Annotated in this window: 46 protein-coding genes and 1 riboswitch (1 of these 47 running past the window's edge); of the genes, 18 read left to right on the forward strand and 28 right to left on the reverse strand. The window is 72.7% G+C overall.

Annotation, left to right across the window (positions count from 1 at the left end; translation table 11 throughout):
- Both ACFYX4_RS36445 and ACFYX4_RS36450 read right to left on the reverse strand, forming a co-directional pair.
- On the reverse strand, positions 1 to 925 hold the 5' portion of the coding sequence (locus ACFYX4_RS36445) for an ABC transporter permease (RefSeq protein WP_389343056.1). Its footprint begins 44 nt before the window's first position; the window shows 925 of its 969 coding nt (coding positions 1-925); its start codon is at positions 923 to 925; its stop codon lies beyond the left edge, outside the window.
- Positions 926 to 951: 26 nt separating this feature from the next.
- Entirely contained in the window at positions 952 to 2,553 is a 1,602-nt protein-coding gene (locus ACFYX4_RS36450) for an ABC transporter substrate-binding protein (RefSeq protein ID WP_389343059.1), read from the reverse strand.
- Between the two features lie 226 nt (positions 2,554 to 2,779).
- Between ACFYX4_RS36450 and ACFYX4_RS36455 the strand changes: the two genes are divergently transcribed.
- The 10 genes from ACFYX4_RS36455 (at position 2,780) to ACFYX4_RS36500 (ending at position 13,242) form a co-directional block, all read left to right on the forward strand.
- The gene (locus ACFYX4_RS36455) at positions 2,780 to 4,591 is read left to right on the forward strand and encodes a methylmalonyl-CoA mutase family protein (RefSeq protein WP_389343062.1); all 1,812 of its coding nucleotides are present in this window, start codon (positions 2,780 to 2,782) and stop codon (positions 4,589 to 4,591) included.
- The gene (scpA, locus tag ACFYX4_RS36460) at positions 4,591 to 6,765 is read left to right on the forward strand and encodes a methylmalonyl-CoA mutase (RefSeq protein ID WP_389343065.1); all 2,175 of its coding nucleotides are present in this window, start codon (positions 4,591 to 4,593) and stop codon (positions 6,763 to 6,765) included. Before ACFYX4_RS36455 ends, scpA begins: the two co-directional genes overlap by 1 nt.
- The gene (gene meaB / locus ACFYX4_RS36465) at positions 6,762 to 7,739 is read left to right on the forward strand and encodes a methylmalonyl Co-A mutase-associated GTPase MeaB (RefSeq protein ID WP_389343068.1); all 978 of its coding nucleotides are present in this window, start codon (positions 6,762 to 6,764) and stop codon (positions 7,737 to 7,739) included. Before scpA ends, meaB begins: the two co-directional genes overlap by 4 nt.
- A 225-nt stretch (positions 7,740 to 7,964) precedes the next feature.
- Positions 7,965 to 8,201 (forward strand): hypothetical protein, encoded by a 237-nt coding sequence (locus ACFYX4_RS36470; protein WP_389343071.1) that lies wholly within the window; start codon positions 7,965 to 7,967, stop codon positions 8,199 to 8,201.
- Positions 8,202 to 8,234: 33 nt separating this feature from the next.
- A complete protein-coding gene (locus ACFYX4_RS36475) occupies positions 8,235 to 8,819 on the forward strand; it encodes a TetR/AcrR family transcriptional regulator (protein ID WP_389343074.1) in 585 nt (194 codons plus the stop codon).
- A 79-nt stretch (positions 8,820 to 8,898) separates the two neighbouring features.
- Positions 8,899 to 10,245, forward strand: coding sequence for an MFS transporter (locus ACFYX4_RS36480; protein ID WP_389343077.1), 1,347 nt, complete (start codon positions 8,899 to 8,901; stop codon positions 10,243 to 10,245).
- Between the two features lie 25 nt (positions 10,246 to 10,270).
- Positions 10,271 to 11,029, forward strand: a complete 759-nt coding sequence (locus ACFYX4_RS36485; protein WP_389343080.1) for an SDR family NAD(P)-dependent oxidoreductase — start codon at positions 10,271 to 10,273, stop codon at positions 11,027 to 11,029.
- Positions 11,030 to 11,305: 276 nt separating this feature from the next.
- Positions 11,306 to 11,782: a recombinase family protein gene (locus ACFYX4_RS36490; RefSeq protein WP_389343083.1), complete on the forward strand. Its 477-nt coding sequence runs from the start codon at positions 11,306 to 11,308 to the stop codon at positions 11,780 to 11,782.
- A 175-nt stretch (positions 11,783 to 11,957) separates the two neighbouring features.
- Positions 11,958 to 12,158, forward strand: a complete 201-nt coding sequence (locus tag ACFYX4_RS36495) for a hypothetical protein (RefSeq protein WP_389343086.1) — start codon at positions 11,958 to 11,960, stop codon at positions 12,156 to 12,158.
- A 394-nt stretch (positions 12,159 to 12,552) separates the two neighbouring features.
- Positions 12,553 to 13,242, forward strand: a complete 690-nt coding sequence (locus ACFYX4_RS36500) for a CAP domain-containing protein (protein ID WP_389343089.1) — start codon at positions 12,553 to 12,555, stop codon at positions 13,240 to 13,242.
- A gap of 106 nt (positions 13,243 to 13,348) precedes the next feature.
- Here ACFYX4_RS36500 and ACFYX4_RS36505 read toward each other — a convergent pair whose 3' ends face one another.
- The 4 genes from ACFYX4_RS36505 to ACFYX4_RS36520 are packed head-to-tail and all read right to left on the reverse strand — an operon-like array spanning position 13,349 to position 17,077.
- Entirely contained in the window at positions 13,349 to 14,587 is a 1,239-nt protein-coding gene (locus tag ACFYX4_RS36505) for a cytochrome P450 (protein ID WP_389343092.1), read from the reverse strand.
- Positions 14,584 to 15,858, reverse strand: coding sequence for an amidohydrolase family protein (locus ACFYX4_RS36510; protein WP_389343095.1), 1,275 nt, complete (start codon positions 15,856 to 15,858; stop codon positions 14,584 to 14,586). Before ACFYX4_RS36510 ends, ACFYX4_RS36505 begins: the two co-directional genes overlap by 4 nt.
- A complete protein-coding gene (locus ACFYX4_RS36515; protein ID WP_389343098.1) occupies positions 15,855 to 16,742 on the reverse strand; it encodes an NAD(P)-dependent oxidoreductase in 888 nt (295 codons plus the stop codon). The genes ACFYX4_RS36510 and ACFYX4_RS36515 overlap by 4 nt, the downstream gene beginning before the upstream one ends.
- Entirely contained in the window at positions 16,739 to 17,077 is a 339-nt protein-coding gene (locus tag ACFYX4_RS36520; protein ID WP_389343101.1) for an antibiotic biosynthesis monooxygenase family protein, read from the reverse strand. The genes ACFYX4_RS36515 and ACFYX4_RS36520 overlap by 4 nt, the downstream gene beginning before the upstream one ends.
- A 400-nt stretch (positions 17,078 to 17,477) precedes the next feature.
- Here ACFYX4_RS36520 and ACFYX4_RS36525 point away from each other — a divergent pair, with 400 nt between their 5' ends.
- Together ACFYX4_RS36525 and ACFYX4_RS36530 are read left to right on the forward strand one after the other, a co-directional pair.
- A complete protein-coding gene (locus tag ACFYX4_RS36525; RefSeq protein WP_389343104.1) occupies positions 17,478 to 18,359 on the forward strand; it encodes an RNA polymerase sigma factor SigF in 882 nt (293 codons plus the stop codon).
- A 125-nt stretch (positions 18,360 to 18,484) separates the two neighbouring features.
- Positions 18,485 to 19,651 carry an amidinotransferase gene (locus tag ACFYX4_RS36530; protein WP_389343107.1) on the forward strand — a complete coding sequence of 389 codons (1,167 nt, stop codon included), beginning with the start codon at positions 18,485 to 18,487 and terminating at the stop codon, positions 19,649 to 19,651.
- A gap of 31 nt (positions 19,652 to 19,682) precedes the next feature.
- On the opposite strand, the gene pqqE is transcribed toward ACFYX4_RS36530, so the two are convergent.
- From pqqE to ACFYX4_RS36570, 8 genes are all read right to left on the reverse strand, one after another.
- A complete protein-coding gene (gene pqqE / locus ACFYX4_RS36535; protein ID WP_389343110.1) occupies positions 19,683 to 20,843 on the reverse strand; it encodes a pyrroloquinoline quinone biosynthesis protein PqqE in 1,161 nt (386 codons plus the stop codon).
- On the reverse strand, positions 20,840 to 21,139 hold the full coding sequence (gene pqqD, locus ACFYX4_RS36540; protein ID WP_389343113.1) for a pyrroloquinoline quinone biosynthesis peptide chaperone PqqD: 300 nt from the start codon (positions 21,137 to 21,139) through the stop codon (positions 20,840 to 20,842). Before pqqD ends, pqqE begins: the two co-directional genes overlap by 4 nt.
- Positions 21,140 to 21,183: 44 nt before the next feature.
- Positions 21,184 to 21,942: a pyrroloquinoline-quinone synthase PqqC gene (gene pqqC / locus ACFYX4_RS36545; RefSeq protein ID WP_389343117.1), complete on the reverse strand. Its 759-nt coding sequence runs from the start codon at positions 21,940 to 21,942 to the stop codon at positions 21,184 to 21,186.
- A complete protein-coding gene (gene pqqB / locus ACFYX4_RS36550) occupies positions 21,939 to 22,844 on the reverse strand; it encodes a pyrroloquinoline quinone biosynthesis protein PqqB (RefSeq protein WP_389343121.1) in 906 nt (301 codons plus the stop codon). The genes pqqC and pqqB overlap by 4 nt, the downstream gene beginning before the upstream one ends.
- A gap of 9 nt (positions 22,845 to 22,853) precedes the next feature.
- Positions 22,854 to 23,006 (reverse strand): pyrroloquinoline quinone precursor peptide PqqA, encoded by a 153-nt coding sequence (pqqA, locus tag ACFYX4_RS36555; protein ID WP_389343125.1) that lies wholly within the window; start codon positions 23,004 to 23,006, stop codon positions 22,854 to 22,856.
- 51 nt (positions 23,007 to 23,057) lie between these two features.
- Entirely contained in the window at positions 23,058 to 24,191 is a 1,134-nt protein-coding gene (locus ACFYX4_RS36560; RefSeq protein ID WP_389343128.1) for a PQQ-dependent sugar dehydrogenase, read from the reverse strand.
- A gap of 128 nt (positions 24,192 to 24,319) precedes the next feature.
- On the reverse strand, positions 24,320 to 25,465 hold the full coding sequence (locus ACFYX4_RS36565) for a PQQ-dependent sugar dehydrogenase (RefSeq protein WP_389343131.1): 1,146 nt from the start codon (positions 25,463 to 25,465) through the stop codon (positions 24,320 to 24,322).
- Between the two features lie 123 nt (positions 25,466 to 25,588).
- Entirely contained in the window at positions 25,589 to 27,466 is a 1,878-nt protein-coding gene (locus tag ACFYX4_RS36570) for an ABC transporter ATP-binding protein (RefSeq protein WP_389343203.1), read from the reverse strand.
- 123 nt (positions 27,467 to 27,589) lie between these two features.
- On the opposite strand from ACFYX4_RS36570, the gene ACFYX4_RS36575 reads away from it, so the two are divergent.
- Both ACFYX4_RS36575 and ACFYX4_RS36580 read left to right on the forward strand, forming a co-directional pair.
- A complete protein-coding gene (locus ACFYX4_RS36575) occupies positions 27,590 to 28,543 on the forward strand; it encodes a YbhN family protein (RefSeq protein ID WP_389343134.1) in 954 nt (317 codons plus the stop codon).
- Between the two features lie 197 nt (positions 28,544 to 28,740).
- Positions 28,741 to 29,838 carry a mechanosensitive ion channel family protein gene (locus tag ACFYX4_RS36580; protein WP_389343137.1) on the forward strand — a complete coding sequence of 366 codons (1,098 nt, stop codon included), beginning with the start codon at positions 28,741 to 28,743 and terminating at the stop codon, positions 29,836 to 29,838.
- A gap of 38 nt (positions 29,839 to 29,876) precedes the next feature.
- Here the strand turns inward: ACFYX4_RS36580 and ACFYX4_RS36585 are convergent, their stop codons facing one another.
- A complete protein-coding gene (locus ACFYX4_RS36585) occupies positions 29,877 to 31,448 on the reverse strand; it encodes a M1 family metallopeptidase (protein ID WP_389343140.1) in 1,572 nt (523 codons plus the stop codon).
- A 240-nt stretch (positions 31,449 to 31,688) separates the two neighbouring features.
- Between ACFYX4_RS36585 and ACFYX4_RS36590 the strand changes: the two genes are divergently transcribed.
- Positions 31,689 to 33,905, forward strand: coding sequence for an NADP-dependent isocitrate dehydrogenase (locus ACFYX4_RS36590; RefSeq protein ID WP_389343143.1), 2,217 nt, complete (start codon positions 31,689 to 31,691; stop codon positions 33,903 to 33,905).
- Positions 33,906 to 34,208: 303 nt separating this feature from the next.
- Positions 34,209 to 35,006, forward strand: coding sequence for an N-formylglutamate amidohydrolase (locus ACFYX4_RS36595; RefSeq protein WP_389343145.1), 798 nt, complete (start codon positions 34,209 to 34,211; stop codon positions 35,004 to 35,006).
- Positions 35,007 to 35,136: 130 nt separating this feature from the next.
- Here ACFYX4_RS36595 and ACFYX4_RS36600 read toward each other — a convergent pair whose 3' ends face one another.
- From ACFYX4_RS36600 to ACFYX4_RS36610, 3 genes are read right to left on the reverse strand one after another with little or no spacing between them, the layout of a single operon-like run.
- A complete protein-coding gene (locus ACFYX4_RS36600) occupies positions 35,137 to 35,607 on the reverse strand; it encodes a hypothetical protein (protein ID WP_389343147.1) in 471 nt (156 codons plus the stop codon).
- Positions 35,604 to 36,203 (reverse strand): RNA polymerase sigma factor, encoded by a 600-nt coding sequence (locus ACFYX4_RS36605; protein ID WP_389343149.1) that lies wholly within the window; start codon positions 36,201 to 36,203, stop codon positions 35,604 to 35,606. Before ACFYX4_RS36605 ends, ACFYX4_RS36600 begins: the two co-directional genes overlap by 4 nt.
- A 46-nt stretch (positions 36,204 to 36,249) precedes the next feature.
- A complete protein-coding gene (locus tag ACFYX4_RS36610) occupies positions 36,250 to 37,689 on the reverse strand; it encodes a S8/S53 family peptidase (protein ID WP_389343152.1) in 1,440 nt (479 codons plus the stop codon).
- A gap of 331 nt (positions 37,690 to 38,020) precedes the next feature.
- On the opposite strand from ACFYX4_RS36610, the gene ACFYX4_RS36615 reads away from it, so the two are divergent.
- Positions 38,021 to 40,600 (forward strand): CHAT domain-containing protein, encoded by a 2,580-nt coding sequence (locus ACFYX4_RS36615; protein ID WP_389343206.1) that lies wholly within the window; start codon positions 38,021 to 38,023, stop codon positions 40,598 to 40,600.
- A 45-nt stretch (positions 40,601 to 40,645) separates the two neighbouring features.
- Here the strand turns inward: ACFYX4_RS36615 and ACFYX4_RS36620 are convergent, their stop codons facing one another.
- Positions 40,646 to 42,424: a LuxR C-terminal-related transcriptional regulator gene (locus ACFYX4_RS36620; RefSeq protein ID WP_389343155.1), complete on the reverse strand. Its 1,779-nt coding sequence runs from the start codon at positions 42,422 to 42,424 to the stop codon at positions 40,646 to 40,648.
- 95 nt (positions 42,425 to 42,519) lie between these two features.
- On the opposite strand from ACFYX4_RS36620, the gene ACFYX4_RS36625 reads away from it, so the two are divergent.
- Positions 42,520 to 43,605: a M12 family metallopeptidase gene (locus ACFYX4_RS36625; RefSeq protein WP_389343158.1), complete on the forward strand. Its 1,086-nt coding sequence runs from the start codon at positions 42,520 to 42,522 to the stop codon at positions 43,603 to 43,605.
- A gap of 114 nt (positions 43,606 to 43,719) precedes the next feature.
- On the opposite strand, the gene ACFYX4_RS36630 is transcribed toward ACFYX4_RS36625, so the two are convergent.
- From ACFYX4_RS36630 to ACFYX4_RS36670, 9 genes are all read right to left on the reverse strand, one after another.
- Positions 43,720 to 45,096, reverse strand: coding sequence for an NtaA/DmoA family FMN-dependent monooxygenase (locus ACFYX4_RS36630; protein WP_389343161.1), 1,377 nt, complete (start codon positions 45,094 to 45,096; stop codon positions 43,720 to 43,722).
- A gap of 19 nt (positions 45,097 to 45,115) precedes the next feature.
- Positions 45,116 to 46,345 (reverse strand): LLM class flavin-dependent oxidoreductase, encoded by a 1,230-nt coding sequence (locus tag ACFYX4_RS36635; protein WP_389343164.1) that lies wholly within the window; start codon positions 46,343 to 46,345, stop codon positions 45,116 to 45,118.
- An 83-nt stretch (positions 46,346 to 46,428) separates the two neighbouring features.
- Entirely contained in the window at positions 46,429 to 46,524 is a 96-nt protein-coding gene (locus ACFYX4_RS36640) for a putative leader peptide (RefSeq protein WP_389343167.1), read from the reverse strand.
- Between the two features lie 92 nt (positions 46,525 to 46,616).
- Positions 46,617 to 47,411, reverse strand: a complete 795-nt coding sequence (locus tag ACFYX4_RS36645) for a GNAT family N-acetyltransferase (protein WP_389343170.1) — start codon at positions 47,409 to 47,411, stop codon at positions 46,617 to 46,619.
- Positions 47,412 to 47,480: 69 nt separating this feature from the next.
- Positions 47,481 to 48,506: an ABC transporter substrate-binding protein gene (locus ACFYX4_RS36650; RefSeq protein WP_389343173.1), complete on the reverse strand. Its 1,026-nt coding sequence runs from the start codon at positions 48,504 to 48,506 to the stop codon at positions 47,481 to 47,483.
- An 83-nt stretch (positions 48,507 to 48,589) separates the two neighbouring features.
- Entirely contained in the window at positions 48,590 to 49,372 is a 783-nt protein-coding gene (locus ACFYX4_RS36655) for an amino acid ABC transporter ATP-binding protein (RefSeq protein ID WP_389343176.1), read from the reverse strand.
- On the reverse strand, positions 49,369 to 50,352 hold the full coding sequence (locus ACFYX4_RS36660; protein ID WP_389343180.1) for an amino acid ABC transporter permease: 984 nt from the start codon (positions 50,350 to 50,352) through the stop codon (positions 49,369 to 49,371). The genes ACFYX4_RS36655 and ACFYX4_RS36660 overlap by 4 nt, the downstream gene beginning before the upstream one ends.
- A gap of 174 nt (positions 50,353 to 50,526) precedes the next feature.
- Positions 50,527 to 50,676 (reverse strand): hypothetical protein, encoded by a 150-nt coding sequence (locus ACFYX4_RS36665; RefSeq protein WP_389343183.1) that lies wholly within the window; start codon positions 50,674 to 50,676, stop codon positions 50,527 to 50,529.
- A 32-nt stretch (positions 50,677 to 50,708) separates the two neighbouring features.
- Positions 50,709 to 50,817, reverse strand: a riboswitch (SAM riboswitch).
- 88 nt (positions 50,818 to 50,905) lie between these two features.
- A complete protein-coding gene (locus ACFYX4_RS36670) occupies positions 50,906 to 51,781 on the reverse strand; it encodes a glutathione S-transferase C-terminal domain-containing protein (RefSeq protein WP_389343186.1) in 876 nt (291 codons plus the stop codon).
- Between the last annotated feature and the right edge of the window lie 513 nt (positions 51,782 to 52,294).

The following is a 52,294-nucleotide window of genomic DNA, read 5'->3' on the forward strand; positions in this document are numbered from 1 at the left end:
GGAGGTCCGCGAGCAGGTTGCCGAGGAGGACGGCGAGGGTGGCGAGGGCGGTCAGGGCGGCCAGCAGGGGGAAGTCGACGGAGGTGGCCGCTTCGACGGTCGCCGCCGCGATGCCGGGCCAGCTGAAGACGCTCTCCACGAGCAGCGCGCCGGTGATCAGCTCGGGCACGCGGGAGCCGATGAGGGTGAGCACGGGCAGGAGGCCGGAGCGCAGGGCGTGGCCGAGCAGGACGGTGCCCTCGCCCAGGCCCCGGGCCCGCGCCCCGCGCACCGGGTCCTCGGCGAGCGCGTCGCCGACGCCCTGGCGGACGTACAGGGTGAACCAGGGGAGCTGGGAGACGGCGAGGACGCCGGCGGGCAGCACCAGGTGGCGCGCCACCTGTCCCGGGGTGACCTGTTCGCTGGCGGTGTCGGTGAGTCCGCCGGCCGGGAGGACGCCCCACTGGAGGGCGAACAGCCAGACGGCGAGCAGCGCTACCCAGAAGACCGGGGCCGCTTCGAGGGTGTAGGCGAGGGAGGTGACCGCACGGTCGAGCCACGATCCGGGGCGGCGGGCCGCGAGCACCCCGAGCAGGCTGCCGACGAGCACGGCGGCGACGAAGGCGACCGCGCACAGCAGCGTCGACCAGACGAGGCGTTCGCCGATGACCTGGGCCACCGGCTGGCGCAGCACGCTGGACTGGCCGAGGTCGCCGCCGAGCGCGGAGGTGAGCCACCGCCACCAGCGCACGGCGAAGGGCTCGTCCACGCCCAGGTTGGCGCGCAGCCGGTCCAGGGTCTCCTGGTCGGCTCCGAGCGCGGCGGTCCCGGCGTAGGCCTTGACGGGGTCGAAGGGGGAGGCGGCGGCGATGGCGAACACGCCGAAGGTGACGACGAGGAGGACGGGGACGGCGAACAGGGTCCGCCGTCCCGCCAGGCGCGCCATCGCTCCCCAGGGGACGGGCGCGGCGGTCACTTCTTGGGCTGCCAGGCCTCGATGTTCCACCAGGGGCCGCTGGCGAAGCCGTGCTCGTGCGGTTCGAGCTGTGTGGTCAGGCCGTCCCAACGGTCGGCGAGCACGTAGAGGTGGTCGATGTGGGTGAGGAAGGTGTAGCCGGGGTCCTTGACCAGCTCGCGCTGGAGGGTGTCGTAGGCGGTCTCGCGGACGGTCCGGTCCTGGCTGCGGCGGCCGGTGTCGAGGGCCTGGTCGACGGCCGGGTTGTCGTAGCGGCCCATGTTGTTGAAGCCGTCGCCGGCGAGGGAGGAGTGCAGCATGGTGTAGAGGCCGTAGTCGGGGTCGCCGGTGCTGCCGAACCCGGCGAGGACGGCGTCCTTCCCCATCCGCGGTTCGATGACCTCCCAGGTGGCGCTCTCGACCTTCACGTCGATGCCGGCCTTCTTGGCGTCGGAGGCGTAGGCGAGGGCGTGGTCCTGGCGGACCTTGTCACCGGAGGGGTAGAGGAGGGTGAACCCGGCGCGCGCGCCGTTCCTGGCGCGGATGCCGTCGGCCGCGGGCTTCCAGCCGGCCGTGTCGAGGATCTTCCGCGCCGCGGCGAGGTCCTGGGGGCGTTCGACATCCCGCGCGAACCAGGGGTCGTCGACGGGCAGCGGTCCGTACGCGGGGCGGCCGGCCCCGTCGAGGATCTTGTCGACCATTGCCTCACGGTCGACGGCGGCGTCGAGGGCCTGCCGGATCGCGCGGTCCCCGGTGACCTTGTTCGCCGTGGGGAGGGTGACGGTGCGGTAGTCGTAGGACTTGGCGTCGTACGTCCGCCGGCCCTTGTCGGTCTTGAAGGTGGCGGCCAGGTTGGGCGGGAGGATCGCGCCGTCGAGGTCGCCGGAGCGCAGCCGGGTGGCGCGTACGTCGTCGTCCTCGACGATCGCCATGGTGAACGTCTTCACCTTCGGCGCGCCGCCCCAGTAGCGGGGGTTGGCCTTGAAGGTGAGCTTCTCGCCCTTGCGCCAGCCGGCGAGGACGTAGGGGCCGGTGCCGACCGGCTCGGTGTTGAAGGAGCCGGTGTTGGGGTCCTGCTTCCCGGCGATGTGCTCGGGGACGATGGGCAGCACCGTGCGTCCGGCGAAGGGCGCGTAGGGGTACTTGAGGGTGAAGACGACCTTGTCGTCGCCGTCGGCGCGGACCGACCGGACGGCGTCCAGTTCGCTGCGGGCGCTGTTGTTGGTCTTGGCGTCGAGGATCGTGTTGTACGTGTACACGACGTCGGCGGAGGTCAGCGGCTTGCCGTCGCTGAACTCGACGCCCTTGCGCAGGGTGTAGGAGTAGGTGAGGCCGCCGTCGCCGATCCGCGGCAGCGCGGTCGCCAGCGCCGGCTTCAGCGTGAGGCGGGCGTCGCGGGCGAGCAGCCCGTCGAAGATCTTGGAGTTGCCGTCCTTGCCGTAGCCGAGGAGCGGGCTGAGGGTGTCGGGCTCCGAGGCCACCCCGATCACGACCGAGTCGGCGGCTCCCCCTCCGGAGCCGCCGGAGCCGCCCGAGCCGCCGCCGGGCGCCGAGCAGGCGGCGACGCCGGTGACCGCCGCCGCCACGAGGGCGGCGCCGCGTATCCGTCGGGTCGTCATATGAGCCTCACACCCTTACTGCCGTGCTAATGCTGTTGCATATTAAACGCAGGTAAGAGTTGCCCAGGACATGTGCACAACAGTCCTCCGGTTGCCGGAAAGATCGGCCGCCGTACCGGAGGAGCCCTCGGCGGCGGCGCGGAGAGCGTGGTCACATTCAGTGCGAGGGAAAGGTCACAGCCGCGCCCTCTCCTGCTCCTTTGGGCCTCTGGCCTAGCATCCGAGCATGACGGTCCTGCCTGACGACGGGCTTGAGCTGGCCGGCGAGTTCCCTGACGTGACGCACGAGCAGTGGCAGCACCTGGTGGCGGGTGTGCTGCGCAAGGCGGGCAAGGACGTCGAGGGGGACGCGGCCGAGCAAGCCCTGTCCACCGCACTCGAGGACGGGTTGCGCACCCGTCCCCTGTACACCGCGCGCGACGGCGCGCCGGAACCCGGTTTCCCCGGCTTCGCGCCCTTCGTGCGCGGCGGCCGGGCGGAGGGGAACACCGCGGGCGGCTGGGACGTACGGCAGCGGCACTCTGCGGCCGACGGCGGCGGCGCGGTGCTCGCGGACCTGGAGAACGGCGTCACCTCGCTGTGGCTGGTCGTCGGCGGGTCCGGCATCCCGGTGTCCTCGCTCGGCCGGGTCCTCGACGGTGTCTACCTGGACCTCGCGCCGATCGTCCTCGACGCGGGCGAGGAGGTCGAGACCGCCGCCCGGGAGCTGCTGCGGCTCTACGAGGAGCGCGGCGTGGCCCCGGAGGCGGCGCGCGGCAACCTGGGCGCTGACCCGCTCGGCCACGAGGCCCGCACCGGACGGACGTTCGACCTCGCGCCGGTGACCGCCCTCGCCCGGCGGTGCGCCGAGGAGTACCCCGGTCTGCGGGCGCTGACCGTGGACGCGCTGCCGTACCACGAGGCCGGCGGCTCGGCCGCGCAGGAGCTGGGCGCCTCCCTGGCGACGGGCGTGGCGTACCTGCGCGCGCTGACCGAGTCCGGGCTGAGCGTCGAACAGGCCTGCGCGCAGCTGGAGTTCCGCTACGCGGCGACCGCCGACCAGTTCCTGACGATCGCCAAGCTGCGGGCGGCGCGCCGGCTGTGGGCCCGGGTGGCCGAGGTGTGCGGGTCGCCCGCCGCCGGAGGGCAGACGCAGCACGCGGTGACCTCGCCGGTGATGATGACCCGCCGCGACCCGTGGGTGAACATGCTGCGCACGACGATCGCCACGCTGGCCGCGGGGGCGGGCGGGGCGGACTCCGTCACCGTGCTGCCGTTCGACGACGCGCTCGGTCTGCCGGACGGGTTCGCGCGGCGCATCGCCCGCAACACCTCCACGATCCTGATCGAGGAGTCCCATCTGGCCCGGGTGATCGACCCGGCCGGCGGCTCCTGGTACGTGGAGCGGCTCACCGACGAACTCGCCCACGCCGGCTGGGAGTTCTTCCAGCGGATCGAGGGGCTCGGCGGCCAGGCCGCCGCTCTGCGCTCCGGGCGGCTCGGGCAGGACCTGGCCGAGACCTGGCAGGCGCGGAGCGCGAAGCTCGCCAAGCGCCGCGAACCGGTCACCGGCGTCAGCGAGTTCCCGTTCCTGGCGGAGAAGCCCGTCGTGCGCGAGGCCGCGCCCGAGCCGCGGTCCGGCGGTCTCCCCCGGGTCCGCCGCGACGAGGCGTACGAGGCGCTGCGCGCCCGTTCCGACGCCCATCTCGCCGCCACCGGCTCCCGGCCGCGGATCTTCCTGGCCGCGATCGGCCCGGCCGCCGCGCACACCGCCCGTCTCACCTTCGCCTCGAACCTCTTCCAGGCAGGCGGCGTCGAGCCGGTCACCGAGGGCACGTTCGCGCAGAGCGGCGCGACCGAGGTGTGTCTGTGCTCCAGCGACGCCCTGTACGAGGAGCGGGCGGCGGAGGTCGCCGCGGAGCTGCGCGCGGCCGGCGCGGCGCACGTGTTCCTCGCGGGCCGGCCCGGGGAGCACCCCGGTGTCGACGCGTACGTCTTCGCGGGCTGTGACGCCGTCTCCGTGCTCTCCACCACCCTCGACCGCATGGGAGTGTCCTGATGGGAATCCCCGACTTCGCCGGGATCGAGCTGGGGAGCCCCGCCGCGGACGGCGGCGCCGACGAGTGGCGCACGGCCGTGAAGAAGGCGGCCGGCGGGGACGACCTGCTGTGGGAGACGCCCGAGGGCATCCCGGTCAAGCCGCTGTACACCGGGCAGGACCTGGAGGGCCTGGACTTCCTGGGCACCTACCCGGGCGTCGCCCCGTACCTGCGCGGCCCGTACCCGACGATGTACGTCAACCAGCCCTGGACGATCCGTCAGTACGCGGGCTTCTCCACCGCCGAGGAGTCCAACGCGTTCTACCGGCGCAATCTGGCGGCCGGTCAGAAGGGCCTGTCCGTCGCCTTCGACCTGCCCACCCACCGCGGCTACGACAGCGACCACCCGCGGGTGACCGGTGACGTCGGCATGGCGGGCGTGGCCATCGACTCCATCTACGACATGCGGCAGTTGTTCGACGGGATCCCGCTGGACAAGATGACGGTGTCGATGACGATGAACGGCGCCGTGCTGCCGGTGCTCGCGCTGTACATCGTGGCGGCGGAGGAACAGGGCGTGCCGCCCGAGAAGTTGGCCGGGACCATCCAGAACGACATCCTCAAGGAGTTCATGGTCCGCAACACCTACATCTACCCGCCGAAGCCGTCGATGCGGATCATCTCCGACATCTTCGCCTTCACCTCGCAGCGGATGCCGCGCTACAACTCCATCTCGATCTCCGGCTATCACATCCAGGAGGCGGGCGCGACGGCCGACCTGGAGCTGGCGTACACCCTCGCGGACGGGGTGGAGTACATCCGCGCCGGCCGTGAAGCCGGCCTGGACGTCGACGCGTTCGCGCCGCGGCTGTCGTTCTTCTGGGCGATCGGCATGAACTTCTTCATGGAGATCGCCAAGTTGCGGGCGGCGCGGCTGCTGTGGGCCAAGCTGGTCAGGCAGTTCGACCCGAAGAACTCCAAGTCGCTGTCGTTGCGCACCCATTCGCAGACCTCGGGCTGGTCGCTGACCGCGCAGGACGTGTTCAACAACGTCACCCGCACCTGTGTGGAGGCGATGGCGGCCACCCAGGGCCACACCCAGTCCCTGCACACCAACGCCCTGGACGAGGCGCTGGCGCTGCCCACCGACTTCTCGGCGCGCATCGCCCGCAACACGCAGCTCCTCATCCAGCAGGAGTCGGGCACCACCCGGGTCATCGACCCGTGGGGCGGCAGCGCGTACGTGGAGAAGCTGACGTACGACCTGGCCCGCCGGGCGTGGCAGCACATCCTGGAGGTGGAGCAGGCGGGCGGCATGGCGCAGGCCATCGACGCCGGCATCCCCAAGCTGCGCGTGGAGGAGGCCGCGGCCCGCACGCAGGCCCGGATCGACTCGGGCCGGCAGCCGGTGATCGGCGTCAACAAGTACCGGGTGGACAGCGACGAGCAGATCGAGGTCCTGAAGGTCGACAACTCCTCGGTGCGCTCGCAGCAGGTGGAGAAGCTGCGGCGGCTGCGCGCGGAGCGGGACGAGACCGCCTGCCAGGACGCGCTGGACGCGCTCACCCGGGCCGCCGGCGGCGAGGGCAACCTGCTGGAGCTGGCGGTGAACGCGGCCCGCGCGAAGGCGACCGTCGGGGAGATCTCCGACGCCCTGGAGAAGGTGTACGGGCGGCACGCGAGCCAGATCCGTACGATCTCCGGGGTGTACCGCAACGAAGCAGGCGAGTCCCCGTCGGTGGAGCGCACCCGGACGCTGGTCGAGGCCTTCCAGGAGGCCGAGGGCCGCCGGCCGCGCATCCTGGTCGCCAAGATGGGCCAGGACGGCCACGACCGCGGCCAGAAGGTGATCGCGACCGCGTTCGCCGACCTCGGCTTCGACGTCGACGTCGGCCCGCTGTTCCAGACCCCGGCCGAGGTGGCCCGTCAGGCCGTCGAGGCGGACGTGCACATCGTGGGCGTCTCGTCGCTGGCGGCCGGGCACCTCACCCTCGTGCCGGCGCTGAAGGAGGCGCTGGCCGAGGAGGGCCGCGAGGACATCGTCATCGTGGTCGGCGGGGTGATCCCGCCGCAGGACGTGCCCACGCTCCTGGAGATGGGCGCGGCGGCCGTCTTCCCGCCGGGGACGGTGATCCCGGACGCGGCCTTCGACCTGGTGACACGGCTCGCGGGCGACCTGGGGCACGCCCTGTGATCGACGTCGACGCCTATGTGAAGGGCGTCCTCGACGGGAAGCGCGCGGTCGTCGCGCGCGCCATCACCCTCGTCGAGTCCACTCGCCCCCAGCACCGTTCGCTGGCGCAGGAGTTGCTGACCGAGCTGCTCCCGCACAGCGGACGGGCCCGGCGGATCGGCGTGAGCGGGGTGCCGGGCGTGGGCAAGTCGACGTTCATCGACGCGTTCGGGACGATGCTGACGGCGCTGGGGCACCGGGTGGCGGTGCTCGCCGTCGACCCGTCCTCCAGCCGTACGGGCGGCTCGATCCTCGGCGACAAGACGCGCATGGAGCGCCTGGCCGTCGACCCGGCGGCGTTCGTGCGCCCCTCCCCCACGGCGGGGACGCTCGGCGGGGTCGCCAAGGCCACCCGCGAGTCGATCGTGGTGATGGAGGCGGCGGGCTACGACGTGGTGCTGGTCGAGACGGTCGGCGTGGGCCAGTCGGAGACCGCGGTGGCGAACATGGTCGACTCCTTCCTGCTGCTCACGCTCGCCCGGACCGGCGACCAGCTCCAGGGCATCAAGAAGGGCGTCCTTGAGCTGGCCGACGTTATCGCCGTGAACAAGGCGGACGGTCCGCACGAGCGGGACGCCCGCGCCGCCGCCCGTGAGCTGTCGGGCGCGCTGCGGCTGATGCACGGCAAGGACGCGGCCTGGACGCCGCCCGTGCTGAGTTGCAGCGCCCGGGAGACCAGCGGCCTGGACACGGTGTGGGAGCGCCTCGAACAGCACCGCGAGCTGCTGGACTCGACGGGGCGGCTCGCCGCCAAGCGCCGTGACCAGCAGGTCGACTGGACGTGGTCGATGGTCCGCGACGAGCTCCTCGGTCGGCTGCGGACCCATCCGGGCGTACGGGCCCTGTCCCCCGGTCTCGAACAGCGCGTGCGGGACGGTGAGTTGACGGCCACGCTGGCCGCCGAACGGATCCTTGAGGCGTTCGGGGAGCCCTGACGGCGAGCCGGGCGGTCGAACGCGTGCGGTAGCTCGCCGAGGCCAGTCGCACCTGCGTACGTACAAGTACGCGTCCTGGACGGCGCACGCGGTCCGGGAAGGCGTCCCGTCCGGACGACCCCGAGTCCGAAGACCTGCCGGCGGCCCCGGCGCCGGGAACGGACCGGGGGCACACCGCACGACCGGGCTTCGCGCCGGAGCCCTCGACGCCGAAGGAAAGCCCCCGTGCCGTTCGCACGCCCCGTCCGTCATGCCGCCGTTCTGCCGGCCGGCTCCCTCCTGCTGGCCGGCTGCCTCCTGCTGGCCGGCTGGGGCGGCTCCGGCTCCTCCTCCTCACCGTCCTCGGACGGGAGTCCGACGGCCGGGCAGTTCGCCGGCTTCCCGGTGATCCTGGACAACTGCGGTCAGCGGGTCCGCGTGGACAGCCCGCCCCGGCGGGCCGGCCAAGGGACCATTATTTGACCGATCATTCTAGATAGGCTTATGGTCTTCGACGTGGCCAGGACCAAGGAATTCGATCCGGACGCCGCGCTACAGTCGGCCCTTGAGCTGTTCTGGCGGCGCGGCTACGAAGCGACGTCATTGACGGATCTCGTCGAGCACCTCGGCATCGGCCGCGCCAGCATCTACGCGACCTTCGGCAGCAAGCACGAGCTGTACCTGAAAGCCATGGACCGGTACGCCGAGACGCGCGACCCGGCGCTCCTTGCCGAACTGTCCCAGCCAGGCCCCGCACTGCCCGCAGTGCGGGCGGTAGTGCGCCGCTTCGCCGCAGAGGCCATCTCCCCGGAGGGCCGGCTGAACGGCTGTTTCGTCACCAATACCGCGGCTGAGCTGGCGCCTCACGACCCTGCAGCGGCCCGCCGGGTCGAGATCAGCTGGGAGCACGTCGAGACCCTGCTGCACTCCGCGCTCGTGCGGGCCCAGGCTCAGGGCGAGCTGCCCGAGGGCCGCGATCCGCGTGCGCTGGCCCGCATGCTGCTCGTACTGCTTCAGGGGGTACGCATCGTCGGCAAGGCGTCGAACGATTCCGCCCGGGTACGGGACGCGGCCGAACAGGCCCTGGCCCTGTTGGACTGACTCACATCCACCGAATCCACTGGGCCCCCTTCCGCATGACCAAATAATGAACCGATCGGTCAAATATCAGGAGGAAGGCATGACCGCCATGAGCGCTGGCCGCGTCGCCACTGTGCATCAGCGATGCGCCTTCGTCCTCCTCGGTGGCGTCCAGACCACGCTGATCTTCACGCTCGCTGCGCTCGCCATACCGCTGCCTCGCATAGGACGCGAATTCGATCTGGCGCGCACAGATTTGATCCTGCTCAGCGCTGCCTACGGACTGACCTTCGCCGGGCTGCTGCTCTTCGGCGGACGCCTCGCGGACCGCTATGGGGGTCGGCGTGCCCTCACCGCGGGCCTGGTCCTCTTCGCCGCCGCCTCGGCCGTGGTCCCGCTCGCCCCCGGCATTGGGATATTGCTCTTAGCGCGCTTTGCGCAGGGGGCGGGGGCGGCTCTGATCGCGCCCGCCGCCATGGCCGTGCTGCACGCCGTCTTCCCCTCCCCTCCCGCGTACGGCAGGGCGATGGCCACCTGGGGCGGCCTCTCGGTACTCGGCGCGACCGCGGGTAATCTGCTCTCCGGCGTCATCTCAGCGCTGCTGTCTTGGCGTTGGACCTTTGCCGTACCGCTCGTGGTGGCCCTCGCAGCCCTCGTCCTCACGCCCCGGCTGCTGCCGGACACCGCGCCGAGCCGGGGCAGGACTCTCGACCTGACGGGTGCTCTGCTCTCCACGGCCGGGATCACCCTCGCCAGTTACGGGCTCATCGTCACCGATACCCGCCCCTGGTCGTCGGTCGGCGTGCTCGTGCCGCTGCTCTGCGGGGCCGCGCTGCTGGCCGCGTTCTGGTACGCCGAGCGCCGCGCCCGCGACCCGCTGCTGCCGCCCGGCTTCCTGCTCGACCGGCGGCGGGTCCTCGCTCTCGCGGCGATCGCGCTCAGCGCTTGCGGAACCGCTATGGCCTTCGTGGTCCTCTCGCTCCAACTCCAGCAGGCGCGCGACTGGTCACAGTTGCAGACCTCGGCGGCGTTCGTACCGTTCGCTGTTGCGCTGATCGCCTCGGGTCGGGCGGCAGGACCGCTCATCGGCCGGTACGGGGCCCGAACCGTCACAGCGGCCGGGCTCGCCACCGGCGCGGCCGGGCTCGCCCTCCTCGCGCTCACCGGGATCGACGCACACAGCTCATACGGGTATGGCCTGCTGCCGGGCCTCGTGCTGCTGCCGGCCGGCACAGCGGCCTCCTTCGCGGGAGCCGCCGTGCTCGCCACCGAAGGCGTGCCGCAGCGGCAGACCGGGCTCGCGGGCGGCGTGCTGAACACCGCGATGGAACTCGGCCCGACCCTCCTGTTCGCGATCCTGCTCACGCTCGGCAGCGATGCCTCGTCCCTGGCCGCAACAGGGGCCGCTCTCGCCGCCGTCGCCCTTCTGAACCACCGCACCAAGTAATCCATCACTCAAGGGAGCCATCGCAATGAACCGCTTCACCGGCAAGACCGTCCTCGTCACCGGCGCAGGCTCCGGCCTCGGCCGCGCAATCGCGCTCGCCTTCGCCGCCGAGGGCGCATCCGTGGTTGCCGCGGGACGCACCGCGGCCTCCCTGGACGAGACGGTCGGTCTCATCGAGGCCACCGGCGGCACGGCCACCGCCGTCACCGCCGATGTCACCGAATCCAGCCAGCTTCAGAACCTCGTACGCGAGAGCGTCACCCGCTTGGGTGGACTGGACATCGCGGTCAACAACGCCGGAATACTCCGCGGCACTGTACCCGTCGGTGAGGTGAGCGAGGAGGACTGGGACGCGGTGCTGCGAACCAATGTCACCGGTGTCTGGCTGGCCATGAAGCACGAGATTGCGCACATGAAGGGAAACGGTGGCGGCGCCATCGTCAATATCTCCTCCACCCTGGGCGCACACCTGCGCATCCCGAACCTTGCTGCGTACATCACCTCAAAGGCAGCGGTCTCCGCGCTCACCCGCGCCGCCGCTCTCGACCACATCCACCAGGGGATCCGCATCAACGCGGTCAGCCCCGGCGCCTCCGCTGCTCCCATGTCGCTGCGGCCCGGCGAGACCGAGGCCGACCGTGCCGAGCGAGTGAAGACACAGAACCCGCTCGGCCGGGTCGCGGAAGCCGAAGAAGTAGCGGCCGCGGTGCTCTATCTCGCCTCACCCGCAGCCGGCGCGGTGGTCGGCACCGACCTGGTCATCGACAGTGGATCCTCGGCCTGACGGTTCGTAGGCTTCGGCGTCACCCTTCCCTCAGCAGCCTTCCCGGACCGGCCGGTCGGAAGCGGACGACGTCGAGCAGCACGCCTGTCCGAAGTGTGATGCGCAGCCCGGCTCGCCGTGCCGCTCGCGCGGCGGCGCGGTCGCCTCCGCGTACCACACCCGCCGCTTCACCATGGTGCCCCGGCTGAAGAAGGTGCTGCGGGTGCCAACCCCGGTTGGCCGCGGGCCGGGTCGGCCGGGGCGGCCGGGCACCCTGCCGCCAGGATCAGCACCCTGGTGCGGGTCCGCCCGAAGTTCGAGGAAGCCCTCCGTACGGCGCGGGAGGTCAAGGCGCACGCCCCACACTGCCGGGTCATCCTCACCGTCTACGAGATGAAGCGGCTCGGCCGCGACGCCGCCGAACTCACCACTCTGGCGGACCACCTCACCGCCCACGGCCTGGTGCTGGAGATGCTCGCCGGGCCGCTGCCCGGCATCTACGACCCCACCGGCACGGGGAAGCTGCTGTTCGCGTTCTTCGCGGCGATGGCGGAGACCGAGCGGGAGAACATCCGGGAGTCAACGCTGGAAGGGCTCGACACCGCGGCCCGCAAGGGCAAGCACGGCGGCCGGCCGCCGGTCATCACCGACGACATGCTCCACACCGTGCTCCGGCGCCGCGCGGGCGGCGAGTCCGTCGAGCAGTCCCAGCCCGACCTGATCATCCCCACCGGCAAGCGCAAGGGACAGAACCCCTCGGTGGCGAGCATCTGACGGGCGCTCGCCGAGCACGCCAAGCGCGAGGCGTACCCGGAAGCCGTCGAACAGGCCCGCGCCGACTTCGCCACCCTCACTGGCAACGAGGTTCCTGAACCTCGTACAGAGCCCAAGCCCCTGACGACACGCTGAGTTACTTGTCACTTCGCGGCAGCATCGGGAGAACAGGGCCGTGTACTGCGACCGGCTCGTCTTCCTCAAGAAGGGCCGGGTGGTCGCCGTCGGCAGTCCGCAGGACGTCCTCACCGAGAGCCTCGTCGCCGACGTGTACGGGGTGCGCGCCGCCGTCACCCGGACCGGCCCCGACGACCGGCCCCACATCCGCTTCCTGACTCCGGCCCCCCACCGAAATGGTTGCGGCGAGGAGGCGTGACATCCGTCACGCGGGCTTTCCCCGTCAACGCCGTCCGGTAGTACTCGACGGGTGGGCGACAAAGGGTGATCTGTTCTCCGGAAAGCAGACATACGGCGCGGAGCGCGCGGCGTGTCTTGCGCGGCTCGTCCGTTTCGCCCGTCGGCCGGGCATGCGGGGCTCCCTGGCGGGACGTCAGCTCCGGGCGTCGCGCGACGCCGCGGGGCAGCACACCGCCGCGACGGTTTCAAGGCGCGCGCGCATCTACGAAGCGAGATAGTAGGAACGCTCGTTGCCGGTCGCTCACTCGGGCTTAACAATGACGGCCCGAAAGGCGTCTCCGCAGGTCAGGGCCAGCGTCCGTGTTGGTCCTGACCGGTCGGGGGCGCAGTCGAGACGATCGAGCGAGGCCCGCATGAGGAAGCACCGCAGGCAGACGCGGCACCGGTACATAGCCATCGGTGCCGTCACCGTCGGGGCGCTGGCAGTACCGACCGCCGCCATGGCCTGTCTGAACGATCCGAGCGCCCAGGGCGCCGAGAAGCCCGGCCAGTGGAGGAACGCGGCGAACGCGTCCTCGCCCTGGCGATGGAAGGCCGGCGGGACCGACGCGCGGCCCCCGGCGTCGGCCGCCCCCACGGCCGCCGCGCCCAGCGCGCCCGCGGCCCCCGCCGCCCCCAGCGCTCCGGCCGCCGCGCCGAGCGCCTCCGGCGGGGCCGCCCCGGCGTCCGGCGCCGTGGCCCGCGTCGTGGCCCTGGTCAACTCCGAGCGCGGCAAGGCCGGATGCTCGCCGTTGACCGTGAACGCGAAGCTCACCAAGGCCGCCCAGGACCACAGCGCGGACATGGCGAGCCACCGGAACATGTCGCACACCGGCTCCGACGGCTCGGACCCGGGCACGCGCATCACCCGCGCCGGCTACACCTGGAGCACCTACGGCGAGAACGTCGCCTACGGGTACTCCACCCCGGAGCAGGTCATGGCGGGCTGGATGTCCAGCCCCGGCCACAAGCGCAACATCCTGAACTGCGCCTTCAAGGAGATCGGGGTCGGCCTCGCCCAGCCCGGCAACTACTGGACGCAGGACTTCGGCACGGCCCGCTGACCGCGAGGGCCGCGAGGTCCGAGGCCCACGGGTCCGCGAGGACGCGAACGGGGCGCGGAAGCCGTACGCCGGCTTCCGCGCCCCGCCGTTCGAGCGCCTGCCCCGCCTAGCCGGCGGGGTCGAGCACCACCGGCAGCTCCGCGAGGCCGCGGAAGGCCGGGAACGGGACCTCCATCCAGCGCGGCCCGGCCGCCGGGTCGGCCAGGGCGATCCGCGGGAACCGGTCGAACAGACGGGTGAGGGCGAGTTCCGTCTCCAGCCGGGCCAGCGGGGCGCCCAGGCAGTAGTGGCTGCCGTGCCCGAAGCCCAGGTGGGCGTTGCCCTCCCGGGTCACGTCGAACGCGTCCGGGTTCTCGAACCTCAGCGGATCGCGGTTGGCCGAGCTGAGCGCGATCTGCACCAGGGCGCCCTTCGGGATCCGCGTCCCGGCGTACTCCACGTCCTCGGTGGCGTAGCGGAACGTCGCGCTCTCCACGGAGCCGTCGTAGCGCAGCAGTTCCTCGATCGCCGGGCCGATCAGCTCCGGGTCGTCGCGCACGGCGCGCAGTTGCGCGGGCTGGGACAGGAGGTGGTGGACGGCGTTGCCGATGAGGTAGGCGGTCGTCTTGTGACCGGCGAACATCAGCAGGAACGCCGTGGAGACCAGCTCGGTCTCGGTGAGCCCGCCGTCGCCGTCGGTGTCGCGCACCTCGATGAGCGCGCTCAGCAGATCGTCGCCGGGGCGGGTCCGCTTGGCCGCGACGATCTCGGTGAAGAACGCGTGCAGGTCCTCCTCCGCCTTCTGCTGGGCCCGCTTGGACTCCGGGTCGAAGCCGGTCTGTGCCACCGTGGTGGACAGCCGCTGCATCCGTGACCGCTCCCGCGGCGGCACGCCCAGCAGTTCGCAGATCACGACGATCGGCAGCGGGAACGCGTACGCGGGCAGCAGGTCGAAGGGCTCGCGGGCCGGGCAGGAGTCGAGGAGTTGCTCGACGATGCCCTCGACGCGCGGGCGCAGCGACTCCACCCGGCGGGGGGTGAACGCGGAGTTGACGAGCCGGCGCAGCCGGGTGTGCTTCGGCGGGTCGGCGTTGAGCATGTTGTCGTCCAGCGCCAGGGACGAGTCGCCGAAGATCCTCCGGTACGCGTCCATGGCCCCGTACATGTCCTTGCTCAGCCTCGGGTCCGACAGGGCGGCCCGCGCGTCCTCGTACCGGGTGATCAGGTACGTCTCGTTGCCGTGCGGCGGTCTCATCGGGCAGACCGGCGCCTCTTCCCGCAGCCGGGCGTAGACCGCGTGCGGGTCGCGCCGGTACTCGGGCGTGCAGCGCTCGGCCGCGGCGACTGCTTCCTCGGTGGTGGTCACGGACGGCTCCTCAGGTCGAAGAGGGCCTCCGCGTTGCCGCCGAGGATGAGCTGCTGGGACGCCTTGTCGACGGGCAGTTTCTCGATCATGCGGACGAAATCCTCCAGTGGCGCCGCCATCGGCGGCGAGTCGGTGCCGAACAGCATCCGCTCGGGCCCCAGCACCTCGGCATTGAGCCCGAGATGGGCGGCGCTGAACGGACTCGTGTCGACGTACATGCGCCGCAGCGCGGCGACAGGATCGACCGAGGGCACGGGGCCGCCGGCGGGCATGCACGCCGGAAACCTCCCGGGGCCGCCCTGGAGCGAGGTCCCCGCCGGGTCCCCTGACCGGCCGTCGGCCGGCGCGCCCGCCCGGGGCCCGCTCCCTGCCCGACCCCTGCTCGGCGCAGCCGCCGGTCCTCGCGCCGAGTCCCTCGCGGGGTCCCCTGCGTGATGGTCCGTCGGTGCTCCCGGCCGGCCGTTCGCCGGCGTTTCCGCCGGGTCGCCTGCGCGGTGGTCCGCCGGCGCTCCCGCCCGGCCCCGCGCCCGGGCCTCCGGCGAGGCGGCCGGGGGGGGGGGGGGGGGGGGGGCGGGCGCCGCCGCGCCGGGGGGGGGGGGGGGGGCGCGGGGGGGGGGCGCGGGGGCTGTCTGGAGGCGTTCGGGGAGCAGCGCCATCGCGCCGCCGCCCGTCGCGCCGATCAGGCGGAGTTCGGGGTATTTGTCCAGCCATCCCGCGAAGGCGATCATGGCCATGCCGACCGTGAGGTCGCCGAACCTGCCGATCTGCTCGACGAAGCCGATCTCGTCGACCCGTTCCGTGCCGACCGGTTCGGCCGGCGCGTGCACCAGGACCGGCACTCCCGCCTCCGCGGCCAGCGCGAAGAAGGAGTCGGCGCGCGGGGAGCCGAGCAGCTCCCCGTGCACGCTGGAGGTGGTGATCAGGCCGACGAAGGCGGGATCCGCCAGGGTCTCCCGCACCCCTTCGAGGTGGTCGTCGTCCCCGAACGGGTTGGCGTACACGTAACCGCGCAGCTGGTCGGGGAACTCGCGGATCAGGCCCGACATCCAGGCGTGGAACGCGCGCAGCCGGTCACGCGGTTGCGCGTAGTTGTCCACGCCCGGGACCCGCGCCATCGCGCCGGCCCCGACGGGGCTGCCGATGATCGTCAGGTCGATGCCGGCCTGGGCGCGGGCGGCGAGCATGCCGTCCACGTCGGTCAGGCTGGGGGGCATCGGGAAGCGTTCGGCCGCCTCCGGTGGGGAGAGATGCCCGTGGATGTCGATGATCATGTGTCGTTTCCCGGGTTCGGTGTGAGCGCGCGGGCGACCGCGGCGCAGTCCTCGTCGCCCAGTCCCTGCTCGGTGGCGCGGACGTGGGTCTCGGCCGCGGCGGCGGCGAGAGGGAGGGTCAGGCCGGCCGCCGCCGCCTGCTTGGAAGCGAGCATGAGGTCCTTGGCCATCAGCCGCAGCCGGAAGTCCGGCTCGTCGAAGGTGTTCGAGGCCAGCCGCCGGGACTTGAACGCCATGACCGGGGAGGCGAACCCGCTGCCCGCGATGGTCTTGAGGACCTGGTGACGGTCCAGTCCGCAGGCGGTCGCCAGCGCCGTCGCCTCGGCCATGGCCTGCACCTCAACCCCCATGAGGAGGTTGAGGAGCAGTTTCATCCGCATGCCGGACCCGAGTGCGCCCAGATGGACGACCTCCTTGCCCAGCGTCTCCAGCAGCGGCCGGCCGGCCTCGAACACCTTCTTGTCGCCGCCGACGAACAGCCGCAGCTCCCCGTCGCGGGCGTGGTCGCGGTTGCCGAGCATGCCGACGTCCAGGACCGAGGCGATGTCCCCGGCGATCTGCTCGACCTCCTCGGGGGCGACGGTGCTGGCGCAGATCAGGGTGCCCGGGTAGGGGCCCCTGGACAGCACGCCGTTCGGGCCGCGCAGCACGTCGCCGAGCGCTTCGCCGTCGGCGACGCTGCAGATGGCGGTGGCCGTCTTCTCGACGGCCTCGGCCGGGTGGGCGGCCACGAAGGCGCCCACCCGGGCGAGCGGCTCGGCGCGCTCCGCGGTACGGTTCCACACCCGGACCGGGATGCCCTGGTCCAGCAGACGGGCGGCCAGGCCGGCGCCCATGGTGCCGAGTCCGATGACGGCGACGGGGCCGTTGCTCACGGGGGTCATGACGCCACCCCCGCGGTCTCCTTGACGACCCGGAACCGCAGCGACTGCGTCGAGTCGACCCACTGGCGCAGCGGGGCCACCAGCGCGCGGTGCTCCTCGCTCTGCTGCCAGGCGAAGAAGTGCTCGGGCGTCTCCCACTCGCTGGTGATGACCCACTGACGGGAGTCGTCCACGGGTTCGCCCAGCTTCTCGACGATGTGGCCGGGGGTGCGGGCGACGGACTTCCGGATCTGCTCGTACAGCTCCAGGAACCCCTGCTCGCCTCCCTCGATCACGCGGACCGTGTACACGACGGACAGCTTCTCGGCCGTACGGCCGTTCTGCTCGGTGCCCATGTCTCCTCCTGATGGTGAGATCCGGCAGGACACGACTCCTACGCACTCATGGGCCCCGGGCGGACGCAACTCCGAATGGGGGACGCGCCAAGCCCCACAAGGGGCCTCACGCTGCGTTGTTGGCCTGTTCGGGTGAGCGACGCGAGGTTCCGTTTCACGCTCGTGGGGCTCGGACGGACCTTCCGCGGGAGCGCGGTCGGACGTACCGTGGGAGCACCTTCGGACGCGCGGCGGGGGCGCGTCGGAGGCACGGCGGAGGCGCGCCGGAGGCACGGCGGCCGAATTCGTTCACGAAGTTCCGGAATTCGTGGGCGTACTCGGCGTGAGGCCGGGTAGGCGCGCTTTCGTCGCCCCACGGCGACGGAGCACGGCCGAACGGACGCAGCGGGAGGGAACGGACATGACGATGGTCCAGGCAACGGAGACGAGCGTCGTTCGGAGCGCCGGCGCGCCGTCGCGGGAGGCCGCCCTGGGCGCGCCGCTGCCGGAGGTCGCCGAGCCGACGAAGGTCGCGCCGAAGGACGCGCGCGAGCTGACGAAGCTGTTCCTCCAGCGGCTGGCGGTGCTGGAGGAGGGCACGCGCGAGTACCAGGACGCGCGCAACACGCTGATCGAGATGAACATGTCCCTGGTGCGCTACGCAGCGGGCCGCTTCCGCGGCCGGGGCGCGGACACCATGGAGGACATCGTCCAGGTCGGCATGATCGGCCTGATCAAGGCGATCGACCGGTTCGAGCTCACCCGTGAGGTGGAGTTCACCTCCTTCGCCATCCCCTACATCGTCGGCGAGATCAAGCGCTTCTTCCGCGACACCTCCTGGGCCGTGCACGTGCCCCGCCGGCTTCAGGAGGCCCGGGTCGAACTGGCCCGCGCCACCGAGGAGCTGAGCTCGCGCCTGGGCCGTACGCCCACCGTCGCCGAGCTGTCGCAGCTGATGAACCTCTCCGAGGACGAGGTCGTCGAGGCCCGCCTGGCCGCCAACGGCTACAACTCCTCCTCCCTGGACGCGGCCATCGGCGGCGACGCCGACGGCGAGACGGTCCTCGCGGACTTCATCGGCGCCGACGACGCGGCGATAGGGCTGGTGGAGGACTTCCACGCGCTGGCCCCGATGATCGCCGAGCTCGACGAGCGCGACCGGCTGATCATCCACATGCGGTTCGTGGAGGAGCGCACCCAGGCCCAGATCGGCGAGCACCTCGGCATCTCCCAGATGCACGTCTCGCGGCTGCTCTCCCGCACGCTGGCCCGGCTCCGCGCGGGCATGCTCACCACCGACTGACCGCCGGCCGCTCGACCGCGCGTCCGCCCGGGCGGACGCCGGGATGTCGTGCGCTGGGTATGGCGCGCCGCCGCCTGGTGCATATAGTGGGATTTCGACTTCCGCGAGCGAAACGGCGGTTGAGCATGGCGGCAGCGCAGAGGCCCGGCCTTCCGACGGTGGTGCCACACGACGACGCCCCTGCGCCGCCCGTGGAGCGCGCCGCCGCGCCCCTCGTCTCCCCGGTCAACTCGCACAACGAGTGGGACCCCCTGGAGGAGATCGTCGTCGGCCGGCTCGACGGGGCGACGATCCCCTCCAGCCATGCGGTCGTGGCCTGCAACATCCCGCCCTGGGCGGCGCGGTTGCAGGGGCTCGTCGCCGGGTTCAAGTACCCGAGGGCGCTGATCGAGCGGGCGCAGCGGGAGCTGGACGAGTTCATCGCCCTCCTGGAGTCCCTCGACGTCACGGTGCGGCGTCCGGACGCGATCGACCACCGGCGGGGCTTCGGCACCCCCGACTGGTCCTCGCGCGGTTTCTGCAACACCTGCCCGCGCGACAGCATGCTGGTGATCGGCGACGAGATCATCGAGACGCCGATGGCCTGGCCGTGCCGGTACTTCGAGACCCACTCCTACCGGCCGCTCCTCAAGGACTACTTCCGGCGCGGCGCGCGCTGGACCGCGGCGCCCAAGCCGCAGCTCACCGACGAGCTCTTCGACCCGGACTTCCGCATCCCCCGGCCGGGTGAACCGATGCGGTACATCCTCACCGAGTTCGAGCCGGTGTTCGACGCGGCGGACTTCGTGCGGGCGGGACGGGATCTGTTCGTCACCCGCAGCAATGTCACCAACCGGATGGGCGTCGACTGGCTGCGCCGCCATCTCGGGTCCGGCTACCGCGTCCACGAGATCCGCAGCCGCTGCCGCACCCCCATGCACATCGACACCACGTTCGTACTGCTCGCGCCGGGCAAGGTGCTGGTCAACCCGGAGTACGTCGACGTCGACCAGTTGCCCGACGTGCTGAGCTCCTGGGACGTGCTGGTCGCGCCCGAGCCCGACCCGATCGACGACCGGCTGCTCAAGATCACCTCGATGTGCGGCAAGTGGCTCAGCATGAACGTGCTGATGGTCGACGAGAAGCGGGTGATCGCGGAGCGCCACCACACCGGCATGCTGCGCGCGCTCGAACGGTGGGGGTTCGAGCCGATCCCGTGCGACCTGCTGCACTACGCGCCGTTCGGCGGCTCGTTCCACTGCGCGACGCTCGACATCCGGCGCCGCGGGACGCTCCAGTCGTACTGCGACTGACCGGCGGCCCGCGCCGAGGATCGACCGGCCGTCACCGCGCGCCCACCTCGCCGGGCCTGCGGTAGACGTACGGCGGCGACTCCCCTCCGGTCCCGGCGTCGGCTCCGGCTCCGGTGTCCGCTTCGGCGAGGGCGCGGACGAGGTGGTGGTCCGGGGAGAGCGCGCACGCCGGGTCGGTGCGGGCGGCGTCGCCGGTGAGGGCGTACGCCTGGCAGCGGCAGCCGCCGAAGTCCTCCTCGCGGCGCGGGCAGCCGCCGCAGGGGCCGGTCATCCAGGCCGTGCCGCGGAAGCGGCCGAAGGCCGGCGAGTGGTCCCAGATCCAGTCGAGCGGGTGGTCGCGGACGTTGGGCGGGTCCAGGTCCGGCAGCGAGGCGGCGGCCGGACAGGGCAGCGCGGTGCCGTCGGGGGCGACGGTGAGCGAGACGGCCCCCCATCCGCCCATGCAGGGCTTGGCGACGCCGTCGAAGTAGTCGGGGACGACCCACACCAGGTCGATCCGGCCGGCGAGCCGCTCCCGTCGGCGCTCCACCGTCTCCCGGGCGCGGGCCAGTTGGTCGCGGGTGGGCATGAGCGCGGCCCGGTTGAGCAGACCCCAGCCGTAGAACTGGGCGTTGGCCAGCTCGACGCGGTCCACGCCCCAGGCCTCGCCCAGGTCGATGAGCGCGTCCACGGCGTCGAGGTTGTCGCGGTGCAGGACCACGTTGAGGCCGAGGGGGAGCCCGGCCCGGCGGACGAGGGCCGCGGCCCGCTCCTTGGCGGCGAAGGAGGACGGGCGTCCGGCGACGCGGTCGTTGGCGGCGGCGTCCGCGTGCTGGACGGACAGCTGGACGCTGCGCAGCCCCGCCTCCCGCAGCGCGGTCAGCCGCCGCTCGTCCAGTCCGACGCCGCTGGTGACGAGCTGGGTGTAGATCCCGGCGCCCTCGGCGGCGGCGACGATCCCTTCGAGATCGGCACGCAACAGCGGTTCACCGCCGGAGAGATGGGTGTTGACGACCCCCATCGCGGCGGCCTGCCGCAGCACGTCACCCCACTGCGCCTCACTCAACTCCCGTGACCGGCGCTCCAGTTCGAGGGGGTTGGAGCAGTAGGGGCAGTGCAGGGGGCAGGCGTGGGTGAGCTCGGCCAGCAGGGCCCAGGGGCGGGGCGGGGAGAGGGGGGCGGCGGCTGCGGCGGGGGCCGCGGGGTCGGTCATCCGAGCCAGCCCTCCCGGCGGAGGCGGGTGAGGAAGGCGGGGACCTCGGTGGCCACCGGGGCGGACGGGTGGTCGGCGGCCAGCTCGTCGATGATCGCGCGGACCGTGCGGACGCCGTCGCACAGGGCGACGATCCGGCCCGCGTGTCCTTCGAGGACGACGACGCGTTCGGGCATGACCAGCAGGTCGGCGTCGCGCACCGGGTCGTGGCGGAGCATCAGGGCGGGCGCGAGGGCGGGACGCCAGGCGCCTTCGAGGGCCGTCGTCGTCGCCCCTCCCGCCGGTGTCGCCGACACCTCTCCACCCGCTGTGGCCGACACCCCTCCGCCCGGTGTCGACGTCACCCTTCCTCCCGGTCGCGCGGCTCCGGGCGGCCGTCGCGGGCGGGGCCTTCCCCGGCCTGCTGCACGGCGTCGAGGAGCACCCACAGCACCTCGCACTTGAAGGTCAGCGCGGCCACCGCCCGTTCCTGCTCCTCGCGGGTGCGGGCCCACTGGAGGACGAGGGCGAGCGCCTCGCCGCTGTCGCGCCGGCCCTGGTCGACGCGGGTGCGGAAGTAGTCGAGCCCGGCCGCCTCGATCCAGGCGTAGTGGCGTTCGAAGGCGTCGATGCGGCGGCGCATCAGATCGGGTGCGGTCAGCTCGGTGAGCGAGGCGGCGACGGCCTCCAACGGGGGACGCAGCCGGCAGAAGTTGACGTAACCCTCGACCGCGAGCCGGACGCCCGGCAGGACGGAGTCCCCCGCCAGCAGGGCGGCGCGGTCCAGGCCGGCCGCCTCGCCGAGCCGCAGCCAGCGCTCGATGCCGCCCTCGCCGTGCGTGCGCCCGTCGTGGTCCTCGATGCGCCGCAGCCACATGCGCCGCAGCTCCGGAGAGTCGAACTTGGCGATGATCAGCGCGTCCTTGACGGGGATGTGCCGCTGGTAGTGGAAGCGGTTGGCGATCCAGCGGCGCACCTCCGCCGGGCTGAGGTCGCCCTCGTGCATCCGGACGTTGAAGGGATGCCGGTCGTGGTACCGCTCCTGGCCCACCGCGCGCAGGCGGGCCTCGAACTCGGCGGGGCTCCAGGGCTCGGTCAGCGGGGCGAGTGCCGTGGTCACAGCTCGATCACCATCTCGTCGTCGGCCACCTCGATGCCCAGCCGGGCGAGCCGCTTGTGCTGGGCCGCGGCGGGGTCGACGAGGGGGTTCGTGTTGTTGAGGTGCGTGTAGAGGCGGCGGGCGGGGAGCGTGGCGAGGATGCGGGCGGTGCCGTCCGGGCCGTCGATGGGCAGATGCCCCATGCCGGTGGCGGTGCGGGAGGAGATGCCGGTGCGGCGCGGTTCCTCCTCGTCCCAGAAGGTGCCGTCGACGATGACGCAGTCGGCCTCGGCGGCGACCCGGTGCAGCGTGTCGGACCACTCGGCCACGGCGGGCGCGTACAGCGCCGACTTGCCGGTGGCCGGGTCGTACAGGCGCAGGGCGACCACCCAGGCGTCGTCCTCGGGAGCGTCGGCGGCGTAGCGGGGGCGCTTCGTCGAGACGGGGACGGCGCTGATCCGCAAACCGGAACCGGGGCCGCCGCCGGGCAGGGTCCGCGTACCGTGGCGGGGCAGGTCCTGCCAGGTCAGCCGGGTGTAGGGGCGCAGTACGTCGCCGAGGCGCAGCCGTTCCTCAAGTGCCCGGTGGACCGGCGGCGTGGCGTGGATCTCCAGGCCGTCCGCCTCGCGCAGCCTGGCGATGCCGAGGGTGTGGTCGAGTTCGGCGTCGGTGAGGACGACTCCGGCGACCGGCGTCTGCCGGGGGCCGGGCCCGGGGTGGAGCGCGGGGTGGGCCTCGATCTGGTCGCCGATGTCGGGCGTGGCGTTGACGAGGTACCAGCGGCCCTCGCCCGTGCGGACGGCGAGCGAGGCGTGACGGCGTCGCCGCTCGGGATGCGCGCGTGCCCCGGAGCATCCGGGGCACGCGCAGTTCCACTGCGGGATGCCGCCGCCGGCCGCGGTGCCGAGCACGTGCAGCAGCACGGCGGCGGACTAGCGGGCGGAGAGCGAGTAGGCGGTGACCTCCAGCGCGGTGTCGACGACCGTGTAGCCGGGCGTCCGCCAGCCGCTGCGGTCGGTCTGCTCCGCGGGGGCGGCGGCCGGTCGCTCCGTCTGCTCGATGGCGTGGGTCACGGTGTGGGTCATGGCGTGTGCCGTCCTTTCAGGGAGGGGGCGCGCCCTTCGGGAGAAGGGGCGTCACCCGGTGGTGACTTCGAGGATGAGGTCCTTGTCCTCGCCGCGGTCGCTGGTGCCGAGCCAGAGCTCGTCGGCGCCGGGGACCTTGGCGAGCGCCCGCAGCCGGCCGTACTGACCGTCGTAGAACGACTTCGCGGTGCCGACGTTCTTGCCGGTGCCGTCGATGGGCAGCGCCCACAGCCGCTGACCGCGCAGCGTGGAGACGTACAACACGTCGCCGCTGACGGCGAGTTGGGCGGGCACTCCGCCCTGAGCGGGGTGCCAGACCTTCTTGGGGTTGGTCATCCCGGCGGTCGAACAGGAGCCCTCGCAGGTGGGCCAGCCGTAGTTCTTGCCGGGCTCGATCAGGTTGAGCTCGTCCGCGGTGGACTCGCCGATCTCGGTCTCCCACAACCGGCCCCGGGAGTCCCAGGCGAGGCCCTGGGGGTTGCGGTGGCCGTAGCTGTACACGCGGGTGCCGAACGGGTTGCCGGGGGCCGCGTCCCCCGACCTGGTGAGGCGCAGGATCTTCCCGTTGAGCGAGTTCTTGTCCTGGGCGAGCTTGGACTGGTAGGCCTCGCCGACGGTGACGTACAGGTAGCCGTCGGGGCCGAACGCGATCCGGCCGCCGTTGTGGTCGCCGCCCCGGGTGATGCCGCCGAGCACGACGGTGTAGTCGCTGAGCGAGACGCCGTCGAAGCGCATCTTGACGACCCTGAGGTCCTGGGCGGCCGTGTGGACGAAGAAGACGTCCTGGTCGGTGACGCCGTCCCAGGTCGGCGAGGGGGCCACGCCCAGCAGCCCGCCGCTGCCGGAGAGCGGTGTGGGCGAGGGGACGACGGTGTGCGGCACCGTGCCCGCCTTCTTCTTGGTGCCGTCACGGTGCTGCACCCACACGGCGGCGGTGCGGCGCTCGGTGACCAGCGCCTTCTTCCCGTCGGGCAGGAAGGAGATCGCCCAGGGCAGCGTCCACTGGTCGGAGAGGACGGTGACGCCCGTCGGGGCGCGCTCGCCGGCCCCGGGGGCCGCGGGGGCCGCCGTCGAGGACGTCGGCTGGAGGACGCAGACGCCGAGAAGGCCGGCGGCGACGGCGGTGGCCGCGGCTCTGCCCGCGCGGGCGGCCCGGGGCGGTGCCGAATGCGCCAAGCGAGTCATTCTGATGCCTTTCCAGTCGTGCGGATCGACGAATGGCACTCGTGGTGCCGCGGCTTTCTGACGCACCCTCGAAAAAGATAAGAGGAAAGCGGCGAAAAGCATGGCAATGACGCGTGCGGGGATTTTCCTCACTTCACGGTGATTTTGAGGAGGAGGTCCTTCTCGGCGCCCCGGTCGCTGGTGCCCAGCCAGAGTTCGTCGGCGCCGGGGACCTTGACGAGCGCCCGCAGCCGGCCGTACTCGCCGTCGTAGTACGACTTAGCCGTGCCGACGTTCTGGCCGGCGGCGTCGATCGGCAGCCGCCACAGGCGACGGCCGCGCAGCGTCGAGGCGTAGATGACGTCGTCGACGACCGCGATCTGGGCGGGCACCCCGCCCTCGCCGGGCTTCCAGACCTTCTTCGGGTTCGTCGTCCCCTCGACGGAGCACGCTCCCTCGCACATGGGCCAGCCGTAGTTCGCGCCCGGGGTGACGAGGTTGAGCTCGTCCCAGGTGGTGTGGCCGATCTCGGTCTCCCACAGCCGGCCCCGGGAGTCCCAGGCGAGGCCCTGCGGATTGCGGTGGCCGTAGCTGTACACGCGGGTGCCGAAGGGGTTTCCGGGGGCCGCCGCGCCGCTCTTCGTGATGCGCAGGATCTTCCCGTTGAGCGATTCCTTGTCCTGGGCCAGTTTCCCCTGGAAGGCGTCGCCGGTGGTGACGTACAGATGTCCGTCGGGCCCGAAGGCGATGTTCCCGCCGTTGTGCTGGGTGTCCCTGACGATGCCGGTGAGGATCGGTGCGTAGCCGCTCAGGGACGTCCCGTCGAAGTCCATTCTGACGACACGGTTGTCGGCGGCGGTGGTCTCCATGAAGAACACGGCCCGGTCCGTGACGCCGTTCCAGGTCGGCGACACGGCGACGCCGAGCAGCCCGCCCTTGTCCTGCGTCTCCAGGCTCCACACGGAGTGCGGCACCGTGCCGACGTGCTTTCTGGATCCGTCGAGCGCGGACCGCCAGACCTCGCCGGTGTTGCGTTCGGTCACCAGCGCCGACTTCCCGTCCGGCAGGAAGGAGATCCCCCAGGGCGTCGTCCACCGCTCCGACAGCCGGCTGACGCCGGAGGGCGCTCCGGCCCCGTCGAGAAGGCCGGCCCCGCGGTCCGCCGTCCGCGGGGCGGAATGCGCCGCGGCGGCCGACGCCGGGAGCAGTCCCGCGGCGACGAGAGCCGCGCCGGCGGCGGCCATGGCCCATCGCGCGCGGACCCGGTGCAGCGCCGACTGCGACAAACCTGCCATTATGGTGCCTTCCTGACGGATGGGACGCTCCTGCTAGGAGTATCGAACGCCGCTTTCCGGACGGGCCAGCCGAACTGGCCCATCCTGCTGACGCCCCGTCCGTGCCGGGCATCTGAAAGGCGTTCAGCGAGTGCCGACCGGCGTCTCGCCCCGGACGAACTGGGTTCGGTACAGCTCGGCGTAACGGCCGTCCGCCGCGAGGAGTTGGTCATGGGTGCCGCGTTCCACGACGCGGCCGGACTCGACGACGAGGATCAGGTCGGCCGAGCGGACCGTGGAGAGGCGGTGGGCGATGATCAGGGCGGTGCGGTCCTTCAGCGCCTCGGTGAGGGCCTCCTGGACGGCCGCCTCGGAGGTGTTGTCGAGGTGGGCGGTGGCCTCGTCGAGGATGACGACGCGTTGACGGGCCAGCAGCAGCCGGGCGATGGTCATGCGCTGGCGTTCGCCGCCGGACAGGCGGTAGCCGCGTTCGCCGACGACGGTGTCGAGGCCGTCGGGCAGGGAGCGGACGAGGTCGTCGAGGCGGGCGCGGCGCAGCGCGTCCCAGAGGGCGCTCTCGTCGGCCTCGGGGGCGGCGAGGAGCAGGTTGGCGCGGACGGTGTCGTGGAAGAGGTGGCCGTCCTGGGTGACCATGCCGACGGTGGCCCGCAGGGACCGCGCGCTCAGGTCGCGGACGTCGACCCCGCCGACGCGGACGGCGCCGGAGTCGACGTCGTAGAGGCGCGGCAGGAGTTGGGCGAGGGTCGACTTGCCCGCGCCGGAGGTGCCGACGAGGGCGACCGTCCGGCCGGGTTCGGCGCGGAAGGAGACGCCGTGGAGGACCTCCGCGCCGCCGCGGGCGTCGAGGGCGGCGACCTCCTCCAGGGAGGCGAGGGAGACCTTGTCGGCGGCCGGGTAGCCGAAGCGGACGTCGTCGAACTCGACGGCGACCGGTCCTTCGGGGACGTCCCGGGCGTCCGGCCGCTCCTCGATCAGCGGTTTCAGGTCGAGCACCTCGAAGACGCGCTCGAAGCTGACCAGGGCGCTCATCACCTCGACCCGGGCTCCGGCGAGCGCGGTGAGCGGGGCGTACAGGCGGGTCAGGAGCAGCGCGAGGGCGACGACGGCGCCGGGGTCGAGGGAGCCGTCGAGGGCGAGCCGGCCGCCGAGGCCGTAGACGAGGGCGAGGGCCAGGGCGGAGACGAGGGTGAGGGAGGTGATGAACACGGACTGGGCGGTGGCGGTGCGCACGCCGATGTCGCGGACGCGGGCGGCGCGGGCGGCGAACTCCGCCGACTCCTGCCCGGGGCGGCCGAACAGCTTCACGAGGGTCGCGCCGGGCGCGGAGAACCGCTCGGTCATCCGGGTGCTCATCGCCGCGTTCAGGGTGGCCGCCTCGTGCTGCATCGCGGCCATGCGCCGGCCCATCCGCCGGGCGGGCAGCACGAACACCGGCAGCAGGACCAGCGCGAGCAGGGTGACCTGCCAGGACAGGGCGAGCATGACGGCGAGGGCGACGACCAGGGTGACCAGGTTGCTGACGACTCCGGACAGGGTGTTGCTGAAGGCGCGCTGGGCGCCGATCACGTCGTTGTTGAGTCGGGAGACGAGCGCGCCCGTACGAGTACGTGTGAAGAACGCGACCGGCATCCGCTGCACATGATCGAACACGGCTGTGCGCAGATCCAGGATGAGTCCCTCCCCCAGCGTCGCCGAGAGCCTCCTGCCCAGGACGCCGAGCGCCGCCTCCAGCACCGCGATCAGCGCGATGAGCAGGGCCAGCCGGACGACGGCGCCGGCGTCGCCGTGCGAGACGATCGTGTCGACGACCCGCCCGGCCAGTACGGGGGTGGCGACGGCGAGCAGCGCGGTCACCACTCCGAGGACGACGAAGCGGGCGATACGGCGGCGGTGCGGGCGGGCGAACTCGCCTATGCGGCGCAGCGTTCGCGGATCGAAGGGCCGGCGTTCGTGGCGGGCGTTCATGACGCTGTACAACTGCGTCCAGGCGGTGGTCTCCATGCTCATGCGACCGAACGTAGAGCCTCAAGCATTGTTGAGGTCAAGATGACGATGTCTGCTCCCCTGCCGCCGTCCACGCTGCGGCAACCCGTCGTTGAGGTGGCGCGGAAAGCCTCTCCGGGTGTGACAGCGGTACAAGTCCCCCGGGGACGCCTCAAGGTGCGTCAGATCCTGTGCCTGCTTCCCTTCGTCCTCGTCGGGGTCGTCGCGGTGCGGCACCGGTCGGTGCTCGCCGACGGGCTCGGCCACCTGCGGACGGCCGAGTGGCCGTGGCTGCTCGCCGCGGTCGGGTCGACCTGTCTGACCTGGGTCGCGGCGGCGTTCACCCGGCAGGGCGCGATCGTGGCGCGGCTGCCCCGGCTGCGGCTGCTGGCCACGCAGTTCGCGGCGGGCGCCGCCAACCACCTGCTGCCGACGGGCCTCGGCGCGAGCGCGGTCAACCTGCGGTTCATGGCGGTGTGCGGGGTGCCGCTGGCCCGTTCGTCGGCGGCGCTCGCGCTGTACGGGCTGGCGCAGACCGTGGCGCGGACGGCGCTGCTGGTCGCGCTGTTCCTCGCCTTCCCCGGGGCGCTGCGGCTCGGCGCGCTGCTGCCGGACGGCGCGCTCGGCCCGCTGCTGGCCGCGCTCGGCGGCGTCGCGGTCCTCGCCGCGGGTGTCCTGCTGTGCGTCCGCCGGCTGCGGTCGGCGGTGTGCGCGTTCCTGCGCACCGCGCTGGCCGAGGCCCGCTCGGTGCACTCGCGTCCGGTCCGGGCGCTGGCGCTGTGGGGCGGCGCCCTCGCGTTCCCGTTGCTCCAGGGGGCCGGACTGGTCGCGGTGGGGCGGGCGTTGGGCCTGCCGGTGCCGCCGGCGCACATGCTGGTCGCGTATCTGGCGGCCTCGGCGGCGGTCGCGCTGGTGCCCACCCCGGGCGGGATCGGCTCCATGGACGCGGCGCTGGTCGTGGCGCTGGTGGCGGCGGGCGGCCCGATGGCGGTCGCCACGGCCGTGGTCCTCGCCTTCCGCATCATCACCGTCTGGCTGCCGCTGGTGCCGGGGACGCTGACGCTGGGCGCGCTGGTGCGGCTGAAGGTGATCTAGGGCGTGTCGTTCGGGTCACGTCGGGGTTCCGGGGTGTGCGAACTGCCGTTCCGGATACGGCAGGATGAGCTGTCGCGCCGGTTCACGGACGGGCGCGATCGCACTTCCCGGAATCGAACAGGTGATGACGTGACGAGACTTCACATCCGCTCGTGGGCGGCCCCGTCGGCTGCGGACCGTGTTCCCGGAGGGGGCCGGTGAACCGCGCGCTGACCGTGCACGACCTCGTCCTGGCCGGTATCGCCCTGGTGACCGGTCTGCTGGTGGCCTTCCTGTCGCGGACGATGCTGCGCTGGCTGGCCAAGCACGCCAAGCGCACCCGCTGGAGCGGCGACGACGTCATCGTGGACGCGCTGCGCTCGGTGGTGCCCTGGTCCGCGATCGTGGGCGGCTCGGCCGCCGCCGCGGCGGTGCTGCCGCTGACGAAGGCGGTCCAGCACACCGTCAACCAGTGCCTGACGGTGCTGCTGATCTTCGTGGTGACGCTGTCGGCGGCGCGGGCGGTCGCGGGGCTGGTCCAGTCGGTGACCTCCGCGCGCTCCGGCGTCGCCGGGTCGGCCACGATCTTCGTGAACATCACCCGGGTGCTGGTGCTGGCGATCGGCTTCCTGGTGGCCCTCCAGAGCCTCGGCATCTCCATAGCGCCGATGCTGACCGCCCTCGGCGTCGGCGGTCTCGCGGTCGCGCTGGCCCTCCAGGACACCCTGGCCAACCTCTTCGCGGGCATTCACATCCTCGCGTCGAAGACCGTCCAGCGCGGCGACTACATCCGGCTGAGCAGCGGCGAGGAGGGATACGTCGAGGACATCAACTGGCGTCAGACGACGATCCGCGCGCTCTCCAACAACCTGGTCGTGATCCCCAACGGGGAGCTGGCCAAGTCGAACATGACCAACTTCATGCGTCCCGAGCAGCAGTTGACGATCATGGTGCAGGCGGGCGTCGCCTACGACAGCGACCTGGAGCACGTGGAGGCGGTGACCACGGAGGTCGTCACCGAGGTGATGACCGAGATCACCGGCGCGGTCCCGGACCACGAGCCGGCCGTGCGCTTCCACACCTTCGGCGACTCGCGGATCGGGTTCACCGTGATCCTGGGCGTGGGCGAGTTCAGCGACCAGTACCGGATCAAGCACGAGTTCATCAAGCGCCTGCACCGCCGCTACCGCGAGGAGGGCATCCGCATCCCGGCCCCCACGCGGACCGTCGCGCTCCAGCAGGGCTCGGTGGCGATCCCGCAGCAGCGCACGCCCGACACCGTCGTGCAGGGCGGGACCGCCGCCCTGCACGATTGAGGCCCGGCTTCACGCCGGAGCACTGGCTCGGCCGCGTGTCAGAGCGTGGCCGAGTTGTCGTGGTAGCCCGCCCCGGTGCGGGCGTTCGGCCGGACGAGGGACTGGGTCACCGGGGTGACCGTCCAGTCCGGGTGGCCGGGCATGCGCGGGGTCGTCGTCCCGTAGAGCCATTCGCGCAGGAAGCCGGTCAGGTCCTGGCCGGAGACGTGGGAGGCGACGGCGATGTAGTCCTCGGTGGACGCGTGGCCGTCGCGGTGGCGGGCGAGGAAGGCGCGCTCGACGGCGTGGAAGGCGTCCTCGCCGATGTGCTGCCGCAGCGCGTAGAGGACGAGGACGCCGCCCAGGTAGCGCTGGCTGTCGAAGAGGTTGGCCTCGTTCGGCGCGGCGACCGGGCCGGAGGTGCGGCGCCACTGGTCGCCGCGGGCGTAGGTGTCCTTCATCCGGGCCTCGAAGCTGGTCAGGCCCAGGGAGTCGGCCCAGCCCCGCTCGTAGCGGTACAGCAGCCCGTAGAAGTCGGCGTGGCCCTCGTTGAGCCACAGGTCGGCCCAGGTGGCGGGGCTGACGCTGTTGCCGAAGTAGGAGTGGACCAGCTCGTGCATCATGTGCGAGCCGATCTTCTTCTCCTCCTGGAGGAGGTAGTTCGGCTTGTAGAGGGTGAGGGTCTGGGTCTCCAGGCCCGTGAAGTCGAAGGCCTTCGGGTCGTCGGTGTTGCAGGGCAGCAGCCCGTACGTCTCGAAGGGGTACGCGCCGAGCCGGGCCTCGATCCACTCGACGAGGTTCGGGGTGAGCGCGAGGGCCGGCTCGAGGGCCTCGGCGCGGGCGACGGGGACGACGTCCCGCAGCGGCAGCCCGTGCGGTCCCTGGCGCTCCTTGACGACGTAGTCGCCGACCGTGATCTGCACCAGCTCGGTGGCGATCGGGGAGCCGGAGCGGTATGTGTACGCGGTCCGCTCGCCGCTCAGGCGCTCGGTGCGGACGAGCCGGCCGGTCGCGACGCCGCGCAGGCTGTCGGGGACGGTGAGCCGGAAGGTGAAGTCGGCCTTGTCCGAGGGGTGGTCGTTGCAGGGGAAGACGGTGTGCGCGGAGTTCGGCTGGGGGCACACCGCGAAGCCGTCCGGGGTGGGCACCCAGGCGGTGTGCGCGAGGGTGCGGCGCGGGTCGGCGGTGTAGGCGACGCAGACCGTGGTCCGGCAGTCCGCGGGCAGCGGGCGCGCGGGCGTGATCCGCAGCTTCTCGTCCACCGCCTCGTACGTCGCGGTGCGGCCTCCCACGTGCACCGAGCGTATGTCGAGGCCGAGGGCGTCGAGGGAGAGCCGGGAGAGGGGCTGGGTGGTGCGGATCTCGATGGTGGCCGTGGCGTCGACGAGCTTGGTCGCGGCGTCGTATGCCAGGTCGAGGCGGTAGGCGGAGACGCGGTAGCCGTCGTTGCCGAGGCTCGGGAAGACGGGGTCGCCGAGGGTCTCGGGGCCGGGGGCGCTGTTCGCGGCGGCGGACGGGCGGCGTCCGGCGGAGGCCTCGGGGGCCGCTTGCGCCGCCGGGGCCGCGGTCAGGGCCGTGGCGGCGCCGAACAGGGCTACGGCGGGAGCGGTCACTCGGGTGCGATATCTCATGGTGTTTTCCGGTCTGCTTTCGCTGGACGGCCGGTCGGTCGGTTCCGGCCGTCGGGAGGTCGAGGGGTTCGGATCGAAGATCTACCTGCTTGACTGCGAAAACAGACGGTGTGGTTGCCCGAAACGTATGACGGGCGGTCGGAACGCCGTGAGACAGGTGTGCGGACCCCTGTCGAGTCCGAGGCCATCAAGAGATATCTTGATGTCGAGCAATGTTGCAGACGTGGAGCGGAGCACCCGGTGACTGACTCGACCATCATTTACACGCACACTGACGAGGCCCCGGCCCTGGCGACGTATTCCTTCCTGCCGGTGGTCCAGGCGTACGCCGGGAAGGCCGGTGTCGCCGTGGAGACCCGGGACATCTCGCTGGCCGGGCGCATCATCGCCGTGTTCCCGGAGTACCTCACCGAGGACCAGCGCATCCCGGACGCGCTGGCCGAGCTGGGCGAGCTGGCCAAGACGCCCGAGGCCAACATCATCAAGCTGCCGAACATCTCGGCGTCGATCCCGCAGCTCAAGGCCGCCGTCGCCGAGCTGAAGGCCCAGGGCTACGCGCTGCCGGACTACCCGGACGAGCCGAAGACCGACGAGGAGCGCGAGATCCGCGCCCGCTACGACAAGATCAAGGGTTCCGCAGTGAACCCGGTCCTGCGCGAGGGCAACTCCGACCGCCGCGCGCCCGCGTCGGTCAAGAACTACGCCAAGAGCCACCCGCACCGCATGGGCGCCTGGACCTCCGAGTCCAAGACGAACGTCGCCACCATGGGCGTGGACGACTTCCGCTCCACCGAGAAGTCCGTGGTGATCCCCGCGGACGGCGCCCTGCGCATCGAGCTCAAGGGCGACGACGGCTCCACCACCGTGCTGCGCGAGTCCGTACCCGTCCTGGCCGGCGAGGTCGTCGACGCCTCCGTGATGCGCGTCGCCGCGCTGCGCGAGTTCCTGACCGCGCAGGTCGCCAAGGCCAAGGCGGAGGGCGTGCTGTTCTCCGTGCACCTGAAGGCCACGATGATGAAGGTCTCCGACCCGATCGTCTTCGGTCACGTGGTGCGCGCCTTCTTCCCGAAGACGTTCGCGCAGTACGGCGCGGCGCTCGCCAAGGCCGGTCTCACCCCGAACGACGGCCTCGGCGGCATCTTCAAGGGCCTGGAGGCCCTGCCCGAGGGCGCCGAGATCAAGGCCTCCTTCGACGCCGAGCTCGCCGAGGGCCCGGAGCTCGCGATGGTCGACTCGGACAAGGGCATCACCAACCTGCACGTCCCGTCGGACGTCATCGTCGACGCCTCCATGCCGGCGATGATCCGCACCTCCGGCCACATGTGGGGCCCCGACGGCCAGGAGGCCGACACCCTCGCGGTGCTCCCGGACTCCTCCTACGCCGGCGTCTACCAGGTCGTCGTCGACGACTGCCGCGCCAACGGCGCCTACGACCCGTCGACGATGGGCTCGGTCCCGAACGTCGGTCTGATGGCGCAGAAGGCCGAGGAGTACGGCAGCCACGACAAGACCTTCGAGATCCCGGTCACGGGCACGGTCCGGCTGGTCGACGCCTCCGGCGAGGCGATCATCGAGCAGGCCGTCTCGGCCGGCGACATCTTCCGCGCCTGCCAGACCAAGGACGCCCCGATCAAGGACTGGGTGAAGCTGGCCGTCACCCGCGCCCGCGCCACCGGCGACCCGGCGGTGTTCTGGCTGGACGCCACCCGCGCCCACGACGCCAACCTGATCGCCAAGATCGAGCGGTACCTGCCGGAGCACGACACCGAGGGCCTGGACATCAAGATCCTCTCCCCGGTCGAGGCGACCAAGCTGTCCGTGGAGCGCATCCGCCGCGGCGAGAACACCATCTCCGTCACCGGCAACGTGCTGCGCGACTACCTGACCGACCTGTTCCCGATCCTGGAGCTGGGCACCAGCGCCAAGATGCTGTCGGTCGTCCCGCTGATGGCGGGCGGCGGCCTCTTCGAGACGGGCGCCGGCGGCTCCGCCCCGAAGCACGTGCAGCAGCTGGTCAGGGAGAACTACCTGCGCTGGGACTCGCTGGGCGAGTTCTTCGCGCTGGTCCCGTCCCTGGAGCAGTACGCCAAGCTCACCGGCAACGGCCGCGCGCAGGTCCTCGCCGACACCCTCGACCGCGCCACGGCGACCTTCCTCAACGAGGACAAGTCCCCGACCCGTCGCGTCGGCGGCATCGACAACCGCGGCAGCCACTTCTACCTGTCCCTGTACTGGGCGCAGGAGCTGGCGGCGCAGACCGACGACGCGGACCTGGCCAAGGCCTTCGCCCCGCTCGCCGAGACGCTCACCGCGAACGAGCAGCGCATCGTCGACGAGCTGAACGCGGTCCAGGGCGAGTCGGCCGAGATCGGCGGCTACTACCAGCCCGACCCGGCCAAGGCCGCGAAGGTGATGCGCCCGTCGACGACGTGGAACGAGGCTCTGGCCTCGCTCTGATCCGGCATGGGTGGGGGGGCCGACACCGCTGACGCCGCTGACACCGCCGGCACCGCCTCGGCGGTGGTGAGCTGAGCCGGGTCCTACCGCCCCGTCCGCCCCCGATCGTCCCGTCCGCCCCGACCGGCACATCGCCGGCCGGGGCGGAGGTGCGTCCGGGGGCGGCAGCCTCGTCCGGGGGCGGCAGCCTCCCACCACCCGCAACGGTGCGACACCGCACCCTGATTGCGACACCGCGCCTCGATTGCGACATCACGCCTCGACCAGGCGGTGTGCCGCCGACTCACCTCCCAGGAGCCCCGCATGACCCCTGCCGCCCCCTCCTTCTCCCTTCTCCCCGGTGCGGCCGGCTCGCCCGTGATCCTGCATGTGCCGCATTCCGCGCGGGAGGTGCCGGCGGCGGTGCGTGGGGGGATCTCGCTCGACGAGGCGGCGTTGGAGCGGGAGTTGGATCACATCACCGACTCGCACACCGCCGAGATCGCGGTGCGGGCGGCGGAGGCGGCCGGGGTGGCGCCCTGGCGGTTCGTCAACCGGCTGTCGCGGCTGGTCGTGGATCCGGAGCGGTTCCCGGACGAGCGGGAGGAGATGCTGGCGGTGGGGATGGGCGCGGTGTACACGCGGACCACGCACGGCGAGGCGGTGCGGCCCGAGGACACCGACCCCGAGCCGCTTCTCGCCCGGTACTTCCGGCCGTATGCGCGGGCGATGGCCGAGGCGGTGGCGGAGCGGCTGGCCGTCGCCGGGCGGGCCGTGATCATCGACGTGCACTCGTACCCGACCGAGCGGCTGCCCTACGAGCTGCACGGCGAGGGGCCCCGGCCGCCGGTGTGCCTGGGCACCGACTCCTTCCACACCCCGCCCGAGCTGCTGGCCGCCGCGCGCGAGGCGTTCGCGCCCCTGGGGGAGACCGGGCTCGACAGCCCGTTCAGCGGGACGTACGTCCCCCTGGAGTACTACGGGTCGGAGCCCCGGGTGTCCGCGCTGATGGTGGAGATCCGGCGCGACACGTACATGACCGAGCCGGGCGGCCCCGCGGGGCCCGGTCTGTCCCGGCTCGCCTCGGCGCTGGCGGAGTTGGTCGACGCCGTCTCCGCCTGAGGCAGGTCCCGGACGGCGGGGAAGCGGCTCGGGCGGAGAGGTGGCTCGGGCGGGGAGATGGCTCAGGCGCGGAGGCGGCTCGGGCGGGGAAATGACTCGGGCGGGGAGGCGGCTCGGGCAGGGAGATGGCTCAGGCGCGGAGCCACTCCGTGACGACGACCTCCCCGCCCGTGCGCAGCCGCAGGGCGAACGGGCCGGTGGGCGGCGCGTCGGTGGTGAAGCGGCCCATGGCGTCGGCGGTGAGCGCCGCGCCGGCCCGGGGGCCGTCGAGGACCTCGATCGCGGCCGGCTGCGGCGGCAGCACCTGGCCCATCAGGCCGTGCGCGGTCACCTCGACGTCGACGGTGAGCCCGCCGGTGTCGAAGGTGAGCATCCGCGGCACGTCCACGGCTCCCCTGACCGGGATGGCGTCGACCAGCGAGTCGAACGTCAGCTCGGCGATACGGGCGTCGAGGTCGTGCAGGACGTAGGCCTCGACGGCGATCTGCCGCAGCTGGGCCGGGACCGGGTCGAGGATGGCGGCGGCTTCGCGCAGCTCCTCCTCCAGGCCCCCGTGGTCGTCCGTGCCGCTTAAGGCGTGGTCGTCGTTGATGGCGTTCACAGTGCTCCCCGTGCGTCGAGTCGGGACCGCAGACGGCGCAGACATCGCTGGCGCATCGGTCCGATGCTGCCCACCGCGATGCCGAGCGCGGCGGACACTTCCTGGTAACTGGGCGGCGGCGAGGAGATCAGCACCCGCAGCAACTGCCGGCAGCGCTCGCCGAGCGCCTCGAACTCCTGCCAGAGATGGCGGACGCGCTCGCTCTGCGCGGCGGCCTCCTCCGAGTCCAGCACCGACTGTTCCGGCGTACGGTCCTCGCTGACGCGGTCGAGCAGCAGGGGATCGTCGGTCGGAGTGAGCCGGCGCAGGCCTTTGATCACTTTCAGGCACTCGTTGCGCGCGGTGCTGGCCAGCCAGGAGCCCGCCTTGTCGGGTTCGCGGATCCGCCCGAGGTGCTGGGCGAACCGGAACCACACGGTCTGGTACACCTCGTGCCCGTCGGCCTCGGAGAGCCGGTGCGCGCGCACGACGGACCACACCAGCGGGCTCAGCCCTTCGACGAGCGCCTTCCAGGCCGCCGTGTCACCGTCGACGGCGGACTGGACGAGCGCGCCGACATCACTACGGTCCACGGTCCCACCCCTCGTGTACGGCATGTCATCGTACGCCGTGGCGGGGGCCGCTTCGGACCTCATGCCGACCTCACACCGAAGCGGCGAGCTGTCCGACCGCGACCGGACGCCAGGTCGGCGGGTGCAGCGCCGGCACGTCGTGTCCGCGCACCTCGGCGAACTCGGCGTTCGATGCGAGCAGTTGACGGGCGGCGGCGCGCGGGTCGGTCTCCTTGTGCGCCCTCATGTGCGCGGCGACCAGCCCGGCCACGAGCGGCGTCGCGAACGACGTGCCGCTCCAGGAGGCGAGCCCCTCGAACAGCACCTGGTCCGGCCTGCCCGCGGTGGCTGCCCGTGTCTCGCTCAACAGGCCGGTGTGGCGCGGCGACTGGCAGGTGCAGGAGTAGCCGAAGCCGTAGCGGCAGACCTCGTAGGTGGAGTGCTGGTAGACGTACGGGACGGGAGCGTCGAAGCCGGTGAGGGCGCTGACGAGGCGCTCGCCGGGGGCGTAGACCTTCACCCAGGGGCCGTGGTTGCTGAAGCAGGCGCCGAACTCGCCGTCGCCGCGCAGCGCGCCGACCGACAGGACGGCGTCCGCGTACGCGGGCAGGGCGGCGTAGGCGGCGGGCCAGAAGGGCGTCGCGCTGGCGTTGTTGCCGGCGGCGGCGACCAACAGGGTCTTCCTGTCGCGGAGTTCCTCCATGAAGGCGGCGACGCCGAGCAGGCCGTCGACGCGGCCGTTGGAGGTGCCGGCGGAGAGGCTGATGATGTCGGGCCAGCCGCCCTGCTCGACGGCCTCGAAGAGCCGGTCGCCGAAGTCGTACTCCAGGATCGCGCCGGCGTCGTTGAGGCTGTTGCGCACGGTGACGTCGGTGTCGGGGGCGACGGCGGCGACGAGTCCGGCGATGAACGTCCCGTGGCCGACGTACTGCTGGAGGATGCCGTCGGGGTCGGTCTCCTGGAGCTGCGCGTCGCCCTCGGTGCGGGCGAGCAGCGGGTAGGAGCGGTAGTCGTGCATCAGGCCGGTGTCGACGACGAGCACGCTCACCGCGGCCCCGTCGGCTTCGTAACCGGTCTCCGCGGCGGCCGGGTTGGGCGTCTCGCCGGGCGCGGCGGGGACCGGTTCGTCGCCGGGGCAGGCGTTGACCGCGATGGACACGACGTGGTTGCGGCTGACGAGGCGGCGGCCCGCCCGGTCCTCGGCGCCCCGCAGGGCGCGCAGGGCGCCCGCGACGGTGCGGTCGACGCCGGCCACTCCCTGGCCGGGGTCGCCGACCTGGATGCGGGTGATCCCCGAGCGGTTGGTCTGCGGGCCGGCCCGGCGGACGTGGTCGGGGACCAGGCCGTCGGTCGCGGTGAAGTGCGAGCGGACGGCGTCCTCGACGGTCCGCGCCTCCTCGCCGTCGCGGGCGAGGACGACGCCCTTCTCGTAGATGAACTCGGCCGAGTCGTCCGGCCCCATGGCCAACGGGACGTCGGGCAGCGCCCGTTGGATCTGCTCGAACTGCTCGTGGAAACGCTGTGGCGCCATGGCGTGTCCTCCCCTGAGGCCGATGGTCGTCAGTCAGAGCCGCGAGACCGGCGTTTGATACAGGTGATGCGACGCCGGGGGCGGGGGGTGCGGTTGCGGTTGCGGGGAGCGCGGTCGTGCGGAGAGCGTGCGGTCGTGGACGTGCGCTCCGGTGTGCGCGCTGCGGGCGACGGCCGCTCCGGTGTGCGCTCCGGGCGTGCGCGGGCCGTGCGTCGACGCGATGTCCAATTGATATGACCCGCACCCGGCCGAACCGGTGTGCCCTACAACCGGGACCACTACCATCCGTGGGGTGACAGCGGGAAACGACACGGTTCTCGAACTGCTGCCGATGGTGTTCGCCGCCCCCAACGACGCCCTGGCGCGGGCGGAGGGAGTGCTCGACACCGATCCGCCGCCGTTGCACGCCTCCGTGGCCCACCAGGTGATCGGCATCTGGCAGCGGGACTGGGGCGACATGCGCCTCGCCCTGGACCATCTGCGGCGGGCCCGCGCGCTCGCCGCGCGCGCGGACTCCTCGGAGCGGGAGGCGGACGTCCTCGCCACGCTCGGGGTGGCGCTGGTGCACGCGGGCCGCACCCGGCAGGGGCTGGCCGCGTTCGAGCGGGGCGTCGAGCGCGGCACCGGGCACACCCGCGCGCGCGTGCTGTACCGGCGGGCTTACTCCTGGTGGGTGCTGGGCCATCACCGGGAGGCGCTGGACGACGTACGGCGGGCCATACCGGTGCTGCGGCAGGAGGACGACGTCATCTGGACGGCGCGCGCCCTGACGCTGCGCGCCACCGTGCACCTCGCGCTCGGGGCGGTCGACCGGGCCGACGCCGACTTCACGGCCGCCGAGGCGCTGTGGGACACCACCGGCCAGGAGCACGACAAGGCCGACGCGGTGGAGAGCCGGGGCCTGGCCGCGTTCCGCTCCGGGGACGTGCCGGCGGCGCTGCGGCTGCTGGACGAGGCCGAGGAGCGGTACGCCAAGCTCGGCACGCCCACGTTCATGCTGAACATCCGGCGCTGCGAGGTCCTGATGGCCGCCGGGCTCGCGCCCGAGGCGCTGGCCGAGGCGGACGCGGCGATCGCGGTGCTGGACGGCATCGGCGGGCAGTCCACCCGCAAGGCGGAACTGCTGCTGGCCGCCGCCAGGTCCGCGCGACTGGCGGGCGATCCGGGGACGGCCGTCGCGCGCGCGGCGATCGCCGTGCGGCTGTTCGCCGGGCAGCGGCGCACCTGGTGGGAGGCGCACGCCCAACTGGTGCTGATCGAGGGGCGGGTGGCCGCCGGGCGCGGCTCGGGGCGGCTGGTCGCCGAGGCGGTGCGGGTGGCGGAGCGGCTGTCGGCGTTCGGGGCGCCCGCCGCTCCCGAGGCCTGGCTGCTGGCGGGCCGGATCGCGCTGGGCCTGGACTGGACGGCGGACGCGGAACGGTATCTGGCGGTGGCGGCGCGCAGCCGGCGCAGCGGGCCGCCGCTGGCGCGGGTGACCGGGTGGGCGGCGCAGGCGCTGTGGGCGCGGGCGGCCGGGTCGGGGCGGGGCGTGCTGGAGGCGTGCAGGCGCGGCCTGGACGTGCTGGACGACCACCGGACGACGCTGGGCGCCTCCGAATTGCGGGCCCGTGCCACCGCGCAGGGCGCGGAACTCGCCGCGCTCGCCCAGGAAGTGAGCCTGGAGCGGGGCGGGCCACGGCAGTTGCTGGTGTGGAGCGAGCGGTGGCGGGCCACCGTGCTGTCCGCGCCGCCGACCCGCCCGCCGGCCGACCCGGCGCTGCTGAGCGGGCTCACCGCCTACCGGGAGATCGCCGCGCGCGCGGAGACCGCCCGCATGGACGGCAAGCCCGTGCCGACGCTGGAGCGTGAACAGCGGCGGCTGGAACGGGAGATCCGCTCCCGGACCCTGCACATCCGCGGCGGCGCGACGGGCGGCTCGGACCGCTTCGACGTCGGCCGGCTGCTGGAACGGCTGGGCGACGGAGGGCTCGGCGACGGGCGGCTGGTCGAACTCGCGGTGCTGGACGGGCGGGTGCAGGTGCTGCTGTGCGGGGGCGGGCGGGTACGGCGGTTCGCGGGCGGGCTGCTCGCCGAGGCGGAACGGGAGGCCGAGCACGTCCAGGCCGGGCTGCGGCGGCTCGCCCACCCCGGCGCGGAGCGACGGCTCGCGGTGGTGGAGGCGGCGGGGCGGCGGCTGGAGGAACTGCTGCTGGGCGAGGCGGCCGGGCAGCTGGGCCCCGGCCCGGTCGTGGTGGTCCCGCCGGCCCGGCTGCACCGGGTGCCCTGGGCGCTGCTGCCGTCGCTGCGGGAGCGGGTGCTGAGCGTGTCGCCGTCGGCGGGCAGCTGGCTGCGGGCTCGGGAGACCGAGCCGCCGCCGGGCGGACGGCACGTCCTCGTGCGCGGGCCGGGGCTGGCGTCCGGCGGGGCGGAGGTGCCGGAGGTCGCGGACCGGTACGGCAGGCCGACGGTGCTGGAGCACGCGGACGCCCGCGTGCCGCGGGTGCTGGAGGAGCTGGACGGGGCCGCGCTGGCGCACATCGCCGCGCACGGCGTGTTCCGCGCGGACAGTCCGCTGTTCTCCTCCCTGCGGATGGCCGACGGCCCGCTGATCGTCCACGACTTCGAACGGCTCGCCCGCAGCCCGTACCGGATCATCCTCTCCAGTTGCGACACCGCGCGCCTCGCCTCGGTCGGCGCGGACGAACTCCTCGGTCTGGTCACGGCCCTGCTGCCGCTCGGCACGGCGGGCGTGGTGGCGAGCAGCGCCCCGGTGAACGACGAGGCGGTGGTCGCCCTGATGCTGGCCCTCCACAAGGGCCTGAGCACGGGCCAGTCCCTGGCGGAGGCGCTGCGCGACGCGCGCGCGTCCCTGCCCGGGGACGCGCTGCACCAGGCGACGGGGTGGGCGTTCACGGCGTTCGGCGCGGCGTGAGGCGTGTTGGGGAAGCGGGGACTTGGCTTCCTTGAGCGGGCTCGTTCAGGCGGGCCGGGCTGCCGGCTGGTCCAGCAGACAGGGCAGGGCTTCCCGGTCGCCGGCGCCGAGGCGGGCGTAGGCGCCGTAGAGGTGGTTGCCCACGGTGCGCACGGAGAGGGTGAGGCGTTCGGCGATCTGACGGTTGCTGAGGCCGGACGCCGCGAGGGTGACGATCTGGCGCTGCCGGGCGGTGAGTTCGCCCAGGACCAGGCCGGACAGGGCCGGGGTGCGGGCCCCCTGGCACCGGCGGGCCAGGGCGACCGCGCGCGTGCGGGCGGTGCGGGCCGCCCGGGGGTCCCGGTGCACCCGCACGGCCTGGGCGTGCGCCTCGGCGGCGAACAGGAGGAAGCCGCGGTCCTCCAGCTCCTCGGCTACCCGGTCGAGCGCGGGCCCGTCGGCGCGGGCCAGCGCGTCGGCGTGGCGGGCGAAGACGCTGCCGGGCGGCAGCAGCCGCACAGCCGCCTCGGGAGCGCCGAGGCGCACGGCGTCGTAGGGGGTGGGGGTGTCGGAGGGGAGGTGGGTCGGCGGCAGGCAGGGGGTGGGGCGGGTGGCGTCCGACTGGGCTTCCGCCAGGGCGAGTTCGGTGCGGCAGGCGGGGTCGGCCGGTCTGGCGGTGAGGCCCTCTCGCGCCCAGGCCGCGGCCTCGCGGAGTTCTCCCCGCAGCCGTGAGAACCGCGCGCGGACGGCGGCGTAGGCGGGCGGGACCGGCTGGCCCTCCGCCGCCAGCCACTCCCCCACGGGTGTGCGGGCGGTGCGGACGTCGGCCTGTTCGATGCGACGGGTCAGGTCGGCCGCCTCGGCGTCGAGGGCCTGGGCGGTGGACGCGCGCGGGGCGGCCAGCCGCCGTGCGCGCAGCCGGCCGGCCGCCGCCCGCAGCAGCGGGCCGTGCAGGGGGTGGGTCAGCCGCACGGTCGCGTCGTGGTCGGCGTGGATCAGGCCGTCCGCCTCCAGGTGTTCCAGGACGCGCAGGTCCGACGTGTCCACGGGCAGCGGCAACGGCAGCGGCTCGGCGAAGGCGAGGCGGTCCAGCATCTCGCGTTCGTCGGGGCGGGGACGGGCGAGGACGGCGGCAGCGCGCTCGCGGAGGGGCTGGGTCACCGGGACGGGACCGCGCCAGGCCCACTCGTCGGTGTCCGGGACACGGGTGAGCGCCCCCTGCTCGCGGACCGCGGCCAGCAGGTCCCGCAGCAGACGCAGGTCGCCCCGGCACAGCCGGTGCAGACGGCCGGCGGTGAGCGGCTCGGGAGGGCCGCCGGCGTCGGCGGCCATGAGCCGGGCGGTGTCCTCGCGGGGCAGGGGCTCCAGGGCCAGTCGGGGCAGCAGCTCGCCGGTCCACAGCCGGCTCACGGCGTCGGGCGCCGGGGCGCCGTCCGTGGCCAGGACCAGCAGCCGGGTGCGTCCCTGGACGGCGAGTTGGTGGACCAGGGCGGCGGAGGCGTCGTCGAGCAGGTGCGCGTCGTCGAGCAGCAGCAGCCGCACCCCGTCGAGCAGTCGCACCGCCCGGTGCAGGGTGACGTTCTCGGGCAGCAGACGGGCGAAGGCGGCGAAGGGCGTGCCGCGGGTCTCGGGCGTGCCGGCCGCCCGCGCGCACTCCGTGCCGCGGACCGCCTCCGCGGCCAGGCGGGTCCGGCCGCAGCCCGCCGGCCCCGTGACGACGATGCCGGGCCGCCCTGCCGTCAACGCGCGCCGCAGCAGCTCCAGTTCGCTCTCCCGTCCGGTGAACGGCCAGGCCTGCGGCCAGGGTTGCTGAAGGGTCTCGGCGTCCCGCGTGAAAGTCCTCACCTCAACTGGAGTCGGCGTACTCACGCCTGATACAGGCCGACTTGAGTAGCCCCCGACTCAGGCCCGGGACTGCCCCGCACGGCACGCTGGAGCCCATGACCGCCCGTTACTGCTCGCTCGCGCAGCAGCCGGCTCCCGCGTTCGCGCCGGGACTGGCTGCGGAGCGGCTCGGCGCGCTCATGAGCGGTCGCCGGATGTGGGTCAACGGCACCGTGCTCCACTACTGCTTCTTCGACGGCGGGGACGACGGCTCGGTCATCCCGGTGCCGGGGTCCGGGGGGACCCGGCGGGTGTCGTGGGTGGGCGCCGAGGAGCAGCGGGACGTGGTGCGCGACTGCTTCCGCGAGTGGCAGGGCCTGGGGCTCGGGGTGAGGTTCGCCGAGGTGGCCGACCGTTCGGAGGCCGAGGTGCGCATCGGTTTCCAGGAGGGCGACGGGTCCTGGTCGTACGTGGGCCGGGACGCGCTGCTGGCCGGCCTCAACGAGCGCACCATGAACTTCGGCTGGGACCTGACCGCGCCCGGGGAGCGGGTGACGGCCCTGCACGAGATCGGGCACGCGCTCGGGATGCAGCACGAGCACCAGAGCCCGTTCGCCGGCATCCACTGGGACGACGAGGCCGTGTACGCCGATCTGGCGGGCCCGCCGAACTTCTGGAGCCGGGACCGCGCGTTCTTCAACGTCCTGCGCAAGCTGGACCCGGCGGAGGTCAACGGCTCGGTGTGGGACCCGCAGTCCGTGATGGAGTACCCCTTCGGGGCGGGGCTGATCCTGGAGCCCGAGCAGTTCCGCCGGGGCGTGCAGCCGCCGGGGGCGCTGTCGCCGCTGGACAAGGAGTTCGCGCTGCGCTGGTATCCGCCGCTCGACGCGCCCCGGCCGGCCGCGCTGGTCCCGTTCCGTTCGGCGCCGCTGTCGCTGGGGCCGGGCGAGCAGGCCGACTTCGCCGTCGAGCCGCCCGAGACCCGGGAGTACACCGTCGGCGTCTTCGGCGCGGGCGACTCGGTGGTCGTGGTGTTCGAGGAACGGGACGGCGAGCCCCGTTTCCTCGCCGGGCACGACGACGGGGGCGCCCCGCACAACGCCGTGATCAGGGCCCGGCTGGTCAAGGGCCGCCGCTACTTCGTCCGCGTGCGCCTGTACTCCGGCTGGGGGTCGGGCGAGACGGCCGTCATGTGCTGGTGACGGCACCGCGCGCCCGCCGCGGCGGCGGGCGCGCACACCATGGTCCGGCGCCGGGGGACAGGCCGGGCGCGTCTCCTTCGGGGGAGGGAGACGCGTCCGGCCGCATCCGGCGCCTCACGAGGCGGCCCGCTCCTCCTCCTGTATGCCGTCGGGGTGGGCGAGGCCGAGGTGGTCGCGCAGGGTGGTCCCCTCGTACTCGGTGCGGAAGACGCCCTGTTCCTGGAGGAGCGGGACGACCTGGTCGGCGAACGCGTCGAGGCCGCTCGGGGTGATGTGCGGGACGAGGATGAAGCCGTCGCTGGCGTCCGTCTGCACGTACTCGTTGATGGTCCTGGCGACGGTGGCCGGGGAGCCGATGAAGTTCTGGCGGGTGCCGGTCTCGATGACCAGGTCGCGGATGGACCAGCCGTTGGCCTCGGCCAGCTCCCGCCATTCGCGGGCGGTGGCCAGCGGGTCGCGGTACATGCGGACCTGGGCGCGGCCCCGGGAGACGGTGTGCTCCCCGAGCAGCGGGTCGACGTCCGGGAGGGGGCCGTCGGGGTCGTAGGAGGAGAGGTCGCGGTTCCAGACCCACTCCAAGTGCTTGAGGGCGGTGGCTCCGCTGACCTGCTGCCGGCGGACCTCCTTGGCGATCTCCTGGGCCTCGGCGTCGGTGTCGCCGAGGACGAAGCTCGCGGCGGGCAGGATCAGCAGCTGGTCCGGGCGGCGGCCGTACTTGGCGAGGCGGGACTTCACGTCGGTGTAGAAGGCGCGGCCGGTGTCGAGGGAGGCGTACCGGCTGAAGATGGCGTCGGCGCCGGCGGCGGCGAACTCGCGGCCCTCGTCGGAGTCTCCGGCCTGGAAGATCACCGGGCGGCCCTGGGGGGCGCGCGGGACGTTGAACCGGCCCTGGATGTCGAAGTGCTGTCCCTCGTGCACGAACGCGCCGGCCTTGGCGTCGCGCAGGAAGGCGCCGCTCTCCTGGTCGGCCAGGATCTCGTCGCCCCGCCAGGAGTCGAAGAGTTCGTTGGCCGTGGCGAGGAACTCCTTGGCGCGGGAGTAGCGCTCCTCCTGCGGGAGGAAGCCTCCGCGGCGGAAGTTCTCGCCGGTGAAGGCGTCCCAGGAGGTGACGACGTTCCACGCGGCCCGGCCGCCGGAGAGGTGGTCGAGGCTGGCGAACTGGCGGGCCACCTCGTAGGGCTCGTTGAAGGTGGAGTTGATGGTGCCGGTCAGGCCGAGGCGGTCGGTGACGGCGGCGAGCGCGGCGAGGACGGTGAAGGTGTCGGGGCGGCCGACGACGTCCAGGTCGTAGATCTCGCCGCCCTGTTCGCGGAGCCTGAGTCCTTCGGCGAGGAACAGGAAGTCGAACTTGGCGCGCTCGGCGGTGCGGGCGAAGTGGACGAAGGAGCTGAACTCGATGTGGCTGCCGGCCCTGGGGTCGCTCCACACGGTGGTGTTGTTGACGCCGGGGAAGTGGGCGGCGAGGTGGATCTGCTTCAGGGGCTTGCTCACGGTGGGGTCTCCCTCCCGCTCAGGCGACGGGGGCTGCGTAGCGGTTGGCGGGGCGGGGCAGGCCGAGCAGCCCGCGCAGGGTGTCGGCCTCGTAGGCGCGGCGGAAGGCGTCGCGGCGCTGGAGTTCGGGGACGAGGCCCCGGGTGATCGCCGGCAGGTCGTGTCCGGCGACGGCCGGGCGCAGCCGGAAGCCGCTCAGGCCGGTCGCTTGCAACTCCTGCAACAGATCCGCCAGTTGGGCGGGGGTGCCGGCGAATATGCGGGCGTCGCTGATGTACTCCTCCCCCGCGAGCGCGTCGAGGCGGTCGCGGCGGGCGGCGGCCTCGGCCGGGTCGTCGTCGAGGAAGACCACCAGGTCGGCGAAGACGTGCAGCGGTTCCCCGGCGCGCCCGGCGCTCTCCTGCTCGGCGCGGATCTCGGCGACGATCGCGCGGGCCTCGGCGGCGTCGTGCGGGGTGACGTAGCCGACGTCGGCGGCGCGGGCGACGAGACGGTAGGGGACGGTGTCGTGGGCCAGGGCGGTGACCAGGGGCTGGCCCTGCGGGGGGCGCGGGGTGATGGAGGGGCCCTTGACGCTGAAGTGACGGCCCTCGAAGTCGATGTAGTGGAGCTTGTCGCGGTCGACGAAGCGGCCGGTGGCCACGTCCCGGATCTCCGCGTCGTCCTCCCAGCTGTCCCAGAGGCGGCGCACGGCCTCGACGTGGTCGGCGGCCTCGTCGAACAGGTCGCTCACCAGCGTCTGGGTGGCGGGGTCGTCGTAGGCCGCGATGCGCGGGAGGGTGCGGCGGCCGAAGTGCGCCGCCTCGTTCGGGCGGGCGGTGATCTGGACGCGCAGTCCGGCGCGGCCGGTGCTGACGTAGTCGAGCGTGGCGATCGCCTTGGAGATGTGGAACGGCTCCGTGTGTGTGGCCACCACGGTCGGGACGAGACCTATATGGCGGGTCAATGGGGCGATCCGGGAGGCGATCAGGACGGCGTCGAGCCGGCCGCGGACCTGGTCGGTGCGGTCGTCCGGGTCCAGGAAGTGCGAGGACTGCGGTCCGAGGCCGTCCTCGACGGTGACGAAGTCGAGCAGTCCGCGCTCGGCCTCGGCGACGAGGTCGGCCCAGTAGGCGGCGGTGAACAGCTCGCGGGGGCGGGCGACCGGCTCGCGCCAGGAGGCGGGGTGCCAGCCGGTGCCGTCGAGGGCGACGGCGAGATGCAGGGGTGAGGAGGTCGAGGAGGGGGTCGGGGAGGGGGTCGAGGACACGAGGGTGCCTTCCTGGAGGTCCGTACGAGAGGGCCGGCTCGGCGCGCGAGGGCGCGCGGGCACGGCGGACGAAGGGGAACGGGTCAGGAGCGACAGAGCGCGCCGGCCACGCGCTGGAGGTCGATGTGGGGCCGGGAGGTCAGGTGCAGGGCGTGGGGTATGTGGGTCACGTCCGCCACCTCCTCCTTTCGGCCGCGCCGCGGCGCTTCGCACGGCCGGCGCCTCGCGCTCGGCTCATGTCTGTCGCACATCGAATGCATCTCGTCATGAGTCAGAACGCCCCGGCCGCGCCGGGTGTTCCCGGGGTGCGCACCGAAATCGGCGTGCGCACCGAGACGATGGTGGAGCGGCGGCGCAGGGCGAACCCGAGCGACTCGTAGAGGCGGATCGCGGGCGCGTTGTCGGCGGCGGCGTGCAGGAACGGGGTGTCGCCGCGTTCCCTGATGCCGTCGGCGACCGCGCGGACCAGCCGGGTGGCGAGGCCCCGGCCGCGGTGTCCGGGGTCGGTGCAGACGGCGCTGATCTCGGTCCAGCCGGGCAGCCGGAGGCGTTCCCCGGCGACGGCGATCAGCCGTCCCTGGTGCCGGATGCCGAGATAGGCGCCGAGTGCGACGGTGCGTTTCAGGAAGGGTCCTGGCCGGGTGCGTGCGACCAGGTCGAGGATCTCGGGCACGTCGTCCGGACCGAGCGGTTCCGCTTCCGGGGCGGGCGCGGTGCTCAGCGCCTCGGTGGCGACGAGCTGGACGCCGGTGCCCCGGCCTACGGCGGTCCACCCGTCGGGGACACGGTCGACGGGCTTGATCCGTACGGTGGCCCCGGGGCCGACGAGGGTGAGCAGGTCTGCCCAGGCGGCCGGGTCCGCCGGGTCGGCGAGGGCGGCGAAGGCGTAGACGTCCGCCGGGTAGCGGGCGGCGAGGCCGACGCGTTCGGCGAGATGGGCGTGGGGGCCGGTGAGCGCGGCCCAGACGGCGTTGTCGAGGGGGTGGTGCCGGGTCGGGGGCTGGGGTGGGAGGAGTTCGGGCGTGGGCGGGGCTCCGCCTCCGCGGACTTCGGTGGGGTGGGCCACGGAGGCGGAGTCCTCTCTCGGTTCGACTCGCCGGTGCGGCAAGTCGGGTGATGGTGCGTCAGGACATTGTCAGGAGTTGGTCAGCGGCAGTCCGGGCGGGTTGACCTCGGACTTCTGGACGGCTTCGTTGGAGAGGTTCCAGGCCGCGAGCCACTTGGCGTACTGGCCGTTGTCGATCAGGTGGTTGATGGCCTCGGCGAGGGGCTTGGCGAGGCCGCTGTCCTTCTTGGCGGTCGCGGCGATCAGGCCCTGGAGCGTCTCGCCGGCGCCGGAGAACTGACCGGCGATCCGGGTCGCCTGGGGCGTGCCGGCGGTCTTCGCGGCGTGGTAGGCGAGGTGCGGGTTGGGGCCGAAGTAGGCGTCGATCTTGCCGCTGTTGAGCGCCAGGTAGATGCTGTTGCTCTCCTGGAAGTACTTGACGGTGAGGGGCTTCTTGCCCTCCTTGGCCAGCTTCGCCTTCCACTCCAGGAGGAGCTTCTCCTGGTTGGTGCCGTTGCCGACGGAGACGGTCTTCCCGGCGAGGGACGCGTAATCGCCGTCGAACTTCCAGGTGTTGTCCTTCTTCACCTCGAAGGCGAGATCGTCCTTGCGGTAGGAGGCGAACTCGTACTTCTGCTTGCGCTCCTCGGTGTCGGTGATGTTCGAGAAGCCGACGTCGACCTTGCCGCTGTCGATGCCGATGAACAGGTTCTCCCAAGTGGAGCGGCGCACCTCGGGCTTGAGACCGAGGACGGCGGCCACGAGCCGGCCGAGGTCGACCTCGGAGCCGGTGAGCGTCTTCTGGTCGTCGCCCACGAAGCCGAGCGGCGGGCTGCCGGAGGGCAGGGTGCCGGATCCGATCACCAGCGTGCCGCGCTTCTTGACGGCGTCGGGCAACTGGTCGCTGATGGACTTCACTTCGGAGACCTTCAGGACGGTCTCCTTGGCGGCGCCGTTGGACAGCCGGCCCACGGTGACCGTGCCGGCGGCGTCGGTCGTCCGGGTGGCGGCGTCGCTCTCGCCCCCGCAGGCGGCGAGCCCGGTGGCGAGGGTGGCGACCGCGGTCGCCGCGGTGATGCCGCGGATCAGGCTGCGTCGGGAGATGTGGGCAGGCATGGCCGTCCTTCTTCGGAGAGGATGGTGGTGAAGGTGATGTGGGGGGAAGCTGTGGGGCCGGGGTCGAAGCTGTGGGGCCGGGGTCAGAGCACCTTGCTCAGGAAGTCCCGGGTCCGTTCGTGCTGCGGCTTGTCCAGGACCTCGGCGGGCGGGCCCTGTTCGACGATCCGGCCGCCGTCGATGAAGACGACGCGGTCGGCGATCTCGCGGGCGAAGCCGATCTCGTGGGTGACGATCACCAGCGTGGTGCCGCTCCTGGCCAAGTCCTTGATGACGGCGAGGACTTCGCCGACGAGTTCGGGGTCGAGGGCGGAGGTGGGCTCGTCGAAGAGGATGACGCCGGGCCGCAGGGCGAGGGCGCGGGCGATGGCGACGCGCTGCTGCTGTCCGCCCGACAGCTGCCGCGGATAGGCGTCCGCCTTGTCGGCCAGGCCCACCCGGCCGAGGAGTTCACGGGCGAGTTCCTGGGCCCGTGCCTTGTCGAGCTTCCCGGTCGCCACGGGCGCGGCGGCCACGTTGTCCAGCACGGTCAGATGCGGGAAGAGGTTGAAGTTCTGGAAGACGAAGCCGACGCGGCTGCGCTGGGTGAGGATGACCCGCTCGCTCAGCTCCTTCAGCCGGTCGCCCTGCCGGCGTACGCCGATGAGTTCGCCGTTGATGCTGACGTAGCCGATCTCCGGCTTCTCCAGGTGGTTGATGACCCGCAGCAGCGTGGACTTCCCGGAGCCGGACGGGCCGAGGATCACGGTGACCTCGCCGGGCCGGACCGTCAGGTCGACGCCGTTCAGCACCCGGTGCGTGCCGTACCACTTGTGGACGTCGTGAACCTCGACGGCGGCGGCGTTCTGGATCGTCTCGGCGGTCATACGGCGGCCTCCCGGCGGATGCGGGCCCGCAGGTCGGCGAGGCCGGCCCGCAGCTTCTGCAACGGCGTCGGCGGCAGGCTGCGGGTGGCGCCGCGGGCGTAGTACCGCTCGACGTAGAACTGGATGACGGAGACGACGCTGGTGAGGATCAGGTACCAGACGGTGACGACCATCAGCAGCGGCACGATGTCGCCGGGGTAGGTGGAGCCCATGGTCTGCGCGGCTCCGAACAGGTCGAGCAGCGAGACGTAGAAGACCAGCGAGGTGCTCTTGATCAGGCCGATCAGCTGGTTGACGTAATTCGGCGTGATGGAGCGCAGCGCCTGCGGCCAGACGATCCTGCGGAACTGGTAGCCCTTCGGCAGGCCGAGCGCGGAGGCCGCCTCGTGCTGGCCCTGGTCGACGGAGAGGATGCCGCCGCGGACGACTTCGGCCGCGTACGCCGCCTCGTTGAGGCTGAGTCCGACGACGGCGACGGCCATGTCGGTGGCGAGCCGGGACTCGTCGAAGGTGAAGAAGGCGGGCCCGAACGGGACGCCGAGGCTGAGCGTCTGGTAAAGGGCGCTGAAGTTGTAGAGGAACAGCAGGACCACGATCAGGGGGATCGAGCGGAGCGCCCAGACGTAGGTCCAGCTGACGGCGCGCAGCACCGGGCTCCTGGAGAGCCGGGCCAGGGCGAGGAGCACACCGCCGAGGAGCCCCAGCACCGCGCTGTAGGCGGCGACTTCGAGGGTGATGAGGAGTCCGTCGAGGATGGTCGGCCGCAGGAACCAGTAGCCGAACCGGTCCCACTGGTAGAAGGGGTTGGACACCAGGCCGTGGACGAACTGGGCCGCGAGGACCAGGACGACCGCGGTGGCGATCCAGCGGCCGGGCCGTCGCAGCGGGAGAACACGCTGTGCCGTGAGTTGTTTTGACGGTTCATCAGAAGACGGCGGTGCCTCGGTGACGGACACGGCGACGCCTGGGGGTTCGCTCATGAGGGGCTCCGGCGGAGTCGGGAGGCCCCGGGACGCGGCGGACACGGCACGGCCACGACGGCCGCTCGACGGCGGCGGGTTGTGACAGGCGGATACGCACGGGCACCGGGGGTGGGCGGACGGGCACACCGCGGGGGCGGTGTTCGTCGGGGAAGCGGGGCTGGGGAGGGGGTGTCAGCCCCGACAGCGGGCGCGGCCCGGTGCGGTACACAGTGCGCTGCTCACGCGCAGCAGATCGACGGCGCGGTCGGCGACGAGCGGGTTGGCGTACGGACGTACGCGGCCCTGGGGGCGGCTCGCGGCCGTCCTGGGAGCTGCGTACATGTCCGTCACCATGCTCTTCCGGCCCCGTTGGGCCCTCGCGCTTACCGAATCGCCGTCGGTCCGGTCGTCACCTGGGGCACCCCACCGCGATGCGAGGGTTGCCGGTCAGCAAGCCAGGGCTTGTCGCTGACGCTCATGACCGTTCTGGGCCGTAAGTTAAGACAACGGCCCGAACGAATGTCAACGCCGGTCCGACAGATGGACCGGTTCGCGTCCGTTCGACCTGCGATCAGTCGCCCGTCTCCGGGGTCGCGTGGGTCGCCCAGTCCAGGATCTGGACGGCGGCTCCGGCGGCCTCCAGGCCCTGGCAACGGGCGTGGTGGCGGCGGTCGATGGCGTCGAGGTCGAGGTGGACGCCGAAGGCCGGGTGGGCGGCCAGCCGGCGGGCGTAGGCCCACAGCGCGGGATGGTCGGCGATGCGGTGCACGGCGGTCGCGTCGAGGTGATGGCGGTGCACCGTGTCGAGCTGCACCAGCGTCACCCACAACTCCACGTCGGCGGCGGTGATCTGATCGCTGATCAGGTGCGCGTGGGAGCCGAGCCCCCGCTCCAGCACGTCGAGCGTGGTCAGCAGGGTGTCGAGGGCGGCGGCGCGCTCCGCGTCCTCGACTCCGGCCGCCCCGGCGCGCTGCGCGGCCTCCTCGACGCCCTGCGCGCACATCCGCTCGACGGCCTCGATCTGCGACCCGGCTCCGGACGGGTACAGCACGGCCCGGCCGCCGGCGAACCGCCGGGCGAGGTCGCGGGCGATGTCGGGGCCGTGGGTGGAGACGATCCGCCCGGACCAGTCGTCGCTGAGCACGGGCGCGAGGGCGGGCCCGGCGTAGCGGTGCGCGCTGGCGTCGTAGAGGGGCCGCAGCGCGGAGTGGCCGCCGTCGGAACAGTCCGGGACGGCCGGCAGGAACGTCACGGGACAGGCCCGCTCCAGGCCGAGGAGGCTGTGGGTGACGGCGATGCGCAGGCCGTCGGGGTCGGCCGGCGAGAGGTGGAGGCGGTAGCGGCGCGGCACGGCGTAGTGGCCGCTGCGCGCGTCACGTCCGATCCGGCCCCGGAAGGCGGGCGCGGGACGGGCGGACGGGTGGGCGGCGAGCGGGGTGACGGACATGACTCTCCCGGGGGCGGGCGCGTCGAGGGGTGCGCGCGGCGGATGCGGCGAGTACGGCGGGGTGCGGCGAGTACGGCGGCGGAGGCGGAGGCGGCGGGATGCCGGTGGGGCGGGTGCAGGAGAGGTGCGGGGGGGTGCTGTTGCGGCGAATGGGGCGGGGTTGGCTGGTGTGCTGGTGCGGCGGATGTGGCGGGGCCTTGGCTGGGGTGCACGGTTCGGCGGTTGTGGCAGGGCTGCTGCGAGGACGGCGGATGCCGCGTCGCGGTGGGGGCGACGAACGCGGCGGGACGGCGGAGCGCGGCGCGGCCGGGTGTGGCACCCGAGGAAGCCCCGAGGGAGCAGAGAGGCCGGGAGGGTGCGCCTACTGGCGGGTGCGGCCCCGCCCGCCGGGCGGACGTGACCGTGGGACACCGCCCCGGGGGGGTGCCTCTATGTCTTTCGTCAAGGCGCCCAGGTTGGGTTTGAGGTGGTTTGGCTGGCTGGGGTCATGCGGCGAGTTCGACGTCCTTGGGG

Origin of the sequence: Streptomyces sp. NPDC002328 (assembly GCF_042890065.1) — a bacterium.
Taxonomy (GTDB): domain Bacteria; phylum Actinomycetota; class Actinomycetes; order Streptomycetales; family Streptomycetaceae; genus Streptomyces.

What these genes read in the sequence shown, in the direction of transcription:
- ACFYX4_RS36450 (WP_389343059.1), bottom strand. Translation starts at nt 2,553, where the DNA reads ATGACGACCCGACGGATACGCGGCGCCGCCCTCGTGGCGGCGGCGGTC.
- ACFYX4_RS36455 (WP_389343062.1), top strand. Translation starts at nt 2,780, where the DNA reads ATGACGGTCCTGCCTGACGACGGGCTTGAGCTGGCCGGCGAGTTCCCT.
- scpA (WP_389343065.1), top strand. Translation starts at nt 4,591, where the DNA reads ATGGGAATCCCCGACTTCGCCGGGATCGAGCTGGGGAGCCCCGCCGCG.
- ACFYX4_RS36480 (WP_389343077.1), top strand. Translation starts at nt 8,899, where the DNA reads ATGACCGCCATGAGCGCTGGCCGCGTCGCCACTGTGCATCAGCGATGC.
- ACFYX4_RS36485 (WP_389343080.1), top strand. Translation starts at nt 10,271, where the DNA reads ATGAACCGCTTCACCGGCAAGACCGTCCTCGTCACCGGCGCAGGCTCC.
- ACFYX4_RS36500 (WP_389343089.1), top strand. Translation starts at nt 12,553, where the DNA reads ATGAGGAAGCACCGCAGGCAGACGCGGCACCGGTACATAGCCATCGGT.
- ACFYX4_RS36510 (WP_389343095.1), bottom strand. Translation starts at nt 15,858, where the DNA reads ATGATCATCGACATCCACGGGCATCTCTCCCCACCGGAGGCGGCCGAA.
- ACFYX4_RS36515 (WP_389343098.1), bottom strand. Translation starts at nt 16,742, where the DNA reads ATGACCCCCGTGAGCAACGGCCCCGTCGCCGTCATCGGACTCGGCACC.
- ACFYX4_RS36520 (WP_389343101.1), bottom strand. Translation starts at nt 17,077, where the DNA reads ATGGGCACCGAGCAGAACGGCCGTACGGCCGAGAAGCTGTCCGTCGTG.
- ACFYX4_RS36525 (WP_389343104.1), top strand. Translation starts at nt 17,478, where the DNA reads ATGACGATGGTCCAGGCAACGGAGACGAGCGTCGTTCGGAGCGCCGGC.
- ACFYX4_RS36530 (WP_389343107.1), top strand. Translation starts at nt 18,485, where the DNA reads ATGGCGGCAGCGCAGAGGCCCGGCCTTCCGACGGTGGTGCCACACGAC.
- pqqE (WP_389343110.1), bottom strand. Translation starts at nt 20,843, where the DNA reads ATGACCGACCCCGCGGCCCCCGCCGCAGCCGCCGCCCCCCTCTCCCCG.
- pqqA (WP_389343125.1), bottom strand. Translation starts at nt 23,006, where the DNA reads ATGACCCACACCGTGACCCACGCCATCGAGCAGACGGAGCGACCGGCC.
- ACFYX4_RS36560 (WP_389343128.1), bottom strand. Translation starts at nt 24,191, where the DNA reads ATGACTCGCTTGGCGCATTCGGCACCGCCCCGGGCCGCCCGCGCGGGC.
- ACFYX4_RS36565 (WP_389343131.1), bottom strand. Translation starts at nt 25,465, where the DNA reads ATGGCAGGTTTGTCGCAGTCGGCGCTGCACCGGGTCCGCGCGCGATGG.
- ACFYX4_RS36570 (WP_389343203.1), bottom strand. Translation starts at nt 27,466, where the DNA reads ATGGAGACCACCGCCTGGACGCAGTTGTACAGCGTCATGAACGCCCGC.
- ACFYX4_RS36585 (WP_389343140.1), bottom strand. Translation starts at nt 31,448, where the DNA reads ATGAGATATCGCACCCGAGTGACCGCTCCCGCCGTAGCCCTGTTCGGC.
- ACFYX4_RS36595 (WP_389343145.1), top strand. Translation starts at nt 34,209, where the DNA reads ATGACCCCTGCCGCCCCCTCCTTCTCCCTTCTCCCCGGTGCGGCCGGC.
- ACFYX4_RS36605 (WP_389343149.1), bottom strand. Translation starts at nt 36,203, where the DNA reads ATGCCGTACACGAGGGGTGGGACCGTGGACCGTAGTGATGTCGGCGCG.
- ACFYX4_RS36610 (WP_389343152.1), bottom strand. Translation starts at nt 37,689, where the DNA reads ATGGCGCCACAGCGTTTCCACGAGCAGTTCGAGCAGATCCAACGGGCG.
- ACFYX4_RS36615 (WP_389343206.1), top strand. Translation starts at nt 38,021, where the DNA reads ATGGTGTTCGCCGCCCCCAACGACGCCCTGGCGCGGGCGGAGGGAGTG.
- ACFYX4_RS36625 (WP_389343158.1), top strand. Translation starts at nt 42,520, where the DNA reads ATGACCGCCCGTTACTGCTCGCTCGCGCAGCAGCCGGCTCCCGCGTTC.
- ACFYX4_RS36650 (WP_389343173.1), bottom strand. Translation starts at nt 48,506, where the DNA reads ATGCCTGCCCACATCTCCCGACGCAGCCTGATCCGCGGCATCACCGCG.
- ACFYX4_RS36655 (WP_389343176.1), bottom strand. Translation starts at nt 49,372, where the DNA reads ATGACCGCCGAGACGATCCAGAACGCCGCCGCCGTCGAGGTTCACGAC.
- ACFYX4_RS36660 (WP_389343180.1), bottom strand. Translation starts at nt 50,352, where the DNA reads ATGAGCGAACCCCCAGGCGTCGCCGTGTCCGTCACCGAGGCACCGCCG.
- ACFYX4_RS36665 (WP_389343183.1), bottom strand. Translation starts at nt 50,676, where the DNA reads ATGTACGCAGCTCCCAGGACGGCCGCGAGCCGCCCCCAGGGCCGCGTA.
- ACFYX4_RS36670 (WP_389343186.1), bottom strand. Translation starts at nt 51,781, where the DNA reads ATGTCCGTCACCCCGCTCGCCGCCCACCCGTCCGCCCGTCCCGCGCCC.